This is a genomic window from Cypionkella sp. PAMC25878 (assembly GCF_058135695.1).
The window spans coordinates 664,616-722,286 of sequence record NZ_CM176871.1; the positions used below are offsets into that span (position 1 = coordinate 664,616).

General features: G+C 60.9%; 54 protein-coding genes and 1 tRNA gene (2 of these 55 running past the window's edge). 20 read left to right on the forward strand and 35 right to left on the reverse strand.

Annotation, left to right across the window (positions count from 1 at the left end):
• From ACS5RD_RS03080 to ACS5RD_RS03170, 19 genes are all read right to left on the reverse strand, one after another.
• Positions 1–163, reverse strand: the beginning of a protein-coding gene (locus ACS5RD_RS03080; protein WP_489929937.1) for an LptA/OstA family protein. Its footprint begins 329 nt before the window's first position; only the first 163 of its 492 coding nucleotides appear in the window; the start codon lies at positions 161–163; its stop codon lies beyond the left edge, outside the window.
• Between the two features lie 12 nt (positions 164–175).
• On the reverse strand, positions 176–778 hold the full coding sequence (locus ACS5RD_RS03085; RefSeq protein ID WP_489929938.1) for a hypothetical protein: 603 nt from the start codon (positions 776–778) through the stop codon (positions 176–178).
• On the reverse strand, positions 778–1,740 hold the full coding sequence (locus tag ACS5RD_RS03090; RefSeq protein WP_489929939.1) for a KpsF/GutQ family sugar-phosphate isomerase: 963 nt from the start codon (positions 1,738–1,740) through the stop codon (positions 778–780). Before ACS5RD_RS03090 ends, ACS5RD_RS03085 begins: the two co-directional genes overlap by 1 nt.
• Positions 1,721–2,335: a ribonuclease D gene (locus ACS5RD_RS03095; protein ID WP_489929940.1), complete on the reverse strand. Its 615-nt coding sequence runs from the start codon at positions 2,333–2,335 to the stop codon at positions 1,721–1,723. Before ACS5RD_RS03095 ends, ACS5RD_RS03090 begins: the two co-directional genes overlap by 20 nt.
• Before the next feature lie 86 nt (positions 2,336–2,421).
• Positions 2,422–3,387 (reverse strand): hypothetical protein, encoded by a 966-nt coding sequence (locus tag ACS5RD_RS03100; RefSeq protein ID WP_489929941.1) that lies wholly within the window; start codon positions 3,385–3,387, stop codon positions 2,422–2,424.
• 109 nt (positions 3,388–3,496) lie between these two features.
• On the reverse strand, positions 3,497–5,101 hold the full coding sequence (locus ACS5RD_RS03105; protein ID WP_489929942.1) for an FGGY-family carbohydrate kinase: 1,605 nt from the start codon (positions 5,099–5,101) through the stop codon (positions 3,497–3,499).
• Between the two features lies 1 nt (position 5,102).
• Positions 5,103–5,831 carry an SDR family oxidoreductase gene (locus ACS5RD_RS03110; RefSeq protein ID WP_489929943.1) on the reverse strand — a complete coding sequence of 243 codons (729 nt, stop codon included), beginning with the start codon at positions 5,829–5,831 and terminating at the stop codon, positions 5,103–5,105.
• Positions 5,832–5,845: 14 nt separating this feature from the next.
• Positions 5,846–7,075: a sugar ABC transporter permease gene (locus tag ACS5RD_RS03115; RefSeq protein WP_489929944.1), complete on the reverse strand. Its 1,230-nt coding sequence runs from the start codon at positions 7,073–7,075 to the stop codon at positions 5,846–5,848.
• Entirely contained in the window at positions 7,072–7,881 is an 810-nt protein-coding gene (locus tag ACS5RD_RS03120) for an ATP-binding cassette domain-containing protein (protein WP_054006677.1), read from the reverse strand. The genes ACS5RD_RS03115 and ACS5RD_RS03120 overlap by 4 nt, the downstream gene beginning before the upstream one ends.
• Positions 7,882–7,949: 68 nt before the next feature.
• A complete protein-coding gene (locus ACS5RD_RS03125; RefSeq protein WP_054006676.1) occupies positions 7,950–9,002 on the reverse strand; it encodes an ABC transporter substrate-binding protein in 1,053 nt (350 codons plus the stop codon).
• Positions 9,003–9,219: 217 nt separating this feature from the next.
• Complete coding sequence (locus ACS5RD_RS03130) at positions 9,220–10,101, reverse strand: AraC family transcriptional regulator (protein ID WP_489929945.1); 882 nt, start codon at positions 10,099–10,101, stop codon at positions 9,220–9,222.
• A gap of 289 nt (positions 10,102–10,390) precedes the next feature.
• Positions 10,391–10,996: an alkylhydroperoxidase domain protein gene (locus tag ACS5RD_RS03135; RefSeq protein WP_489929946.1), complete on the reverse strand. Its 606-nt coding sequence runs from the start codon at positions 10,994–10,996 to the stop codon at positions 10,391–10,393.
• Positions 10,997–11,003: 7 nt separating this feature from the next.
• Positions 11,004–11,624 (reverse strand): CMD domain protein, encoded by a 621-nt coding sequence (locus ACS5RD_RS03140; RefSeq protein ID WP_489929947.1) that lies wholly within the window; start codon positions 11,622–11,624, stop codon positions 11,004–11,006.
• 21 nt (positions 11,625–11,645) lie between these two features.
• A complete protein-coding gene (locus ACS5RD_RS03145; RefSeq protein ID WP_489929948.1) occupies positions 11,646–12,677 on the reverse strand; it encodes a putative FMN-dependent luciferase-like monooxygenase in 1,032 nt (343 codons plus the stop codon).
• A gap of 3 nt (positions 12,678–12,680) precedes the next feature.
• Complete coding sequence (locus ACS5RD_RS03150) at positions 12,681–14,294, reverse strand: dipeptide ABC transporter ATP-binding protein (protein WP_489929949.1); 1,614 nt, start codon at positions 14,292–14,294, stop codon at positions 12,681–12,683.
• Positions 14,291–14,776 carry an ABC transporter permease gene (locus tag ACS5RD_RS03155; RefSeq protein ID WP_489929950.1) on the reverse strand — a complete coding sequence of 162 codons (486 nt, stop codon included), beginning with the start codon at positions 14,774–14,776 and terminating at the stop codon, positions 14,291–14,293. Before ACS5RD_RS03155 ends, ACS5RD_RS03150 begins: the two co-directional genes overlap by 4 nt.
• Positions 14,767–15,588, reverse strand: a complete 822-nt coding sequence (locus ACS5RD_RS03160; protein WP_489929951.1) for an ABC transporter permease — start codon at positions 15,586–15,588, stop codon at positions 14,767–14,769. Before ACS5RD_RS03160 ends, ACS5RD_RS03155 begins: the two co-directional genes overlap by 10 nt.
• 60 nt (positions 15,589–15,648) lie before the next feature.
• Entirely contained in the window at positions 15,649–17,292 is a 1,644-nt protein-coding gene (locus ACS5RD_RS03165; RefSeq protein ID WP_489929952.1) for a TIGR04028 family ABC transporter substrate-binding protein, read from the reverse strand.
• Positions 17,293–17,469: 177 nt separating this feature from the next.
• On the reverse strand, positions 17,470–17,934 hold the full coding sequence (locus ACS5RD_RS03170; protein ID WP_489929953.1) for an Lrp/AsnC family transcriptional regulator: 465 nt from the start codon (positions 17,932–17,934) through the stop codon (positions 17,470–17,472).
• Between the two features lie 132 nt (positions 17,935–18,066).
• Here ACS5RD_RS03170 and ACS5RD_RS03175 point away from each other — a divergent pair, with 132 nt between their 5' ends.
• Complete coding sequence (locus ACS5RD_RS03175; RefSeq protein ID WP_489929954.1) at positions 18,067–20,427, forward strand: transketolase; 2,361 nt, start codon at positions 18,067–18,069, stop codon at positions 20,425–20,427.
• On the opposite strand, the gene ACS5RD_RS03180 is transcribed toward ACS5RD_RS03175, so the two are convergent.
• On the reverse strand, positions 20,424–20,873 hold the full coding sequence (locus ACS5RD_RS03180; protein WP_054006665.1) for an Lrp/AsnC family transcriptional regulator: 450 nt from the start codon (positions 20,871–20,873) through the stop codon (positions 20,424–20,426). The genes ACS5RD_RS03175 and ACS5RD_RS03180 overlap by 4 nt on opposite strands.
• Before the next feature lie 130 nt (positions 20,874–21,003).
• Here ACS5RD_RS03180 and ACS5RD_RS03185 point away from each other — a divergent pair, with 130 nt between their 5' ends.
• The 6 genes from ACS5RD_RS03185 (at position 21,004) to ACS5RD_RS03210 (ending at position 26,180) form a co-directional block, all read left to right on the forward strand.
• Positions 21,004–22,212 carry an aminotransferase-like domain-containing protein gene (locus tag ACS5RD_RS03185; protein ID WP_489929955.1) on the forward strand — a complete coding sequence of 403 codons (1,209 nt, stop codon included), beginning with the start codon at positions 21,004–21,006 and terminating at the stop codon, positions 22,210–22,212.
• Positions 22,213–22,240: 28 nt separating this feature from the next.
• Entirely contained in the window at positions 22,241–23,173 is a 933-nt protein-coding gene (locus ACS5RD_RS03190; RefSeq protein ID WP_489929956.1) for a cyclase family protein, read from the forward strand.
• A gap of 55 nt (positions 23,174–23,228) precedes the next feature.
• Entirely contained in the window at positions 23,229–23,882 is a 654-nt protein-coding gene (locus ACS5RD_RS03195) for an RraA family protein (protein WP_489929957.1), read from the forward strand.
• A 153-nt stretch (positions 23,883–24,035) separates the two neighbouring features.
• A complete protein-coding gene (locus ACS5RD_RS03200; protein WP_489929958.1) occupies positions 24,036–24,617 on the forward strand; it encodes an RBBP9/YdeN family alpha/beta hydrolase in 582 nt (193 codons plus the stop codon).
• Between the two features lie 10 nt (positions 24,618–24,627).
• Positions 24,628–24,780 carry a hypothetical protein gene (locus tag ACS5RD_RS03205; protein WP_489929959.1) on the forward strand — a complete coding sequence of 51 codons (153 nt, stop codon included), beginning with the start codon at positions 24,628–24,630 and terminating at the stop codon, positions 24,778–24,780.
• Positions 24,777–26,180 carry an FAD/NAD(P)-binding protein gene (locus ACS5RD_RS03210; protein WP_489929960.1) on the forward strand — a complete coding sequence of 468 codons (1,404 nt, stop codon included), beginning with the start codon at positions 24,777–24,779 and terminating at the stop codon, positions 26,178–26,180. Before ACS5RD_RS03205 ends, ACS5RD_RS03210 begins: the two co-directional genes overlap by 4 nt.
• Positions 26,181–26,236: 56 nt before the next feature.
• Here ACS5RD_RS03210 and ACS5RD_RS03215 read toward each other — a convergent pair whose 3' ends face one another.
• On the reverse strand, positions 26,237–27,958 hold the full coding sequence (locus ACS5RD_RS03215; protein ID WP_489929961.1) for a calcium-binding protein: 1,722 nt from the start codon (positions 27,956–27,958) through the stop codon (positions 26,237–26,239).
• A gap of 148 nt (positions 27,959–28,106) precedes the next feature.
• Positions 28,107–28,191: transfer RNA gene (locus ACS5RD_RS03220), tRNA-Leu, on the reverse strand.
• A gap of 154 nt (positions 28,192–28,345) precedes the next feature.
• Between ACS5RD_RS03220 and ACS5RD_RS03225 the strand changes: the two genes are divergently transcribed.
• From ACS5RD_RS03225 to gltB, 5 genes are all read left to right on the forward strand, one after another.
• Positions 28,346–29,329, forward strand: coding sequence for a complex I NDUFA9 subunit family protein (locus tag ACS5RD_RS03225; protein ID WP_489929962.1), 984 nt, complete (start codon positions 28,346–28,348; stop codon positions 29,327–29,329).
• Between the two features lie 23 nt (positions 29,330–29,352).
• Complete coding sequence (locus tag ACS5RD_RS03230; RefSeq protein ID WP_489929963.1) at positions 29,353–30,147, forward strand: undecaprenyl-diphosphate phosphatase; 795 nt, start codon at positions 29,353–29,355, stop codon at positions 30,145–30,147.
• A 207-nt stretch (positions 30,148–30,354) separates the two neighbouring features.
• The gene (locus ACS5RD_RS03235) at positions 30,355–31,791 is read left to right on the forward strand and encodes an NAD(P)-dependent oxidoreductase (RefSeq protein WP_489929964.1); all 1,437 of its coding nucleotides are present in this window, start codon (positions 30,355–30,357) and stop codon (positions 31,789–31,791) included.
• A gap of 32 nt (positions 31,792–31,823) precedes the next feature.
• Positions 31,824–32,537, forward strand: a complete 714-nt coding sequence (locus ACS5RD_RS03240) for a hypothetical protein (RefSeq protein WP_489929965.1) — start codon at positions 31,824–31,826, stop codon at positions 32,535–32,537.
• Positions 32,524–37,062, forward strand: coding sequence for a glutamate synthase large subunit (gene gltB, locus ACS5RD_RS03245; protein WP_489929966.1), 4,539 nt, complete (start codon positions 32,524–32,526; stop codon positions 37,060–37,062). Before ACS5RD_RS03240 ends, gltB begins: the two co-directional genes overlap by 14 nt.
• Positions 37,063–37,107: 45 nt before the next feature.
• Here the strand turns inward: gltB and ACS5RD_RS03250 are convergent, their stop codons facing one another.
• The 5 genes from ACS5RD_RS03250 to ACS5RD_RS03270 all read right to left on the reverse strand — a co-directional run bounded on the left by ACS5RD_RS03250 (position 37,108) and on the right by ACS5RD_RS03270 (position 40,242).
• Positions 37,108–37,617 carry a hydrolase gene (locus ACS5RD_RS03250; RefSeq protein WP_489929967.1) on the reverse strand — a complete coding sequence of 170 codons (510 nt, stop codon included), beginning with the start codon at positions 37,615–37,617 and terminating at the stop codon, positions 37,108–37,110.
• A gap of 274 nt (positions 37,618–37,891) precedes the next feature.
• The gene (locus ACS5RD_RS03255) at positions 37,892–38,380 is read right to left on the reverse strand and encodes a hypothetical protein (RefSeq protein ID WP_489929968.1); all 489 of its coding nucleotides are present in this window, start codon (positions 38,378–38,380) and stop codon (positions 37,892–37,894) included.
• A gap of 111 nt (positions 38,381–38,491) precedes the next feature.
• Complete coding sequence (locus tag ACS5RD_RS03260; protein ID WP_489929969.1) at positions 38,492–39,595, reverse strand: aminomethyl transferase family protein; 1,104 nt, start codon at positions 39,593–39,595, stop codon at positions 38,492–38,494.
• A 93-nt stretch (positions 39,596–39,688) separates the two neighbouring features.
• Positions 39,689–40,000, reverse strand: coding sequence for a type II toxin-antitoxin system RelE/ParE family toxin (locus ACS5RD_RS03265; RefSeq protein WP_489929970.1), 312 nt, complete (start codon positions 39,998–40,000; stop codon positions 39,689–39,691).
• Positions 39,997–40,242, reverse strand: a complete 246-nt coding sequence (locus ACS5RD_RS03270) for a ribbon-helix-helix domain-containing protein (protein WP_489929971.1) — start codon at positions 40,240–40,242, stop codon at positions 39,997–39,999. The genes ACS5RD_RS03265 and ACS5RD_RS03270 overlap by 4 nt, the downstream gene beginning before the upstream one ends.
• A gap of 210 nt (positions 40,243–40,452) precedes the next feature.
• On the opposite strand from ACS5RD_RS03270, the gene mtgA reads away from it, so the two are divergent.
• From mtgA to queG, 4 genes are all read left to right on the forward strand, one after another.
• Positions 40,453–41,190 carry a monofunctional biosynthetic peptidoglycan transglycosylase gene (mtgA, locus tag ACS5RD_RS03275; RefSeq protein WP_489929972.1) on the forward strand — a complete coding sequence of 246 codons (738 nt, stop codon included), beginning with the start codon at positions 40,453–40,455 and terminating at the stop codon, positions 41,188–41,190.
• 63 nt (positions 41,191–41,253) lie between these two features.
• On the forward strand, positions 41,254–42,480 hold the full coding sequence (locus tag ACS5RD_RS03280; protein WP_489929973.1) for a hypothetical protein: 1,227 nt from the start codon (positions 41,254–41,256) through the stop codon (positions 42,478–42,480).
• Positions 42,481–42,568: 88 nt separating this feature from the next.
• Entirely contained in the window at positions 42,569–43,234 is a 666-nt protein-coding gene (gene fzlA / locus ACS5RD_RS03285; protein ID WP_054006651.1) for an FtsZ-binding protein FzlA, read from the forward strand.
• A gap of 62 nt (positions 43,235–43,296) precedes the next feature.
• Positions 43,297–44,331: a tRNA epoxyqueuosine(34) reductase QueG gene (gene queG / locus ACS5RD_RS03290; RefSeq protein WP_489929974.1), complete on the forward strand. Its 1,035-nt coding sequence runs from the start codon at positions 43,297–43,299 to the stop codon at positions 44,329–44,331.
• On the opposite strand, the gene ACS5RD_RS03295 is transcribed toward queG, so the two are convergent.
• The 8 genes from ACS5RD_RS03295 to ACS5RD_RS03330 form a co-directional block, all read right to left on the reverse strand.
• Positions 44,325–44,936, reverse strand: a complete 612-nt coding sequence (locus ACS5RD_RS03295; protein ID WP_489929975.1) for a Csu type fimbrial protein — start codon at positions 44,934–44,936, stop codon at positions 44,325–44,327. The two genes, queG and ACS5RD_RS03295, sit on opposite strands and share 7 nt — an antisense overlap.
• Complete coding sequence (locus ACS5RD_RS03300) at positions 44,909–45,229, reverse strand: spore coat protein U domain-containing protein (RefSeq protein ID WP_489929976.1); 321 nt, start codon at positions 45,227–45,229, stop codon at positions 44,909–44,911. The genes ACS5RD_RS03295 and ACS5RD_RS03300 overlap by 28 nt, the downstream gene beginning before the upstream one ends.
• The gene (locus ACS5RD_RS03305) at positions 45,226–46,902 is read right to left on the reverse strand and encodes a fimbria/pilus outer membrane usher protein (RefSeq protein WP_489929977.1); all 1,677 of its coding nucleotides are present in this window, start codon (positions 46,900–46,902) and stop codon (positions 45,226–45,228) included. The genes ACS5RD_RS03300 and ACS5RD_RS03305 overlap by 4 nt, the downstream gene beginning before the upstream one ends.
• Positions 46,844–47,335 carry a fimbrial biogenesis chaperone gene (locus ACS5RD_RS03310; protein WP_489929978.1) on the reverse strand — a complete coding sequence of 164 codons (492 nt, stop codon included), beginning with the start codon at positions 47,333–47,335 and terminating at the stop codon, positions 46,844–46,846. Before ACS5RD_RS03310 ends, ACS5RD_RS03305 begins: the two co-directional genes overlap by 59 nt.
• Before the next feature lie 55 nt (positions 47,336–47,390).
• A complete protein-coding gene (locus tag ACS5RD_RS03315) occupies positions 47,391–47,807 on the reverse strand; it encodes a spore coat protein U domain-containing protein (RefSeq protein ID WP_489929979.1) in 417 nt (138 codons plus the stop codon).
• Between the two features lie 667 nt (positions 47,808–48,474).
• Complete coding sequence (locus ACS5RD_RS03320) at positions 48,475–50,358, reverse strand: serine/threonine-protein kinase (RefSeq protein ID WP_489929980.1); 1,884 nt, start codon at positions 50,356–50,358, stop codon at positions 48,475–48,477.
• Positions 50,359–51,102, reverse strand: coding sequence for a hypothetical protein (locus ACS5RD_RS03325; RefSeq protein ID WP_489929981.1), 744 nt, complete (start codon positions 51,100–51,102; stop codon positions 50,359–50,361). It lies immediately after the preceding gene.
• Position 51,103: 1 nt separating this feature from the next.
• Complete coding sequence (locus ACS5RD_RS03330; protein WP_489929982.1) at positions 51,104–52,237, reverse strand: OmpA family protein; 1,134 nt, start codon at positions 52,235–52,237, stop codon at positions 51,104–51,106.
• A gap of 396 nt (positions 52,238–52,633) precedes the next feature.
• On the opposite strand from ACS5RD_RS03330, the gene ACS5RD_RS03335 reads away from it, so the two are divergent.
• The 4 genes from ACS5RD_RS03335 to ACS5RD_RS03350 all read left to right on the forward strand — a co-directional run.
• A complete protein-coding gene (locus ACS5RD_RS03335; protein WP_489929983.1) occupies positions 52,634–54,709 on the forward strand; it encodes a calcium-binding protein in 2,076 nt (691 codons plus the stop codon).
• 368 nt (positions 54,710–55,077) lie between these two features.
• Positions 55,078–55,761, forward strand: a complete 684-nt coding sequence (locus ACS5RD_RS03340; protein ID WP_489929984.1) for a response regulator transcription factor — start codon at positions 55,078–55,080, stop codon at positions 55,759–55,761.
• Positions 55,762–56,024: 263 nt separating this feature from the next.
• Entirely contained in the window at positions 56,025–57,338 is a 1,314-nt protein-coding gene (locus ACS5RD_RS03345; protein ID WP_489929985.1) for a nucleotide sugar dehydrogenase, read from the forward strand.
• On the forward strand, positions 57,338–57,671 hold the start of the coding sequence (locus ACS5RD_RS03350) for a glycosyltransferase (protein WP_489929986.1). It continues 1,145 nt past the right edge of the window; 334 of the gene's 1,479 nt are visible here — the first part of the coding sequence; its start codon is at positions 57,338–57,340; its stop codon lies off the right edge, out of view. The genes ACS5RD_RS03345 and ACS5RD_RS03350 overlap by 1 nt, the downstream gene beginning before the upstream one ends.

Genomic DNA, 57,671 nt, shown 5'->3' on the forward strand with positions numbered 1-57,671 from the left:
TGCCATCGGCTTGGTTCACCGTCAGCGTGTCGGCGTTCATTTCAACCTGTGCGGTGGGATCGCCTTTCAGCCCACCAAAAGCCACCTGCGCCCCTTCGGCCAAAGCGGTCTGCGAAAAGGTCAAAGCCAAAGCGGCAGAAAAGGCGATATTACGAAGCAGCATTGCAAAATCCTGTCATCTCTTGGGCTGGTATAGCAGCCGCACCTTGCCGTTGAAAACCAGAAGATACGGCCCCGCCGCAGCCTGCTGAGAAAGCACCATGTGATCCGCCGTCAACTGCCCGCCGGGACCAACCGCGCTGATTGCGCCACGGCTTTCGACGCGGGTGTCGGCGGTCGAAACCCCAAAGCCCTGCGCCTGCACGACATAGCCATTCGAGGCACGCAATTCTGCGCCATCGGTCAGTTCAATCATCTTCTGCGCAGAATCCAGCGCCACCGCAGCCGAGGCGAGTTCGGTTTTCGCGCCATCCGGTGTTTGCAGCAGCCCCTGCACCAGTTTCAACGCACCACCCGCTGCCGTCGGTTTTGCCTCACCCGCGGCAATCGTCAAAGATGATCCGTCCGAGGTCATACCTGCAAACCCCGCATCCGTCATCTTCGGATCGCGCAAGCGGTCTTCCACATCGACGGAAGCATAGGGGATCGCATCTTCAGGGTTGATCTTGCGCGAGAACAAAAACAGCGTGGATAGCAGCGCCAGCGCGATCAGTGGCAGCAGCACCTTCAACACCGACACCAGCCTAGAATGCCACATATCCCGGCGCGGAATCGCCATCAGATCACCCCCGCGCGCAAACAATCATGGATATGCACAATGCCAAGCGCTTGCCCCGGTGCCGCAGGGTCCACCGCGAACAGACAGGTGATCTTCCGGTCATTCATCACATTGACCGCCGCTTCCGCCAAAGCATCCGGCGCCACCGTGGCGGGGCTGCGGGTCATCACTGCCCCCGCCATCAGGCTCAAAAGCCCATCCATATGCCGCCGCAAATCGCCATCGGTGATGATCCCCACCAACGCCCCTGCTTCGGTCACGCCGACCACGCCGAAACCCTTCTGGCTGATCACCAGCAATGCCTCGGTCATCGGAGAGGCCGCGTCGATCAGCGGCAGTTCGGTGTGCATCAGATCGCGCACCTTCAGCAGTTTCGCGCCGAGCCTGCCGCCGGGATGGAACAGCCGGAAATGTTCAGGCGTAAAGGCGCGGTGTTCCATCAGGGCCACCGCCAAAGCATCGCCCAAAGCCAGCATCATCGTGGTCGAGGTGGTCGGAACAATCCCCGTCTCGCAAGCTTCCGGCGCATCGGGCAGCAAAATCGCCACATCAGCTTGCCGCACTAGCGTGCTATCCCCCCGCGCGGCCACAGCAATCAACGGAATCCCGAACCGCCGCGTATGCGCAATGATATCCGCCAACTCCACCGTCTCGCCTGAGTTCGACAGCACCAGAGCCACATCGCCCTTGGTCAGCATCCCCAGATCGCCGTGGCTGGCCTCGCCCGGATGCACGAAATGCGCGGGCGTGCCCGTGCTTGCCAAAGTCGCCGCGATCTTGCGCGCGACATGGCCGGATTTCCCCATGCCCGAAACGATCACTCGCCCGGTCGCCGTCATGATCACCTCCGCCGCCTGCGCAAACGAAGGCCCCAGATGATCGGCCAAGATCAGCAAAGCCTCGGCCTCGCGCCGGACCACCCGTTGGCCAGCGGTTAGCAGATCAGTGGTGGAAGAGGTCATTCGGCTCGTCCCATCCCAAAAGATCCAACTCGGCGCGGGTGGGCAGGAAATCAAAGCAACGCTGGGCCAGATCAAGCCGATCTTCGCGGATCAAAATGGCCTCCAGCGCCTTCATCAGTCTGTGCAGATACAGCACGTCCGACGCCGCATATTCCTTCTGCGCCTCGGTCAGCGTGACCGCCCCCCAATCCGAGGTTTGCTGTTGCTTTGAGACATCCACGCCAACCAGCTCATTCAGCAAGTATTTCAGCCCATGCCGATCGGTAAAGGTGCGGATCAACTTCGCCGCAATCTTGGTGCACCACACTGGCGCGGTCGTCACCCCAAACGCCTGCTTCATCGCGGCCACGTCAAAGCGGCCAAAGTGGAACAACTTGATCACTGCAGGGTCAGTCAACAAAGCCTCAAGATTCGGCGCTGACTTTTGCCCCTTGGCGATCTGCACCAGATGCGCATTGCCATCACCCGACGACAGTTGCACCAGACACAGCCGATCCCGCATCGGGTTCAACCCCATGGTTTCGGTATCAATGGCCACAACCCGGCCAAGTTTCAGCCCAGCGGGCAGGTCGTTTTGGTAGAGATGAATGGCCAAGCGCGTAATCCTTACAGGGGTTGCACCGGATTAGCCCTGTGGCGGCACAGGGTCAACGCCCGCAGGAAGTTTGCGGCAATTCAGCTCTAAAGCAGCCCCTTAATCATCATCCGCGTCGCCTTGATCTTCTGGATCGTGCCCGCCTTGGTGCCCAGCATGGTGAACTTGCGCTTTTCCGAGCTCTGCTCACCCAGCGTAAAGCTTTCATTCGGATCGGCACTTTGCCAACTGACCTCAACCCCGAACATCCCCTTCAGATGGAAATTCCCCACCAAAGGGCTGCCCGCCGGCGGTGCGCTCAGCGACGCGGGCTGTATCGTCGTACACAGCACTTTGCCATTCGAGCCGAAGTAGTAATACCATGTGTCAAAGGGCTCATCGAACACCTCCCACCAGCCGCCCAGCCAATAGGGCAGCGCCGCCCCCGCCGTCAGCAGCGCCTTCATATTCACCCAGCCCTGCAACGACGCAGGTTTCCAGCTGCGCTTTTTCCGCTCAATCGCGTCATAACCTTTGCTCGGCCCGCCTTGCCCGGATTCCGCCGTGTACCAATCCTCGCCGCTCAGCACCAACGACACCCCCATATGGTTCAGGTTGGTGCCATTATGATCCGCGGTCTGCGCAAACAGCCGGAACACATCGCCGTATTCCGGGTTAGACCCACTGTCGGCAGGCACCCAGCAATGCCCCCGGCCGTAGCGCGTCAGATAGTCGGCGATATCAAAGCGGCCCACGCCATCATTCTTGCCACTGGCCTGATAACCCATCGCCGCCCCACAGCGGCCACAAAACTCGTTGCAAGTGGTGGTGCGGTCGGTCAGCCATTTTTTCAACAACCCCGGCTGATCATATCCCGTATAGCGCGTGAACGCCGCGTTGGATCGCACCCCCTGCAAAGCACTCAACTGCGCCTGCGTGAACGGGGATTGCAACGTCGCCGACCCTTCCGCCGTCGAGGTCAGTTGTTGCCCGATCGCGGGAAGATCGACCAGAAACGCTTTCAACGCCGCCTGATGCGGCAACATCACTTCGGGTTCGGCAAACTCGCCCATAAGATGCTCCAAAATAGATTGTCAGGAATAGATCCATACGCGCAGAATAGCGGCAGCTTGCCGCCGATCAATCAGCTTCGCGCGTAGAACTGGGGTCCTGACCGTCGTTTCAGGCGGTGTTGCGCAGCAGACGCGCCGCAGTTTGCAACGCCTTGAACGCCTCATACCGGGCGTCATGCACGGCAATATGCCGCCCCGCGCTGGGCGGAAAGCTTTGCTTTGGTCGAGACATCGCTGCCATCGCCTGCGGAATCGAGGCTTGCAGCCCCGCCGCAACCGCCGCCAAGATCGCCGAACCCAGCAACACAGGTTCCTCTGCCTCGGTCGCCACCACAGTCACCCCTGTACTGTCAGCCAGCGCCTGCCGCACCAGATCATGCTGACCCGCGCCGCCACTGATCATCACCCGGTTAATCGGCGCACCATGCGCGGTCTGCGTGTCGATGATCTGCCGCAGCCCGTAGCCGATGCCGCACAAACCCGCGACATACAACTGCACGAGGCTCGCCAAATCCTCCTCCATCCCCAAGCCCGCAATCAACGCGCGGGCGTGCGGATCAGCAAACGGCGCGCGGTTGCCCAAGAATTCCGGCACCACATGCACCCCCCCGGCCAGATCAACCGCATCCGAGGGAGTGGCCGAGGCTTCTACCGTCTGATTGGCCAGCCAGACCGCCAACGGCAGCCCCGCAGCTTTGGCCGCAGTTTTCGCGTCGGCATGGGCGGGGTGCAGCTTCAGCAAGTGGTCAATCGCGGCTCCGGCAGCCGACTGGCCACCCTCGTTCAGCCACATGTTCGGCAGCATCGCCGAATAATACGGCCCCCAAACGCCGGGGACAAATTGCGGCTCTGCCGTGGTGGTCATGGTGCAGGACGAGGTGCCAAAGACATAAGCCATATTCTCGGTCGCATCCGCGCCCATCGCGCCCACGGTGCCGACACCGCCTGCGTGGGCGTCAATTAGGCCAGCGCCGACCGGAGTTCCTGGGCGCAGTCCAAGGTCATTGGCGGCTTGCAGGGTTAGCCCTTGCGCCAGCGCGGTGCCGGGTTCCACCATCTCAGTTCCGATACGCGCAAAGCCCTCATCGGCCAGAACGCCCAGTCCGATCTGCTGAAAGTAACTCGCATCCCAGCGTTTTTCATGCGCGAGGTAGGTCCATTTGCAAGTGACGGTGCAGGTCGAACGCGCGCGACTTCCCGTCGCTTTCCACGTCAGGAAATCTGCCAGATCAAAGAAATCATGGGCCGCATCAAAGATTTCCGGGCGGTTTTCGCGCAGCCATAACAGCTTTGGCGTCTCCATTTCCGGCGAAATCACGCCACCCACATATTTCAGCACATCATGCCCAGCGGCATTGATCCGCTCCGCCTGCGGTAAGGCGCGGTGATCCATCCAGACGATGATATTGCGGTTCGGGTCTTCAGATGGCCCGACCGCCAGCGGCACACCGCCTGCGCCCAAAACCACCAGTGAGCAGGTGGCGTCAAAGCCGATACCCGCCACGTCCGAAGGATCAATCCCTGCAGCCGCAACCGCACCCTTCACTGATTGGCACACCGCCTCCCAGACCTGATCCGAGGATTGCTCGACAACAGATCCCGCCTCGCGCCACATCGTCACATCGGCTTTGGCCGACGCCAGCATTACGCCTTTTGCGTCGAATACTCCGGCGCGCGCGCTGCCGGTGCCGACGTCAATGCCGATCAGATACATGCTATAGGTCCACCGAGTTGGGCAGGATCACCAGATCCCGGATCGTCACATTGCGCGGGCGCGTTAACATGAACAAGACCGCATCGGCGACTTCTTTCGGCATCATCAGGCTGCCATTGGCGAGCGCCTCCTCCATCTTCGCCTTCGGCCAATCATCCAGCAAAGCCGTCACCACCGGGCCGGGACAAACCGCGCCCACCCGGATGCCATGCTTGGCGACCTGACGGCGCACGGTATGCACAAACGCCTGCACCGCGAATTTCGACGCGGTGTAGATCGGCTCCCACACCACCGGGACAATCCCGGCGATGGAACTGGTCATGATAATGTCACCCGTCTGGCGTTCCACCATATGCGGCAACACGGCTTGCACGGCGCGGAACGAGGCATTGATGTTCAGGTTCAACATCCGGTCCCACACATCAGGATCACCCGTCACCACATCGCCGCCGACATAGGCCCCGGCATTGGCGTGGAAAATATCGAGGCTGCCCGCCTTCGCCAAAATCTGCGGCATCATCGTCGCCACACTCGCCGGGCTGGCGAGATCAATCACCAAGGGGATGGCGTTTGGGCCAAGCTCGGCACACAACGCCACCAGCTTGTCCTCGGCGCGGTCGATCAGCACGACTTTCGCCCCAGCCTCCAACATAGACCGCGCACATTCCAGCCCGATCCCCGAGGCCGCCCCGGTTACGGCGGCCACTTTTCCATCCAATTCATGCGACATGATAGCTTCCTAAATTAAGCCCGGCCATGCGAGGCGCGGCTTTGACGGGCAAGGCTGTCGACGATCACGGCGATGGCCAGAACCGCCCCGGTGATCATGTAGCGCAAGCTTGAGGACAGGTTCAGCAGGGTCAGCCCATTGGCAATCGACTGGATCACGATGATCCCGAGCAGCGCCGAGAACGCGGTGCCACGGCCACCGAACAGGCTTGTGCCGCCGATCACTGCCGCAGCAATAGCGTTCAGGTTGACGTCTCCGGTGCCCGCCTGTTGGCTGGACGAGGCAAGCCGGGCCGCCGACAGCACGCCGCCCAAAGCCGCAAGCCCCGAGCACAGCATAAATGCGCTGATATAGATGCCGCGCACATTGATGCCCGCCCGCCGCGCCGCTTCGGCATTGCCGCCCACGGCCTTCATCGAGCGGCCCCACTGCGTCCGAGTCAGCGCATAATTCATCGCCAGAACCAGTGCGACGAACAGCGCAAACATCCACGGCACACCCCGGCCAAGGCTCAGGTAGAACACGATCGCCAGCAACGCGAGGGTGGTCAGAACGGCTTTGATAATAAGCCCCGACGATGACCCCGCCGATAGATTGGCCGCACGACGGCGCGCATTTGTGGAACGCCCCACCACCAGCATCACAATGCCGGGGATCAGCGCCAAAGTGTAAGACATCCATGCGGGCAGGATAAGAAGCTGGCCGAACTCGACCATTTTCGAGCCATACGGCAGGTTGATCGACCCGGTTGCGCCCAACATATACAACTGCAAGCCCAGCAGCGCCAAAAGCCCCGACAGGGTAGAGACGAAACTCGGCATCCCCAGTCGGTTGCGCAGAGTGGCATAGACCGCGCCAATCAGCGCACCCAAAGCCACGGCGGTGCCAATGGCGACGGGCAAAGGCACGCCTTGGTTGACCCAAAGCACACCGATCAGGGCAGAACCCACGCCACTCATCGAGCCGACCGACAGATCAATCTCGCCCAGCATCAGCACGCAGACGATGCCCAAAGCGATCACTCCGGTGGTCGAGCAATCAAACAGCAGGTTCACAAGGTTGTTCGGCGACAGGAAAATCGGGTTCAATGCGGTGAACACCGTCCAGATGATCGCCAAGCCCACGACCACGGGCAAAGACCCCAGATCGCCGGATTTCACCCGATCCATAAACGCCTTGATGGTGCCGGAAAGCCCGGTGGCATGTGTCACGCGCGCGTCGGCGCGGTCTAGGTTTTGGCTCATAGCGGCTCTCCTGCGGCTTCACGCAACCGCTCGGCGCGGCGCGACACGGCGTTATCGGTGGCCCCGGTGATGGCGCCGACGAGTTCTTGATTGCTGGCGTCTGGTGTGAACACGCCATTGTTGCGGCCCAAGCGCAGCACAACGATGCGGTCGGCCACCGCGCGCACGTCTTCCATGTTATGGCTGATCATGATGACACCAAGGCCCTTGTCGCGGACGCGTTCCACCAGATTCAACACCTCGGCCGTCTGTGCCACGCCCAAGGCGGCTGTGGGTTCGTCCAGCATGATAATCTTGGGGTTCAGCAGCAAAGACCTTGCAATCGCCACCGTCTGACGTTGCCCACCCGACAGCGAAGCAATCGGCTCGCGCACCGAAGGGATGCGGGCGGCGAGTTCATTCAGCAGGGTCCAGGCCCGAACCTCCATCGCGACTTCATCCAGCCGCAGCGGGTTCAATTCCTGACCCAGAAAGATATTCGCCACCACGTCCAGATTCTCGCACAGCGCCAAATCCTGAAACACCGTGGCAATGCCCAAGTGCAGCGCCGCGGCGGGGCTGGCCATCGTCACGGGTTTGCCCTGAAATTCGATACTGCCGGATGAGGCCTGATGCACGCCGGCCAGAACCTTCACCAGCGTCGATTTGCCAGCGCCATTGTCGCCGACTAAGGCCACGACCTCGCCTGCATGGATATCAAGGTCGATATCGGTCAGCGCCGAAACCGCGCCGAAATTCTTGGAAATACCGCGCAGGGAAAGCAGCAGCTCTCCGGGGGCTTTGCGGGTCTGGGATCGGTCCGACATGGCGGCTCCTTTTCAGATCAAAAGAAGCCGTCTGGGCCGGGGAGGGCGGCCCAGACGGCGGGTTGCGGTTACTTGATGCCAAGCTCCGCGCAACCAGCGGCATAGCGATCCACACACAGTTCTGCTGCGGTCAGGATGCCCTTGTCGATGATCTCGGCTTTCAGGTTTTCGCGGGTCACAACGGCGGGCACGAACAACTGCGACGGGGTGTCATAGAGGCTCATCTCGGCTTTCGGAGTTTCGCCATTCAGGAACTGCACAGCGATATTGGCCGCAGCCGCAGCCACGATTTCCGAAGGTTTGGAAATCGTGTTGTACTGGTCGCCTGCAATGATCAGCTGCAGCGCCGCCAAGGTGGCATCGTTGCCCGTCACTGGTGGCACCGGATCAACGCCCGCCGCTTTGAACGCTGCAACCGCACCGCCGCCAGTGCCGTCATTCGCTGCGACCACACCGATGATATCTGCGCCGAACCGAGTGATTTGCCCCGCTGCCCATTCCTGTGCTTTCGGCGGTGCCCAATCCGGGGTGTCGAACTCGGCCAAGGTGGCATAGCCCGACGAAGCAATACCCTCGTGGATACCATCTTTGATCAACCCGGCTGCCGCATCGGTGGGCGAGCCGTTGATCTGCAACACGCCGCCCTTGTCGGTGGGCAGGCCCAGATCTTTCAGATGCGCCATCAAAGATTCCGCAATCGCCTTGCCGATGCCTTTGTTATCAAACGAAACATAGTAATCGGCGGGCTTGTCCGGGATCGGGCGGTCATAGGCGATCACCTTGACGCCTTGGCTTTGCGCAATTGCCACCATCGCGGCGGCGGCGCTGCTGTCGACCGGGTCCAGCACGATGACTTTCGCGCCTTGGGTGATCACCGAGTTGAACTGCTGTTGTTGCAGTGCCGCGTCCGCCGTGGCGTTTTGGTAGATCACCGTGCAATCGGCGCAGAGTTTTTTCATCTCGGCCTGAAAGCCGGGGAAATCGTGCTGCTCGTAACGGGTCGAGGCTTGGTCGGGCATCAAAAACGCCACCGTGCCCGCGGTTTGCGCGAAAGCCGCGCCCGAAATCAGGGCAGTCGACAGCGCCAAGGCCCCCGTCAGATGCGATGCAGAAAGTTTCATAGGTCGTCCTCCATGTTGACCGGTTTTGATGGAACCTCGGCGGCGCGGGTCAGCACCGCCGAGGCTTATCGGCTTGTCATCAGGCAAAGCACGGCCCTGCGGGGGCAGTAGGGTTCTGCCACCGTTGCCATTTGCCGTCTGATAAGCCGGATCTTCGCCAGAAGTTGCGCCTGCGGATTTCCTCCTGCCCGCAGGTTTGGCCTATGGCTGAATGGGCTCAGGCCGCGAGGGCCCCTTGTTGGTTCTCCGCCAGCAAGTCCCGAAACCGCGAGGGCGTCATGCCCTTTTGCGCCTGAAACTGCCGGTTAAAGTTGGATATGTTGTTGAAACCAGACGAGAAACACACATCGGTTATTTTCATCTCATCGCGACCCATCAGCAATTGGCAGGCCAGATTTATCCGCAAACGGTTGACGTATTTCACCAAGGCTTGGCCGGTATGGCGGCGAAAGCTGCGCGAAAACGCCGAAGGCGAAAGCCCCGCAATCGCGGCTAGATCGCCTTCTGTGAACGGCTCAGTCAGGTTGGCGTTGATATAGGCCAGTGCCTCATTGATGCCCGTAGACATAAAGCCAGAAGGGTCGGGCAGATAGCTTGTCGAGGTCAGTGTGGTCACTTCGGCCCGCTGCAACAGGCCCAGCAATCCGATGAACACCTCAATCCGCCGGATGCCTTGCGCGGTCACAAGTTCGGCCAACATCGGCGCTGCGGCTTCGGCAGTGGCCGGGCTGAACAGAGCCCCCCGGCGGCTGGTTTCCAGCAACCCTTCACAGGCGGCCAATTCCGGCAGCAGTGCCATCGCATCGCCGATAAAGTCTTCGGTGAATTGCAACACTCGGCCCCGCAGCGGCACGCTTTCGCCCTCGGCCAGATGGCTGACCCAGTTGTGTGGCAGGTTCGGCCCGGTCAGCACCAGATTGCCCGGCTCAAAATTGCCAATGAAATCGCCGACGAAATAATGGCCCGACGTCGCCACCACGTGATGAATTTCGTATTCCGGGTGAAAGTGCCAGCGCACCGTGTGATACGGATAGCCATGCGCCCAGGCCTTGAAAGATTCCGACCGCCCGATTTGGACGACCTCTAGATCCGGTTTCATCCGCGTCTCCTCCCTGCGCAAATCCAGACTCAAGGCCCGGTGATTGCGTCGTCTTGCCCGGCAGGTTTCTCCGTGGCGTTTGACAAAGGTAACAGGGTAACACGGGGCAGACTACTACGGCAGGATACGTCAGTTGATACTTTTTTGCCGATTTGGCGCGAAGTTCGGCCACAATATTGCGATGCTTGGCTGAAGGCTACGGTGATCACGCGGCAGCGGCGGCGAAAGAATCAGCCTTTGCGGCCGAACTCGGCTGGCATTCACCCAGCCGAGTTTGGGCACCCTAGACCTAGGCGGCAGCAGGGGTTGGTTCACCAATCGACAGCATCAGGCGGTTGGCCCAGTTGAAAAGCGCGGCCGACAACACCAGATCGACCTGCTCTTGCACATCAAATCCGGTGTCCAACAGGCTCGCCGCATTGGCGGCACTGAAGCCGGGCGGCGTCTGCGACAAAGCCGCAGCAGCCGAAACCACCGCGCCATTGCGCCCGCGCAGCGGCGAGGGGATGCCCTCGTCCAGCAGCTCAGTCACCTCATCGGCGCGCTTCAGATGGTGGATGGCAAAGCGCGCATGAACCGAGGCGCAGAAGATGCAGCCATTCAACCGCGATACCGCAGCGGCAGCCAGTTCCCGCTCGGCCCGAGGCAGCCCGCCCTTGGTGTTGTAAAAAATGTCCTTATCGGTACGGGTGCGTGCGCCCAAAACTTCCGGGTCATGCGCCAGCAGCATGAAATACTCGGATTTCGCGCGGGATTTATCCACCAACCCGGCCCAATGCGGCTCGGTCAGATCGGCCTCGGCCAAGGGCTGCAACCACGGCAGCCAGCCCAGTTCATCGGCGCTGAAGCTTGTGGGCTCATGATTGTCGGGGTGGGTGATCACGGTATCGGTCATAGTATCCTCACGCAGGAATGGCGGTGGCGGCACGATGGGAGACGGCGGCGGCAGCAACCGCGCGCAGGCCAGAGACGACACGGATTTGAAAGCTGAGGAATGCCACCAGCTGCGACAGCACAACGATACCCGTGGTGGTCCAGCCCGCATCCAGCAAGCCCTGCAGCCCCGCCTGCGAGGCATCACGCGGATGCAGCACCAACAGATGCGCCTGTTCCAAAGCGGCAGAAAGCCGATCCCCCAACACCGCCCTAACCTCGGAGGAGACGCGGTAAATCAGGCCGACGCGATCTTCAACAGACAGCGGGCCTTTCGGGAAGCGACCATAGGGGCCATTTGCCCGTGCCCCCTCAGCCTCCCGCAAAACCACTGCCGCAATCCCACCCGCATCGCTGCGCTCTAACAGCGCCCGATAATGCTCGCGGGTTTCCGGCTGATCATGCAGCACCGCGACAAATGCCGCGACGGCATGGCGTTCCAGCAGCGAAACCGCCCCTGCATCAAACGGATGCAGCAGCAGTTGATTGCTCAGCTCCGCCTGCGCCCGCGCCTCGCTGCGCGCGGCAAAGCTGCTGTCCAGCAGTGATCCGGGGTCAATGCCGACAAGGCGATCAATCAAGGTGGTCATGTGGTTTCCTTCCTTCAAAACTTAAACAGCAGCAGTCCGCAGCCGCGCCGGATAGGGCGGGTCGATCCAGCCCAAAGCTGGGGCGACCTGCGCGGCGAACAATTCAATCGAGCGCAGGATGAAGTCATGCGGCGGGTCTATCGAATGGACCTGCACCGCAATTTCGGTGGCATGGTCCAGCACCCGGTCGGCGGCCAAAGACTCCGCCACCTCCTCCGGCGTGCCAACATGGCTGTCCATCGCGAAGATCAGATCATCCAGCGTATCGCCGGGAAAGACATGCCCAACCGATTGGAAGTGCTGGGCAACCTTACGCAAACCAACCTCAGCCAGAGCCCGCGCTTCGGCCCGGTTATCCGCCACGAACACCGAGCGCGAGGCCAGAATACGCGGTGAAACGCCCGAGGGCAGGTTGGTGCGATAGGCTTCAATGATCGGCAGCTGCAGATCGGCAAGGCTCGCAAACGGCGTATCCTTGGGCCGAGGCTGCGTGCGCGACAACAGCAAGCCATCGCCATCCTGCCCCGCCTTGATACCGCCACCCGTCGAGAATGTCGCCTGCCACACCCGCCGCTCCAATCCATCGGCCTCAGGATAAAGTCGATTATCCCCCGGCAAAGCATCGCCCGCCCAAGCCTTGCGCAACGCCGCCAGATGCGCGTCATACACCCTACGCCGCTCTGCGAAATCCCGCCCGAAGGTCACGAAACTCGCAGGCGTGCCGCCCGATCCTACGCCCAGTTCCAGCCGCCCGCCCGACAGCGCATCGGTCACACTTGCGTCTTCGGCCACGCGCACCGGGTCCTCCATCGTCAGCGTCACCACCCCAGTACCCAACCGGATGCGAGAGGTTTGCGCGGTGACATAGGACAGGAACGGGAAAGGCGAGGGCAAACCGCCCTCTGCCCCATTGAAATGGTGCTGTGCCACCCAAGCCGAATGATAACCATGGGCTTCGGCGTGTCGGATCTGGGCTGCGGCAAGCTGATAGCGTGCAGCGGGCGGGGCGTCATCCAAGGCGCGGGTGAAAAACCCGATGCGTTTGCGGCTCATGGTTCAGGCTCCTTGCAGGGCAGGGGCGCGCTTGGCCCCCGGAATGGCGTCGATCAGCGCGCGGGTGTGTTCCGACGCTGGATTGGCGAAGACCTGCGCCACCGGCCCAGTTTCCACTGGCTGATCTTTGTGTAGCACCGTCACGGTGTCCGCGATGGCACGCACCACCGAAAGGTCATGCGACACAAACAGATAGGTCAGCCCCAGATCGCGCTGCAGATCATCCAGCAGCCGCAGAATTTGCGCCTGTACAGTGACATCTAGTGCCGAAACCGCCTCATCCAACACCACCACCTGCGGCTTCAGGATCAGGGCGCGGGCGATGGCGACGCGCTGCCTTTGCCCGCCCGAAAGCGCGGCAGGACGACGCGCCAGCACTTCGGGCGGCAAAGCCACGCGGTCCAGAATGGCGCGCACCCGCGCTTCACGTTCGGCTTTGGCCACAGGTTCAAAATTTGTCAGCGGCTCGGCGATGATTTGCCCCACGGTCTGGCGCGGGTCCAAAGACCCCCACGGGTTCTGATACACCAGTTGAATTTGCCGCCGAAACTGCCGCAAATCCTCGCCGCGCTGGGAGGTGATCTCTTGCCCACCAATCACAATCCGCCCCGAGGTTGGACGGGCGAGCCCGACAATCGCCCGCATCGCACTGGTCTTGCCCGAGCCACTTTCGCCGACAATCGCATGCGTCGTCCCGCGCGGCACAGAGAACGAAAGCCCATCCACCGCGCGAAACGTCTTCGCGCCGCGCTGCACAAACTCCACCCGCAAATCTTCGACCCGCACGGCGGTATTGCCACCCAGCGGCACAGGCCGCACCCGCGCAGTCGCAAAGGCCGGGGCATCGGCCAGCAACTGCCGGGCGTAAGCGCTGGAGGGCGCGCGCAGCACATCCGCCACCACCCCCTGTTCCTGCACCCGCTCCGATTTCAGCACCACAATCCGGTCCGCCCGATCTGCCGCCACCGCCAGATCATGCGTGACCAACAGCACCGCCGTCCCGGTCTTGCGCCGCAAATCGTCGATCAAATCAAGGATACGCCGCTGCACCGTGACATCCAGCGCACTGGTCGGCTCATCCGCGATGATCAGCGCGGGTTCCAAGGCGATGGCAATCGCGATCAGCACCCGCTGCTTCATTCCGCCCGACAACTCGTGCGGATATTGATCAAACCGCCGCTCCGGCTCACTCAGCCCCACGCGGCCAAGCAACTCGATCACCCGATCCCGGCGCAACGCGCGCGGCACACCATGCGCCGCCAGCACCTCAGAGACCTGCCCGCCAATCGTGCGCACCGGGTTCAGGGATGCGCCGGGGTCTTGCGGGATCAGGCTGACCACGCGGCCCCGGATGCCGTTCAGCGCCGCATCGCCTAAGGCCGTCACCTCTTGCCCCAACAACCGGATCGAACCGCCCTCAATCCGCGCGCCTTCCGCCAGCAACCCGATCACCGACTGCGCCGTGGTGGTCTTGCCTGATCCACTTTCACCGACCAAAGCCACGACCTCACCCGCGCTGATGCTCAGCGAAAGATCATGCAGCACCTGCGTGCGCCTGCCATCAGGCGCCGCGTAAGACACCGATAAGTTACGGATTTCCAGAACGGGGTCGCTCATTGCAGCCTCCGGGTCAGCGCATGGCCGACGGCATTTGTCGCCAGCACCGTGGCAATCACCACCAAACCGGGGAACAGCGTCAGCCACCACGAGGTTGTCATGTAATTCCGCCCCTCGGCGATCATCAGGCCCCATTCCGGCGTGGGCGGCGGCGCACCATAGCCCAGAAATCCAAGGGTGGAGATTTGCAAAATCGCCCAACCAAACTGGATTGCCGCATAGGCCAGCACAGAGGTTAACGCGTTGGGCAAAACATGCCGCCACAGCACCGCAAAGAACCGCCCACCCGAGCCGAACGCTGCCTCGACGTAATCGCTGCGCCGCACCGTCACCACCTCGGCCCAGATCAGCCGCGCAAATCCGGCAACCGCAGTGACACCCACGGCCACCGCCACCTGCACGGTACCAAAGCCCAAGATCACGATCAGCGCCAGCGACAGCAGCAGCGCCGGGATCGAGAGCAGCACGTCGATCAGCCGCAAAATCGCCTGCTCAACCCAGCCGCCAACCGCCCCAAACCATTCAGGCCGAATACTGTTTCCGTGACCACGGCCCCTGCAATCAATTCACCCAGCAGCACGCCCGCAATCGCCAGCGTCGGCAAAGCCGCGTTGCGCAGCACATGGCCCCACAATACCGCCCCGCGCGACAGCCCCTTCGCGCGGGCCACCGGAACAAAGGCGCGGGTCGAGACATCCTCGATATTGCGGATCAGAATTTGCGCAATCGGGGCAGCAATCGGTAGCGCCAGGGTCAGCACAGGCAACACCAGCTTTTCCCACGGCCCCGGCGCAATCACCGAAACCCAACCCAGCTTGAACGACACCAGTTGAATAAGCGTGATGCCGACCCAGAACACCGGAACCGACACCAACAGCGCGGGTACAGACCCGATCCAACGCCGCAGCGCAGAAAATGGCCCCAAAACCGCCCCCCATGCCAGCATGAACGCCAGCCCAAGCGCAGTCTGCAGGCCCAGACCCGCCAGCAACAAGGTCGGCGGCAGGTTGGTGGCAATCTCTTGCGCCACAGGCACGCCCGATTGCACCGAATAGCCGAAATCGCCCGACAGCACCGCCAGCAGGGATTGAGCATACTGCACCGGGATTGGCGCATCTGATCCATAAAACACCCGGATGCGGGCAATATCTTCCGGCGTCATCCCCATTTCGGGGTTCAGAAACCGGATCAACACTGCATCCCCCGGCATCAGCTGCACCAGAATGAACGAGATGGTGAAGGTGGCCAGCAGCACCAAGGCGCCCTGCGCCAGCCGTGAAATCAGATGTGTCATGGGGGTGTCTCCGGGAATAAAACCGCGCGCCCGGAGGGGACGGGCGCGCGGGTCGAGGCGTCATTGCGTGGCGTTATCTTTGGAAACATTGTAGAAAGACGGACGCCCGACAGCCTCGAACGCAACGCCGCTGATAGTGGGCGCAGCGGCAAACACTTGCGGTTCTTCAAAGATCGGAATCGCATAGGCCTGATCAATCACATAGCCCTGCACATCGCCGACCAGTGCCAACCGCTTGGCAGGATCAACTTCCGAAGCAATCCCCTCCAGCAGCCCGTTCAACTTGGCATCGCTGAAGCTTTTCACCTCAGTCGCCACACCGCCGGTTTGCAGCAGCACATTGCGGTTGGTCGGATAGTATTGGCTCTTGATCACATCCGGGTCAGCACGGCCCACCATCGCAGGGGCCACCGGGGTTTTCGCCGGGTCCAGATTGTCCACCGTCGCCGTGCCCGCATCGCCCGGCAGTACGTTCAGCGTCACCCCCAGCTTGGCCCATTGCTGCGAGATCAGCTGCAGCGCCGCACGGTTCTGCGGCTGCGGCAGCGATTCATAGGCGGTCAAGATCAACTCCTGACCGTCCTTCTCGCGCTTGCCCGCTGCGTTCAGCACCCAGCCTGCCTCATCCAGCAGCTTCGCCGCCAGCACCGGATCAAACGCCAACTTGTCGGCCAGATTGACATAACCCTTCGCGGTCGACGCCAAGATAGAGGTCGCCTGCGGGTAATGCTCCGAGAAGATCGTCGAGACGATTTCCTTGGTATCCGTGCCATGCAGCAAAGCCTGTCGCACCTTCACATCCGCCACGAGCGGGTTATCCGGCCGGAACACCACCGAATTGTTGATCCCTCGCGTCGGCGGCGCGAACAGCTGGAAGCCTGCATTGGTGATCTGCGCCTCATCATAGGCCTGAATCTGCCGCACCACATCGGCTTGCCCGGACAGCAGCGCGCCGATCCGTACCGAATCCTCTGCCACGATCAGCAGGCGGATTTCATCCAAGTAAGCCCGCCCCTGATGCGCGAAGCTTTTCGGGGCCCAGTTGTAATCCTCGCGCGCTTTGAACAAAATCTCGGTGCCCACCGTCTCGCTGGCAACTACAAACGGCCCCGAACCGATCACCTTGGTCGCATCGCCCAATTCGTCAAACTTCCGCGCCAAAGTCGCTTGCGCCACCAGACCGGACCCGATGACCGAAGTCCCCTGCAAGAACCCCGGCGAGGGCTTTTTGAAGGTGAACTTCACCGTCAGCGGGTCGATCACCTCGGATTTTTCATAGTTGTTCAGCACCTCCGAAGGCCGGAAATTCTGCTCCGGTTTCCCCAACCCATAGCTGTCAAAATTCGCAGCCACCGCCGCCGCATCCAGCGGTGTGCCATCCGAGAACGTCACGCCGGGGCGCAGCTTAAAGGTAAATTCGGTGAAATTCGCGTTGATCTGCCAGGATTCCGCAATCCACGGCTCAATTTCCAGCGTCTCGGGGTTCTGCCACGTCAGCTTGTCGGTGATCTGGTTCAGCACGCCGCTGTTGGGATAAAACCCGCCCGCTGGCGGATAGAGCGCCGTATGCGCCTGCTGGTCGAGATAGATCAGCGTGCCGCCTTGCGTCGGCGTGGTGTCTGCCTGCGCGCCCAGCGGCAGCACAAGCGCCGTTGCCGCAGCCAGCAACGCGCGGCGGGAGAGTTTGAAAGCGGTAAGCGCCATGATCTGATCCTTGTAAAGCAACGCGGCCAATCAGCCGCCGATGCCCAAGGCTAGACCTTTCGCTGCTAAAGCACGATGAAAAAGGTCGTGTTATTTTCCCCGCCAAACAGCACCGCTATGCTGCGCAGCAGCGCGATGCCGAAAGTTTTGTCTTTCCCGCCCGTTTGGCCGATGCGCCTATGGCACCCGCGCCAACCCCGCCTTCACCCGCCGCAACGGAATCGAGGATTCAATCGACGCCACGCCCCGCACTTTGGTCAACCGCCCCACCAAAAACCGTTCAAACTCCGGCAGGCCCGAAGTCGCCACCCGCAGCAGATAGTCGCGATTGCCCGTCATCAGCCAGCAATCCACCACCTCGGGAAAGCCCACAACTGCCGATTCAAACGTCGCCAGTGCCTCATCGACTTGCTTATCTAACTGCACTGAAACGAACACCGACACGCCAAAACCCAACGCCGCCTCGTCGATCAGCGCGGCATAGCCGGTAATAATCTGGGCCTGCTCTAACAGCCGCAGCCGACGCGCCACAGGGGATGGGCTCAGGCCAATCTGCGCACTCAGATCATGGATCGTCAGCCGACCATTCTTCTGCAAGGCCCGCAGAATTTCGGTATCAAAGCGATCCGGTGTGGCGGACATCGTTACAACTCTCGCATTCATTGCTGATTTCCACCAACTATCAGGCCAATACTGCTTGATAAAGCCGAGATTCACCTGACGATTGGCGATATACCACAATCAAGACCACAGCCAACGCAGGAAATCGCCGCAATGCTCCATCTGAAGACTATTGAACAACGCCTGTTGTGGCTGTCGCATTGGATGATTCACCACGCCAATCACATCCGCCCGAAAGCCGATGCGATCAAAATCGGTGGGCATCAGGCCTCGTCCGCTTCGATGGTGTCGATCATGACCGCGCTGTATTTCTCGGCGCTGCGGCCCGAAGATCGCGTGGCGGTGAAACCGCACGCCTCGCCGATCTTTCACGCCATGCACTATCTGATGGGCAATCTGTCGCTGGAAAAGATGCAGAACTTTCGTGGCTTTCACGGCGTGCAAAGCTATCCCAGTCGCACCAAAGACGGCGATGATGTGGATTTCTCGACGGGTTCGGTGGGGCTTGGGGTGGCAATCACTTCATTTGCCTCCATCGTGCAGGATTACATCGCGGCGAAAGCCTGGGGGCAGGGCCTGCCGTTGGGCCGAATGGTGGCGCTGGTTGGCGATGCCGAACTGGACGAGGGCAATATCTACGAATGTCTACAAGAAGGCTGGAAACACGATCTGCGCAACACCTGGTGGATCATCGACTATAACCGCCAGTCGCTGGACGGTATCGTGCGCGAAGGGCTGTTCGAGCGCATTGAAAAAATATTTCAAGCTTTCAGCTGGCAGGTGATCCGCATCAAATACGGTGCCCTGCAACGCGCCGCATTTGCCGAACCCGGAGGTGCGGCGTTGCGGGATTGGATCGACGCCTGCCCGAACCAGCTTTACGCAGCACTGACCTTTCAGGGCGGCGCTGTCTGGCGACAACACCTGCTCGACGATCTTGGAGATCAGGGCGATGTCAGCGCCTTGATCGCGCGCCGCACCGATGCTGAACTGGCAGCCTTAATGGAAAACCTCGGCGGCAACTGCGTGCAAACCATGGCCGAAACCTTCGCCGCCATAGATCACGACCGCCCGACCTGCTTTCTCGCCTATACGATCAAAGGCTGGGGCACCCCGATTGCAGGCCACAAAGACAACCACGGCGGCTTGATGACCAAGACGCAGATGGCCGAATGGCAGGCGCATATGGGGGTGCACGAGGGCCAAGAATGGGAGCCGCTGGCCACCGTCGACGACCCTGCCGCGCTCAAAGACTTCCTGTCAAACGTCCCGTTCTTTGCCAAAGGCCCGCGCCAGTTCACCGACGCAATCCTACCCGTGCCGCAAATCACCGCCGGATCAGACCGCGATATCTCTACCCAGATGGGTTTCGGCAAAATCCTCGACGATCTGGCGAAAACCGACTCCGATCTCGCCGCCCGCATCGTCACCACCTCCCCCGATGTGACGGGCACTACTAACCTTGGCCCTTGGGTCAACCGCCGCAAACTGTTCGCCCGCACCGCACAGGCCGACACCTTTCAGGATCAGAAAATCGCCTCCACCGCGAAATGGGAGTTCACCCCCGCAGGCCAGCATATCGAACTGGGTATCGCCGAAATGAACCTGTTTCTGCTTCTGGGGGCTGCAGGTCTGTCGCACGCTTTGTTCGGCAAACGCCTGATCCCCATCGGCACGGTCTATGATCCCTTCGTCGCCCGCGGCCTCGATGCGCTGAACTACGCTTGCTACCAAGACGCCCGCTTTATCATCGTCGGCACCCCGTCGGGCGTCACCCTCGCCCCCGAAGGCGGCGCGCATCAATCCATTGCAGCCCCCCTCATCGGCATGGCGCAAGACGGCCTCGCCGCCTTCGAGCCCGCCTTCGTCGATGAATTGGCCGTCATCATGGCTTGGGCCTTCGACTATCTGCAACGCGACGGCGCGGGCGATCCGGATGAGCGCACATGGCTGCGCGATGAAACCGGTGGTGCTGTCTATCTGCGGCTGTCCACCAACCCCATCGAGCAGCCGGGCCAACGTGCCGACCAAGCCTTCCGCCAAAGTGCCATCGACGGCGGCTACTGGCTGCGCCCGCCGGGGCCAAACTGCGACGTGGTGATCGCCTACCAAGGCGTCATCGCGCCCGAGGCGATCAAAGCCGCAGGTCTGATCGCCGAAACCCGCCGCGACGTTGGCGTGCTGGCAGTAACGTCCGCAGATCGGCTGAACGCAGGCTGGACCGCCGCGCAACGCGCCCGCGCCCGCGGCAATCCTGCCGCGATTTCGCACATCGAGCACCTGTTCAGCCCCTTGCCCGCGCATTGCACCCTGCTGACAGTGATCGACGGCCATCCGGCCACCTTGGCGTGGCTCGGCGGGGTGCGCGGCCATCGCACCATCCCGCTTGGCGTCGAGCATTTCGGCCAAACCGGCACCCTCGGCGACCTCTACCGCCATTTCGGCATTGACGCCGCCAGCATGGTCGAACGCATCGCAGGCCTCACCGCAGGTGAGCGCCCCGCAGGCCACTAGCCCGCCGCGCCATCCTGCTTCAAAATAACCATCGTCGTGGTCTCCGCCACGGCGGGGATGGATTGCAGCACATCGCGGATAAACACCCCCAACGCCTCGATATCGCGCACCCAGATCCGCAGCATGTAATCCAGATTACCCGTCACCAGCAGGCACTCGGTAATCTCGGGATGCCGCGCCACCGCCGACAGAAACTCGCGCGTGCCCTCCGGCCCATGCCGCGCAAGTCGCACCGACACCAGCACGCAAACGTTCAGCCCCAACGCGCGACGGTCAATCTGCGCCGCATAGCCGGTGATCACCCCGGCCTCTTCCATCCGCTTCACCCGCCGCCCGCATGGCGTCGGCGACAGCCCCACCCGATCCGCCAGATCCAGCATCGAAATCCGCCCGTCCCGCCGCAGCACATCCAAAATCCGATGATCAATCGAGTCGAGATCAAGCATAGGGAAACTCTCTCATAAATTGCCAATCCTGAGAGAATATCTGCAAGAAATACACCAATCGCGCAAGTATTTGCAGAGTTTCGCCGCAAATCTTGCCCTAATCTTTCCGCCAAACAACGAGTCGCGTGCCATGCCCCAACCGATACCCCCACGTCCCGCCTTCGCCAAATGGCTGGGCGACACCAATGACGTGACGCAAATCTTCCTGTCGGCAGGTCAAATCCCCGGCCTGATCAACATGGCAGGCGGCTTGCCTGATCCGCAAACCTGGCCGATCACCGCGCTTTCCGATCTGGCCGCAAAGGCCGTCACCGACCATCCCACCGACGCACTCGCCTATGCCCCGATCGAAGGCCTGCTCGCCCTGCGTGACCTGATCGCCGCCCGCTTCAACGCCCCCGGACTGCACCTGACCCGCGCAAATGTGCTGATCACCTCGGGCGGGATGCAGGGCCTTGATCTGATCGGCAAGGTTCTGCTGGAAGAAGGCAGCCTGATCGCCGCCCAAACCCCGGCTTACCTCGGCGCACTGGATGCATGGCGTCCCCGCCGCCCCAGCTACCGCCCGATGCGGCTGGAGGTCAATGATTTCACCCCCGCCACCGCCCTGCAAGGCGCGCAATTCGCCTACACAGTGCCGAATTTCTCCAACCCCACCGGGCGTTTGGTGCCGCTGGAGGATCGCAAAGCCCTCGTCGCTGCAGCCCAAGCCACGGGCACTTGGTTGATCGAGGATGACCCCTACGGCACGCTCTATTACGACAGCCCGCCGCTGCCGCGCATGCTAAGCCTCGCCGCTACAGACGAGCCCTACAACGGACCCGTCATTTACCTCGGCACCCTGTCAAAAGAGCTCGCTCCCGGCCTGCGCGTCGGCTGGGTGATCGCCGCCCCCGAAATGATCCAAGCCCTCGTGATGGCCAAACAAGGCTCGGACATGTCCAGCTCCGGCCTCAGCCAGCGCATTACGCTCGATGCCTTCGCCTCGGGCCTGACCGACCGCATCCTACCCGATATCCTGACCCTCTACCGCGACCGCCGCGATGCGCTTTGCGTTGCGATGCAAACCCATCTGGCCGACCTGTTCGATTGGCAAGCCCCATCCGGCGGCATGTTCGTCTGGGCCACCGCCCGCAATCCTGCGCTGAACACCGATCACCTGCTCCGCACCGCATTGGCTCATGGCACCTGCATCACACCGTCGAGCGTGTTTGACCCCACGGGCCAAAACCGCCGCGCCATCCGCATCAATTTCACCTTCAACGACCCCGAGAAATTAACCGAAGGGATCCGCAGACTGGCTACGGCCACCCGCGCCTGCCTCGCCCAAGCCGCCTAACAAAACCTGAAACATGAAAGGGACTGCCATGCACCTGAAGACGTTTCTGCCGCTCGCCCCGCTGCTTGCATTGGCGCTGGGCACCGCCGCCCACGCCGAAGACCCCGGCCTGTGGAAGGTCTACAATGACACCTTCAAATCCGCGAAATACGTCGATCTGACCCATACCATCACCCCCAATATCCCGGTCTGGATCGGCTTTGGCAATTCCACCTTCTCGCCCGCCAAAGCCGGGGCCGACATCGAAGGTTACGCCAAAAAGGGCGATGTCTTCACCTATGCAACCCATGGCTTTGAGGCGACAAATTACACCCTGCAAACTGACCAACTCGGCACTCAGCTTGACCCGCCCGCGCATTGGGCCCCGGAATATCCCGCGATTGACGAACTCCCCGCCACCTACACCATCCGCCCATTGGTGGTGATCAATATCGAGCCACAGGTGCAAAAAGACTACGGCTACGCCCTGCAAGTCTCGGACATCAAAGCGTTCGAGGCCGAATACGGCCAGATCCCCGAAGGCTCCGTGGTCTTTGTCCGCTCTGGCTGGTCGAAAGACTGGCCCAACCCCGATCTTGCCAAGCGCGCGCCTTTCCCCGGTGTCAGCCTTGATGCCCTCAAATTCCTGCACCTAGAACGTCACATCCTGTTCCACGGCCATGAACCCCTCGACACCGACGCCACCCCGACGCTGGAAGGCGAATATTGGCTGATGCACAACGGCTTCGCGCAGGCCGAGGGCGTGGCGAACCTTGATAAAGTGCCTCCCGTCGGCGCGCTGGTCGCCATCGGCTTCCCGAAATTCGGTGGAGGTTTGGGTGGCTATGCCCGCTATATCGCGATCTGCCCGCCGGATTGGCAATATGGCGTGTCGGTCGGCGAAGTCGCCGAAGCGCCACTGCCAAAATCCGACAAACCGCTCGCTTTCGATGAGAAACTGGGAATGCGCGTGCGGCAATAACCCCTAGAGCCGGCCGCCTTATTGGCGGCTGGCTTTCCAGACCAAAGGACATCCCATGCCAGTGACTCAAGCCAATCCGACGCTCGACCCTCTACCCGCCGACCTGCTCGCGCGCTGGCAGCGCATCCCCGTCGCCGTCGCAGTCGATCTGGCCCCCACCCAGCAAATCAGCCCCGCAATTCGCCCCCTCCGCCCGGCAGGCCAACAACCACGCCTCTGCGCAAGGGCCGTCACCGTCCAGTGCATCGCCCCCGATTTCGGCGCAGTGCTGCACGCCATCGGTCAAACCGGCCCCGGTCAGGTGCTGGTGATTGCCGCCGCAGGCCATGCCGCCAACGCAATGATCGGCGATGTGCTGGGCGGCCAACTTCATACCCAAGGTGCCGCAGGCATCCTCTGCGACGGCGCGATCCGGGACACCGCCACCCTCGCGACCCTTGAGAACTTCGCCGTCTACAGCCGCTCCATCACCCCACGCGGCCCGACTGGCGCAGAACATGGCGCGATCAATGTCGCCGTCAGCTTCGGCGGCTGCGTGGTGCAACCCGGCGATCTGATCCTTGGCGACGATGATGGTCTTGTCGCCTTGCCCATCAGTCGCCTCGCCGATCTGATCGACGCCGCCGAAGCCAAACTTCTGCTGGAGGCCGACTGGACCCGCCGCCTCGCCGCCGGCGACCCTGTCAGCAGCATCTTCGGTCTCGACTGAACGCCAAGCCACAGCCGATAGAATCAGCCCAAACGCAGCTCTGCCGCGACGGCCCGCCTGCGCAGAAGAAACTTCCCCCACCCCGAGGAACTTTGGAAAAATAAATCACGATTAGTTTGATAGAGTAATCAGAAGCAACACAGCGAGGCCGCTATGGTGAAAACGCTTCTGGTTCCCGGTTTGGATGGTTCCGCAGCACCGCATTGGCAACAATGGTGGGCTGCAACCGACAGCCACGCACTGATTGTGGACCTGTCGGACCCTACCCGCCCCGATCCGACGCGGTGGGAATCTGAACTGGCAGGCAGCATCCTGCGCCACCCCGGCGCGGTGCTTGTTGGCCACAGCCTCGGCGCTGTGCTGATCACCCGCGTGCTCACCGCTTGGCCGCAACTGAACGTGCGCGCGGCCCTGCTGGTCGCGCCTGCTGAACCTGCGGGCCAGCCGCGCATCCAAAACTTCGCCCCGCTCCGCGAAGCGCCGCTGCACATCCCCGCTACTGTCGTTGCCAGCCGCAATGACCCATGGATGCCGTTCCAACGCGCCCGCAATCTGGCCAACCTATGGCAAGCTGATCTGATCGATCTCGGCTTTGCGGGCCATATCAACGTCGCCTCAGGCTTCGGCTCTTGGCCCGCAGGCAAGCAACTGCGCGACGATCTGTTGTTGCAATCCAGCCCCCTCTCGCAGTTCCCCGCCCCCCACGCCGCCCGCGCCTTTTTCCCCCAACGATAGGAGACATCCGATGTTCTACTGCGGTTATGATCCCGGTCTTGAGGCATACCTTGCCACCCAAGGCATCGACACTCCCCCGGCGCCCGCGCCCAGCCATCTCTGGGCTGCGTCCGCCCTGCTGACGATCACCATCCTCAGCCTGATCACCATAGGCCTGCTATGAACGATCTGTTCATCCCCCCGATCCCCGGCAACAGCGCCTCGGCGATCAGAACGTCGGCCAACCTATCCTCTGGCCCGCCAAAAGGCGCGCATGTCGCCATCATTGGTGGCGGGGCCAGCGGCGTGCTGATGGCAGTGCATCTGCTGCGCCAACCCAACACCGCCCTCGTTACGCTGATTGAACGCTCGGGCGCGATGGGCACCGGTGTCGCCTATAGCACTATCGACCCTGAACACCTCTTGAACACCCGCGTCCATAACATGAGCGGCTTCCCGGAAGACCCACAGCATTTTCACGCATGGCTGCAACGCTACCAAGACACCACGGTCAATGATCAGGGTTTCGTCAGCCGCGCCACCTATGGCACCTATCTCGGCGCACTTCTGGCCGAATGGGACGCCGACCCGCGCCTGACCCGAATTTATCAAGACGTCACCGACCTGACCGAAACCGACTCTGGCGTCACCCTGCACCTTGCCGATGGCCAAGCCCTGCAAGCCGACCGCGCCGTGCTGGCGACCGGCCATGTCATCCCTGACCAAGCCCGCGAATGGCCGCTGACCGATGGTTGGACTCCGCAAGAACCGCCACCGCCGCAGTCGCGCATCATCATCATCGGCTCGGGCCTGTCGATGGTGGATCAGGTGCTGACCATCCTGCGCTCGGGACACACCGGGCCGATCCTGTCGCTGTCGCGGCGGGGCCTGTTGCCGCGCGATCACACCGCCACCAAACCGATGCACCTCGACAGCAAACACCTGCCGCGCGGTGCCACAGCCTCAACCCTGCTGGCATGGGCGCGCGGTCTGGCCCGCGCCGCTGTGGCACAAGGCGGCACATGGCGCGATGCCGTCGATGGCATCCGCCCGCATGTCGCGACCCTGTGGCGCGGCCTGCCCGTGCCCGAGCGTGCCCGCTTCCTGCGCCACGCCGCAACATGGTGGGACGTGCACCGCCATCGTATCCCGCCGCAATCGCAAACCGCCTTGCACCAAGCCATTCTGGACGGCCAACTCACCATCCGCAAAGCCGCCTTCCAAGACGCCGTGGTCCGCCCCGAGGGCGGGTTCTTCGCCTATATCCGCCCCTACGGCAGCAAACACAGCGACGCGATCACCGCATCCCGCATCATTGATTGCCGTGGCATCCGCCGCGATCCTGAAACAAACGCAACCCCGCTTGTGCAAAGTCTGCTGGCACAAAAAGCCGCCCGCGTTGACCCGCTGCGGATCGGGCTAGATGTAGATGAGCACTGCCGCCTGATCCGCCAAGACAACACGGTCAGCCCGCGCATCCATGTCATTGGCCCCGCCTCACGCGCGGCGTTTTGGGAGATCACCGCCATCCCCGACATCCGCGAACAGGTGGCCCGCTTGGCGGTCGAAATAGCGGTGGTTTAGTGCGATATTTGTCCTGACCGATCATAGCCGACGGTCAGGACATAACCGGGGTTGCTTCAGATAAGCAGCAGGCTTGCATCCAGTTGCGCGACATCAATTCCGCTCAGCAGAACCGTCATCCCCCCATGCGCAAACAACGCCCCTTGGGCTGTTTGCGAAAACGCCGCGAGCGCGGCATCGGCATCGGCGAAATGCAGGTTGCGTAAGTTCAAAACATCTTGGCTGATGTCGAAATCCGTAATTCTGTCAGCACTTTGCCCGGCTTGAAACACGAAGTTATCGCCGTCCGTTCCGCCGGTCAGCACATCATCGCCTGCGCCGCCAATTAGCGTATCACGCCCGCTGCCGCCCAGCAGCGTATCCTGCCCCGCGCCACCAAAAATCTGATCATTGCCGCTGCCGCCATTCATCACATCATTTCCGCCCTCGCCGAGGACGCGGTCGTTACCAGCACCGCCATTCAGTTGGTCAGCGCCAAGACCGCCCGCAATGCTGTCGTTGAACCTTGTGCCAAGCATATGGTCATTGTTGCCCGAACCATGAAGGTCCACTGCCTCAAGTCGGGGATCAAGGATCTGCGTCAGCAGATCGGGGCGGCCCATCGCACCCGCCTGAACCGTGTAGCTGATCGCCACACGCCCATCCAACAGCGTCGATATGACGGGATTGGAGGGGCCCTGCGCCGCTGCATCATCCAGGGTGAAAGCCGCGCCCGCAGGTGTGCCATCCGCGTCAATCACCCGCGCCACCACGTGCGAGTAATGCTCGTACGTGTCCGGGTGAAAGGTGTACTCCGTCCAGGCGGCCATGAAGCGCCCGTCCAGCAAGGCTGTCACGACCGGGTTAGTAGCTGACATATCCGTCGCCGCGACCGAGATCACCGTCTCATTGCTGATCGCCGCCCCGGTGCTGCTGAAGACCCGCGTGACAATGGTGTCAATCGTGCTAGAGCCATCGGCGGCATCGACGCCGTGCTGCCAGACCAGTGCCAGACCACCGCCAGAAAGCTCTGTGACCGCAACGGCGCGACTGGTATCACGTATGCCGTTAATGCTTTGGTTGACCCGGAAAGCCATCGAGATCGGGGTGCCGTCGGCCTGAAACAGCCGCGCCACCTGCGACATGCCATCGAGCTTCTCGTAGGCACCCTGCTGATCGCTCCAGACTGCAAGAAAACGCCCGTCTGCCAGAGCCTGAATTTCCGGGGCGTTTTGACTGCCCTTCAAAAAGGCATTCAACCGCACCACGGCACCGACCGCCGCGCCACTGGCGTCGTAACTCTGGGCATAACATTCGTAAGAGGCGTTAAGATTTTGCTCCCATGCCGCGACAAACCCGCCATTCGACAGCGCGGTAATATCCAGAGCATGTGCAGAACCACTGCCCGCCGGGCGGGGGTCGGCCTGCTGTATCGCCGTTACCGGTGCGCCCTGCGCGTCAAACACCCGGAACAGCACATCATTGCCCACACCGGACACATAGGTGCTTTCCCATGATACGACAAAATTGCCATTCGCCAGCGCGACCACTTCGGGCAGCGTGCTGCGCGCGCTGTCAGGACCGATATCAAGCTCGATGGCTGCGGCTGGCTTGTGAGTCAGGCTGTCAATAACCCGCAGCTTGAATCCCTCTGCAACGAAAGTGCTGCCCTCCAGCCGATCCTGCTGCCAATAGGCAAGTAAATTGCCATTGCTCAGAGCCAAGCTGCCGCCAACCTCATCGGATGCCGGATTTGTCGCTGTCAGGATGGGGCGGCCCAGAAAAATCGGTCGCGGCAAAAATCATACTCCACAGATCAAACCTTATGGCGGCCCACGTTAGTAGTCGGCCTTGGCAAGTCAATGCAAAGCTTGGAAATTCCGATTCGTGACCGACAAAACAAGAAACCCCGCAACCAGTTAAGGTGCGGGGTTTTCTGTAGGACTTTGGTGCCCAGGAGAGGACTCGAACCTCCACGTCTTGCAACACTGGTACCTGAAACCAGCGCGTCTACCAATTCCGCCACCAGGGCAAGTGTCGTGGTGGCGATGTAGCCAAGCCGCATGGGGGAGTCAACGGGGGCTAAACGAAAAAACTGGAAAATCTGTCACGGTGAATAGACTTGCCGCTGTCACCCGGTCAGATTATTCAGGCAGCAACGCAAAGCACGGCCAAAGGGGTTTCGCATGAGCAAACTTGTCACGATCTACGGCGGATCGGGTTTCGTGGGCCGCTACATCGCGCGCCGGATGGCGAAAGAGGGTTGGCGCGTCCGCGTCGCCTGCCGCCGCCCGAATGAGGCTTTGTTCGTCAAGCCCTACGGCACCCCAGGCCAAGTCGACCCGGTGTTCTGTAACATCCGCGACGATGCGTCCGTGTTGGCCGCAATGGCAGGCTCCGATGCCGTGGTGAACTGCGTTGGCACCTTTGATCGCGGCGGCAAGAATAACTTCACCGCCGTGCAGTCCGATGGTGCGGGCCGCATCGCCCGGCTTGCCGCGCAGCAAGGCATCGCTGCCCTCGTGCATATCTCGGCCATCGGTGCCGATGTGAACGGTGCCAGCCTTTACGCCCAATCCAAGGGCGCGGGCGAAGCCGCGGTGCTCGCCGCCTTCCCCACTGCAATGATCCTGCGCCCTTCGGTGATTTTCGGCAACGAAGATGGCTTCTTCAACCGCTTCGCCGCGATGTCCCGCTTGGGGCCAATCCTGCCGCTCGTCGGCGGCCATACCAAATTCCAGCCGGTCTATGTCGATGACGTCGCCCAAGCCGCCGTCAAAGGCATCAAGGGCGAGGCGCATGGCACCTATGAACTCGGCGGCCCCGATGCGGAAACCTTCCGCGCCATCATCGCCAAGATGCTCACCGTGATCCGCCGCCGCCGTCTGGTGCTGAACCTGCCGTTCTTCCTCGCGAACATCCCCGCCAATCTGCTGGATTTCGCTTCATTCGCCACCGGTGGCATCTTCCACAACTCGATCCTGACCCGCGATCAAGTAGCCTCCCTACGCAGCGATAACGTGGTCGCCCCCGGTGCCAAAACCCTCGCCGATCTGGGCATCACCCCAACCGATTACACCTCGGTGATCCCGGAATATCTCTGGCGCTACCGCCCCTCGGGCCAATACGCGGCGATCAAGGAATCGGCGAAGAACCTCAAGAAAGCCTAAAGCCTTAACCAAGCGGGTGCGACGTGACCTATCTAAGCGACGTTCTGCTGGGCCTGATCGAAGGCATCACCGAATTCCTGCCGATCTCCAGCACCGGCCATCTATTGCTGGCCGAGCATTGGCTCGGTGCGCGCTCGGACACCTATAACATCGTCATCCAAGCCGGCGCGATCCTCGCCGTGACGCTGATCTACTGGCGGCGCATCACCGATTTGTTGCTGCATTGGCAAATCCCCGAAAACCGCGATTACCTGATCAAACTCGCCATCGCCTTCCTGATCACTGCCATCCTCGGCCTGATCGTGAAGAAACTCGGGTTTGAACTGCCCACCACCATTCAGCCCGTCGCTTGGGCCTTGGTGATTGGCGGCATCTGGATGTTGTTGGCAGAGCATTACGCAGAAAAACTGCCCGACAACGCCCAAATCACCCTGCGCGTCGCCATCGCTGTCGGTCTGGCACAGGTTGTCGCTGGCGTCTTCCCCGGCACCTCACGCTCTGCCGCGACAATCTTCATCGCGATGCTGCTCGGCACCTCAAACCGCGCCGCCGCCACCGAATTTGCTTTTCTGGTCGGCATCCCGACGATGTATGCCGCCAGCGGTTACGAACTTCTCAGCCAATTCCGCCACGGCACGGCGCAGGGCGACTGGGGCTCGCTTGGCATTGCCTTCGTCGTCTCGACCATCACCGCCTTTGTCGCGGTGAAATGGCTGCTCACCTACATCCGCAGCCACCGCTTCACCGTCTTCGCGATCTATCGCATCGTCTTCGGCGGCTTGCTGCTGGCCCTCTCCGCCGCCGGATTGATCGGTTAACCCAGCGAATCACTGTGCGATTTGCCTGCTTTATTGACCTGTCTTGTCATTTAGGTATTATATGCTGACCTAAATTTTACCTAACTCGTCAGAATTGTTGATCTGTCCCCGAAAAAACCCAAACATAGGTCAACTGTACTGACTTTTATTTAACTCCGTTCCAAAGTATTAACACCCGACAGTGCAATTCCACCTAAGGGGCAGAACATGGCCGGGCAGAAAATGCTGAAATTCGTGACGCTGGGCAAAGAGATGCCCACCAAGCGCGATGCCGACACCCGCAGCCATGATTTCGATGAAATCTACCGCCAATACGCGGTCGACAAAGCGGCCGAGCAGGCGTCGCGGTGCAGCCAATGCGGCGTGCCCTATTGCCAGTCGCATTGCCCCCTGCACAACAACATCCCCGACTGGCTGCGCCTCACCGCCGAGGGCCGCCTTGAGGAAGCCTACGAACTCAGCCAAGCCACCAACACCTTCCCGGAAATCTGCGGCCGCATCTGCCCGCAAGACCGCCTCTGCGAAGGCAACTGCGTCATCGAGCAATCCGGCCACGGCACCGTGACCATCGGCGCGGTCGAGAAATACCTCACCGACAAGGCGTGGGAAATGGGCTGGGTCAAACCGATCAAAGCCCGCACCCAGCGCACCGAATCCGTCGGTATCATTGGCGCGGGCCCCGGTGGCCTCGCCGCCGCTGACGTTTTGCGCCGCGCGGGCGTGCAAGTCACCGTCTACGACCGCTACGACCGCGCCGGTGGCCTGCTGACCTACGGCATCCCCGGCTTCAAACTGGAAAAACCCGTGGTCATGCAGCGCATCGAACAGCTTGAAATCGCAGGCGTCACCTTTGTCCTCAACTGCAAAGTCGGCGAAGACCTGAGCTTCGACGCCATCCGCGGCCAACACGACGCCATTCTGATCGCCACCGGAGTCTACAAAGCCCGCGACATCGAAGCCCCCGGCGTCGGAGCCAAAGGCGTCGTCCGCGCACTCGATTACCTCACCGCCTCCAATCGCAAATCTTTCGGCGACGATGTGCCCGAATTCGACTCCGGCGAGCTGAACGCTGATGGCAAGCGTGTCGTCGTCATCGGCGGCGGCGATACCGCAATGGATTGCGTCCGCACCGCCATCCGTCAGGGCGCAACCTCGGTTAAGTGCCTCTATCGCCGAGACAAAGCCAACATGCCGGGCAGCCAGCGCGAAACGCAAAACGCCGAGGAAGAAGGCGTAGACTTCGTCTGGCTCTCCGCCCCGAAAGGCTTCACCGGTGGCACCACCGTCGAAGGCGTCATGGTGCAAAAAATGCGCCTCGGTTCCCCGGATTCCTCTGGCCGCCAAACCCCCGAACTGATCGAGGGTGCCGACTACATCGAGCCCGCCGATCTGGTGGTGCAAGCGCTTGGCTTCGAGCCCGAAGCGATCCAAACCCTCTGGGGCGTCCCCGACCTCGCCGTCACCCGCTGGGGCACCATCAAGGCCGATTTCCGCAGCCATGCCACCTCGCTCCCCGGCGTCTACGCCGCAGGCGACATCGTGCGCGGCGCGTCCTTGGTGGTCTGGGCCATCCGCGACGGGCGCGACGCCGCCGACTCCATCCTCGCCTATCTGGCCCAACCGGCTTCGGTTGCGGCAGAGTGATCGCAAAGATCACACATCAAAAGGATCAACCCATGCGGACCGCCCTGCTTTTCCCGCTGTTCCTCGTAGCCACCCCCGCGCTCGCGGGCAGCTTCACCCCGCCGCAAGGCTGCACCACCACCCTCACCGTGCAATCGCGCGGCTGCTATGTCGCGAACTACTACACCTGCGAGAAAGACAATCCCGGCGACAAATGGCGTGCCGATTTCGATCAAGAGGGCATGTTCTACATGTCGAAAATCGATCGCGAAACCCAGTGGATCGAAAGCTATGATCTGAATCCCACGGTCATCCAAACCCTCGACCCAAACCCCAAAGACCCAGCGAATTTCTCCAGCCTGCTGGCGACAGGCCGCGATGATTTCGACTTCAGCCTCAGCAAAGACAATGGCGAGCACACCAACGTCAAAGGCTTCGACAAGCTGACGGGCGAAACCGCCACCATCGACGGCGTCACCCTGCAGCGCACCGAATTTGAATATGTCGAGACCGACGATGCGGGCAACGAACTGCGCAAATCGCACGGCCACGAATATATCAGCGCCGAGTGGCGGAACTTCTTTTCCGGTCAGTCCGAATGGTGGGATGGCACGCAATGGCTGCCCCTCGAAGGCAGCCCGGTCCAATTCATCCTGCCCGGCGAAAAAGGCTTCGCCGCCACGCAACCGATCTTTGAATGTGACGCCGTGATGTCGTCCTTCCCCCAAAGCCATAGCCCGGAGGTTAGCAGCCATGACGATCTATAACGAAGACTGGGTTCGCGCCGAAGAAGCCAAACGCGCCTATATGGACGCCAACAGCCTCTATAAAACCGAAGATGAACATTCGTCCTGCGGCGTCGGTCTGGTGGTCGCGATTTCCGGCAAGCCCTCCCGCAAAGTCGTCGAAAACGGTATCAACGCGCTGAAGGCGATCTGGCACCGTGGTGCTGTCGATGCCGATGGCAAAACCGGCGATGGAGCGGGCATCCACGTGCAGATCCCGGTCAAATTCTTCTACGATCAGGTTCGCCGCACCGGGCACGAGCCCGACATCCACAAGCTGATCGCCGTCGGTCAAGTCTTCCTGCCGCGCACCGATTTCGGCGCGCAAGAACGCTGCCGCACGATTGTCGAGGCCGAAGTACTGCGCATGGGCCACTACATCTATGGCTGGCGTCACGTCCCCGTCGACACCTCCGTGCTCGGCGACAAAGCCAATGCCACCCGGCCCGAGATCGAACAAATCCTGATCCGTTGTGATAAGGATATTGATCAGGAGCAGTTCGAGCGCGAGCTGTATATCATCCGCCGCCGCATCGAAAAAGCGGCGCTGGCCAGCCAAATCCAAGGCATGTATCTGTGCTCCCTGTCCTGCCGCAGCATCATCTACAAAGGCATGATGCTGGCCGAACAGGTCGCCACCTTCTACCCTGACCTGATGGACGACCGCTTTGAGAGCGCGTTTGCGATCTACCACCAGCGCTATTCCACCAACACTTTCCCGCAGTGGTGGTTGGCACAACCTTTCCGCATGTTGGCCCATAACGGCGAGATCAACACGCTGAAAGGCAACATCAACTGGATGAAAAGCCACGAAATTCGCATGGCTAGCAACAACTTTGGTGATGCCGCCGAAGACATCAAACCGATCATCCCGGCGGGCACCTCTGACTCCGGCGCTTTGGATGCGGTGTTCGAAGCCCTTGTGCGCTCGGGCCGCAATGCGCCGCTCGCCAAAACCATGCTGGTGCCGGAAGCATGGAGCAAAGCCACCACCGATATGAAGCCCGCTTGGGCGGACATGTATGCCTATTGCAACTCGGTGATCGAGCCGTGGGATGGCCCCGCTGCCCTCGCGATGACCGATGGCCGCTGGGTCTGCGGTGGGCTTGACCGCAACGGCCTGCGCCCGATGCGCTATGTCGTCACTGGTGATGGCCTGCTGATCGCCGGTTCCGAAGCGGGCATGGTGCCTGTCGATGAAGCCACCATCCGCGAAAAGGGCGCGCTCGGGCCGGGACAGATGATCGCCGTCGATATGGCCGAGGGCAAACTTTACCACGACGTTGCGCTGAAAGATAAACTCGCCGCCGCTCAGCCCTATGGCACTTGGATCGAGAAGATCGTCGACCTCAACGCTTTGCTGCGCGACGTGCCCGAAGTGGCGATGTTCGAGGGCGCCGAGCTGCGCAAACGCCAGATCGCGGCGGGCTTTACCGTCGAAGAACTGGAACAAGTCCTTGCCCCGATGGCCGAAGACGGCAAGGAAATGATCGCCTCGATGGGCGATGATACCCCCGCCGCCGTGCTGTCGTCGGTCTACCGCCCTCTCAGCCATTTCTTCCGCCAGAACTTCAGCCAAGTCACCAACCCGCCGATCGACAGCTTGCGCGAAGGTCGGGTGATGTCGCTGAAAACCCGCTTCGGCAACCTGCGCAACGTGCTGGATGAAACCAACGCGCAATCCGAGATTCTGGTCTTGGAAAGCCCATTCCTTGCCAATGCCGAATTTGACGTGTTGGTGAAACGCTTCGGCGATCAGGTCGCCTTCATCGACTGCACCTTCCCGGTGAACGGTGGCCCCGATGCCCTGCGCCAAGGACTAGAACGTATCCGGGCCGAAGCCGAAGACGCCGTGCGCTCGGGTGCAGGCCAGTTGGTGATGACCGATCAGCATCAATCGCCCGAAAAGGTCGCGATGCCGATGATCCTTGCGACCTCTGCCGTGCATAGCTGGCTGACCCGCAAGGGCCTGCGCACCTTCTGCTCGGTCAACGTCCGCAGCGCTGAGTGTATCGACCCCCACTATTTCGCCGTGCTGATCGGTTCGGGGGCCACCACCGTCAACGCCTATCTCGCGCAAGACAGCATTGCCGACCGGATCCGTCGCAATCTGATCGACGGCAGCTTGGTCGATGCGATGCGCCGCTATGGCTATGCCGTTGATGCGGGCCTGCTGAAAATCATGTCCAAAATGGGTATTTCGGTGATCTCGTCCTATCGCGGTGGCCTGAACTTTGAAGCGGTCGGCCTCAGCCGCGCCATGGTGGCCGAATACTTCCCCGGTATGCAAAGCCGCATCTCAGGCATCGGTCTGCACGGCATCCAGATGAAGGTCGAGGAAGTCCACGCCAAAGGCTGGCTCGGTGGTACAGACGTACTGCCCATCGGCGGCTTCTACAAAGCCCGCCGCTCCGGTGAAAAGCACGCTTGGGAAGCGCAGACCATGCACATGCTGCAAGCGGCCTGCGACCGCGCCAGCTTTGATCTGTGGAAGCAATACTCCGCCGCGATGCGCTCCAACCCGCCGATTCATATCCGCGATCTGTTGGACATCAAGACGCTCGGCAAACCGGTGCCGATTGAGGAGGTCGAAAGCATCACCTCAATCCGCAAACGCTTTGTGACGCCCGGTATGTCGCTGGGGGCCTTGGGGCCAGAGGCGCACAAGACCCTGAACGTCGCGATGAACCGCATCGGCGCGAAATCCGACTCGGGCGAGGGTGGCGAAGACCCCGCCCACTTCCTGCCCGAACCGAATGGTGACAACCCCTCGGCCAAGATCAAACAAGTGGCCTCGGGCCGTTTCGGTGTGACCGCCGAATACCTGAACGCCTGTGAAGAACTGGAAATCAAAGTCGCGCAGGGTGCGAAACCCGGAGAAGGTGGCCAGCTGCCCGGCATGAAAGTGACCGAGCTGATTGCCCGTCTGCGCCATTCCACAAAAGGCGTGACGCTGATCAGCCCGCCGCCGCACCACGACATCTATTCCATCGAAGACCTCGCCCAGTTGATCTACGATCTGAAGCAGATCAACCCGCGCGCCAAAGTCACGGTGAAACTGGTATCGGCAAGCGGCGTCGGCACCATCGCCGCAGGTGTGGCGAAAGCGAAAGCCGATATCATCCTGATCTCCGGCCACAACGGCGGCACCGGGGCATCCCCCGGCACCTCGATCAAATACGCGGGTCTGCCGTGGGAAATGGGCCTGACCGAGGCCCACCAAGTGCTGTCGATGAACAACCTGCGCGAACGCGTCACCCTGCGCACTGACGGCGGCCTGCGCACCGGCCGCGATGTGGTGATGGCCGCCATGCTCGGGGCCGAGGAATACGGCATCGGCACCGCCGCCCTGATCGCGATGGGCTGCATCATGGTGCGTCAGTGCCAGTCGAACACCTGCCCGGTCGGCGTCTGCACCCAAGACACCGCCCTGCGCGCTAAATTCACGGGCACGGCGGACAAAGTCGTCAACCTGATCACCTTCTACGCGCAGGAAGTCCGCGAAATCCTCGCCCAAATCGGCGCGCGGAGCATGGATGAAATCATCGGTCGCGCTGACCTTCTGTCACAGGTCAGCCGTGGCTCTGCCCACCTTGATGATCTCGACCTGAACCCGCTGCTGATCACGGTCGATGGTGCCTCAAAAATCACCTACGACCGCTCAAAACCCCGCAACCACGTCCCCGATACGTTGGACGCGGAAATCGTCAAAGACGGCGCGCGGTTCTTTGAGGACGGCGAGAAGATGCAGCTGTCTTATGCGGTTCGCAATACCCTGCGTACCATCGGCACCCGGGCCAGCAGCCATATCGTCAAGAAATTCGGCATGCGCAACAACCTGCAACCCGACCATCTGACGGTAAAACTGCACGGCTCTTGCGGTCAATCCTTGGGCGCTTTTGCGGTCAATGGCTTGAAACTGGAAGTCCAAGGCGACGCCAACGACTATGTCGGCAAGGGCCTGTCCGGCGGCACCATCGTCGTCCGTCCGCAAATGTCTTCGCCGTTGAAAGCCGAGGATAACACCATCATCGGCAACACCGTGCTCTATGGTGCAACCGCAGGCTACCTGTTCGCCTCAGGTCGGGCAGGCGAGCGTTTCGCCGTCCGCAACTCAGGCGCATCGGTGGTGGTCGAAGGCTGTGGGTCGAACGGCTGTGAATACATGACTGGCGGCACCGCCGTCATCCTCGGCAAAATCGGTGCCAACTTCGGTGCCGGCATGACCGGGGGGATGGCCTATGTCTACGATCCCCAAGCCATCGCGGAAGACTTCATCAACGACGAAACCGTGCTGACCTGCGCCGTCGCCCACCCGCATTGGGAGGCACAACTGCGCCACCTGATTGAGCGTCACGCCAAAGAAACCGGGTCGCGCATCGCCGCTCGCATCCTCGCCGATTGGGCCACCGAACGCGCGAATTTCCTGCAAATCTGCCCGAAAGAGATGCTGCCGCACCTCGCATATCCGCTGTCGGACGAAGCGGCGAAAGTCCCGGCAGAGTAATCGGCCGCGCACCAGAAAGGCCCCCCTTATCCGGGGGCCTTTTCGTCAAGCAAGTTCCACCAGCCCAACGACCGGATTCGCGCCGTAGGCCTTCGCGCAATCGGGGCAAGTGGTGTAGTAAAACCAAACCTGTTTCGGCTCGTGCCCTTTTTCTCGGGCCAGCGCCTGCATCTGACCATACCAGCCGCGCACGGCCGAATAAGGCCCTTCAAAAACCTTGATGAGGAAATCGCCGCTCACTGCGATCATCTCCTCGTCGGCCACCGGGCTTTTCACAGCAAACAGATGCTCGCCGGTAAAAGCCGACGGATCGCGTGACATCACCAGATCCTGTGATGGATCGCCCGCATCCGCCTTTTCAATATGCCCCTGCACACGGGCATAGACCACGCCCATGTTCAGCGGCACATGCCCGATCGACAAAGTGCTGGCGCGCACGAATGGCTTGTCCTTGAAATGCAGCTCTTGCGCGTCCCACCCTGCAGGATTGAACTTGGCACAACAGCCGGTTGTGTTCACGGATTGGTCGTTGAATGGGGTCTGGTTGGTTTGCATGACACGCTCCTGACAGTGCATGGCAGAAGGCTACCGCCAAAGTGCGACGCCGACATTGATGCAACGCAACCATTGCCGCGCGCGCTCTGGCGCAAGCAACGCCGTGCACGCCACAACCGCCTTGGGATCGACGGCTTTGCGGTCTCCGTCGCGCCGAGGCTGCCGTGTCCCTGATCGCTATGGACCACATGGCCAGTAGCGGTGCCTGCCATCACCTGCACCAAAGCAAAAAGGCCCCCGCGAACGGGGGCCTTTCCACACACTCCCGCCAAACTTACTTCAGGCGGGTCACAACGCCGTCCGCGAAGGCATTGACCATCGCATTGTAATACACCTTGGTATCCGCATCCGCCGCCGTGAAATCATAGCCCGCCGGCAACAAAGGCTTGGCGGCATTCACGTCGACCGTCAGGTCATAGGCATCGTCCTTGGTGTGGTTCTTGTCGTCCTGCACCAGCACGTTGCCCACCAGAGTGGTGTCGCCCAAACCAAGCTTCTCCTGAAAGCCATTGGCCAGCGAGACATCGTCAATGCGGATCTTGATCACGACAGCCGCCTCGTCATCACTCGGCGCCACTTTGGTCAGGATCGAGGCCTTCAGATCGTCTTGCAGCGTGCCCCAATAAGCCGCCGCCTGCGCATTGGCGATGCCAGCGGTATCGACTTTGACCTCAACCTCACGCACGGGCTTCAGGTCTTGCGCGAAGGACGGAAAGGCCACGGCAGTGGCCATCAGGAAGGCTGCGATAGAAGTGCGAAACATGATGATCTCCATTGTTACACAGCGGCCTAGTTTCCCAAGCCCTATGCAGCAACAACCCCGCACATCGGTTTTCGTTCCCCCGCCCGCCGCGATTTCCGCCGTGACGCCGCGTCACCCCCGCAGCCGCGTCCCCTCGGGATCAAAGAACGCCTTGCGCGCCACCCGCGCTTTAACGCCCCCAACCGTCACCTCCGCGCCCTCTACCGCATAGCCCTTCTCGATATGGGCCGAGGCCAAAACCGCCCCCACCGAATAGCCGTGATCGCTATAGGTCACATGACCAATCTGCGTACCATCCAGCATCACCGCAGCCCCTTCAGCCGCAGGAACTTCGCCCTCCATCAGCAACCCGACCCAAGCCGTCGCCACCCCGGCCTCGCGCACCCGCAACAGCGCCTCGCGCCCGATGAAGTCGCCCTTGTCAAACTTGATGAACGCATCGGTGCCGACATGAAACGGCGTCACCGTCTCGTCCATATCAATACCATGCGCCGGATAAAGCTTCTCTAGCCCCAAAGTGAACATCGCCTGCACGCCGTAGGGGCGCAGCCCATAAGCACCGCCCACCGTCATAAGCCCGTTCCACACCCCCGCCGCCTCATCCGAGGGCACGAACAACTCAAACCCCAACTCCCCGGTGACACCCGTGCGAGAGATCATCACACGGGTTTCGCCAAAATGCCCCCAAGTGAAGCTCCACCGCTTCAACGCGCTCAAATCCGCATCCGGGATCAACCCCGCCAACAACTTCCGCGCGCGTGGCCCCTGCACGGTCGGAAACGCAATCGCCGCCGTAATATCCGTCACATAAGCCCGCCGCCCGGTCGCATGTTGCATCGCCCAATCGCGGATCTTCAACCGATTGCGCGAGCCTGACACAATCAGAAAATGCTCATCCGCCAGCCGGAACACCGTCAGATCATCCATCACCCCGCCATCGGGCGCACAAACGCTGGCATAGCGCGCAGCCCCCACCCGCATCGCCGCCGCGTCATTGACGATCAGATGATTGACCAAGGCCTCCGCCTCCGGCCCCTTCACATCAATCTTGCCCATGGTGGACAGATCCTGCACCCCGACATTGGCCCGCGTGTTCAGATGCTCTGCCCGCACATCGCCATAATGATGCGCCGAGACAAACCCGCCCCCCACTGGCCCCATCTGCGCGCCATAGGCCGAGGCGAGGGCATAAAACGGCGTGCGGCGTAGCGGCATGGCGGGCTCCGGGCTAGGGTTGCGCAAAACCTAAGCAAGCCACAGCCCCCGCGCAGCATCACGCGCGACATTTTTTGTCGTGATCAGAGGGTTTCAGTCCCGCAACGCAAACGGCAGATCGCGCGCGGAATCCAACACGCGCAGGATGATCACGCCGCCTTCGGATTCGCTATAAAGTGCCAGTTGTGGAAATCCTTTCACCGGCCAAATCCGCAAGCCCGTCATTTCCAACGGTTCCGCAAGGCGTGGCGATCCGCTTGCAGGAAAATCTGCAAGATGCGCCCTGCAGCGATCCCAAGCGGTTAGAAATCCCGCCGCAACCTCTAGCCCCGCCGCGATGAGATAATGATCAATGATTGCGCCCAGATCAGCCTCGGCCGCAGGGCTGACGACAACAGCCGTCATTCGGCGGCCTTCATCCTAGTCCTTGCTGCCTCAATCCGAGCCCGCAACCGCGCCGAGACATCCTCCGCAGGCTGCGGGTCGCCCGATTCCATGCCCTCAATCACCAAAGCCCGCAGTCGCTCAATCGCGTCTTTGCGCTCGCGGATCAGCGCGCGCATATATTCGCTGGTGGTGGCAAAGCCGTTGATGCGGACCTGTTCGTCCACAAAGGCTTTCATGTCGTCGGGCAAAGAGATGTTCATGGTGCTCATGCTGGTAGGATAACCGCTTTGGCAAAATTTGGCAAGATTTGCTACTCGTTAGACGTCCACGCCGTAATGCTTAACGAATCCTAAATCACTCCCGATAACCCATTGAAATCATATAAGCCACAAGCTTGTCCACGCGTGGACACAGCCAAAAATCCCTTCAAACCCTTGACCAAACCGCAACCTTCGGGCCTAAGCTGAGACATGGTCGACACCCCGAAGAAACCGCGCAAAAAGGCCGTGCCCGAGCCTGCCTTGATCGCCGCCCTCCCCAAAGGGCGGCAGATCAAACGCTGGCTTTTGCGGGGGCTGGCGGGCATCGCCGGATTCTACGGCGTCCTGATTCTGCTGTTCAGTTTCCTGCCCCCTCCGATCAACCTCTACCAACTCTCCGAAAGCTGGCGCTTGGGTGGCATCAGCAAAGATTGGGTTGATTGGGATGAAATCGCCCCGGTGATGGGCCGCTCCGTTGTCGCCGCCGAGGACGCCAATTTCTGCCTGCACTGGGGCTTCGATATGGCCGCCATCCGCGCCGCCGCCGAGCAAGGCGGCAATCGAGGCGCCTCGACCCTGACCCAGCAAGTCGCCAAGAACGTCTTCCTCTGGCAAGGCCGCAGTTGGCTGCGCAAGGCCATCGAAGCGGGTCTCACCCCGGTGGTCGAGTTGGTCTGGTCTAAGCAGCGCATCCTTGAAGTCTACCTCAACATCGCCGAATTCGACGAAGGCGTGTTCGGGGTGCAAGCCGCAGCCCAGCACTATTTCGGCGTCGATGCCCGCGATCTGTCTGCCCTGCAAGCCGCCCGCCTCGCCGCTGTGCTGCCCGACCCAAAAGGTCGCTCGGCCTCCAAACCCAGCAGTTTCGTGCGCAAACGCACGGGGGCGATCATGTCGGGGGCCGAGACCATTCTGGCGGATGGCCGCTCCGCCTGTTTCGACAATTAAGCAGCCGCGAAATCGCCCCAATTCCGCGCCAAGATACCAGCATATCGGCGGAAGGATGTGCGGATGAAATGGCTTTGGGGCGCGATAATCTCAATCGTGGCGGCTGGCCTCGCATCCGACAATGAGCTTGTCGTCACCACGTCACTGTACAGTCTTGGCCTGATGCTCCCGGTCTGGTTGCTTGCTGCCAATCTGTGGTGGATTCTGGCGCTGATCCTCTGCTGGCAGGCCGCAAATTCTGCGCGCGGGGCAAAATTTGCCAGCGGGATCGTGCTGGGCGGGATCTTGGCGCTTGGGGCGGGCTTCTACGCCCTACGCGCCGGTCAAATCGCTCAACTTCCGCCAGCCGAGCATGTCACGCTGGCGCAGCTCACCATCAAGCCGCAATCGCTAGACTATGTTCTGCAAACCTCGGGCTCTTACAGCCCCTATGAAACCTGCGACGCGCTCTGTCTGGCGACCCTGCGTGGTGGTGAGATCCACTGGATCAGGCTGGTGCGGTTTCAGACTCAGATGATGGCGCACATGGTATTCCCGGTGGCAGGTAAAACCTGCGCCGATCTGAACTTACCTGCGATGCAGCCGAAAGGTTGCTTGGCCCCCGCCACCCTATCGCGGTTCTCGGCGATCATCGAAAGCCGCGACCGCGCCGCCTGTTTGGCGCAGCAACCGGACTTTCCCGCAGATCAGCCCTGTCTGACTTTCACCGCAGATGATGGCCGCAAAGCCGATCTGGCGCTGACGATCACCGAGGCCAATGCTGCCGAACTTCTGGCGGCCTCTGGCGATCTGGTGCGGCTGACCGGGTTGACGCATCTGACCCTGCAAGACATCCGCGGATCCGCCCCGGTTGATCTCGCGCGGCACACCATGCGCAGCTACAGCCAAGTTTCGGCGCCGTTGCCAATGGTTCCGGTGATGTCGCTGCAATCCTCCAAAGGCGGCTTTAACGTGCCACATGGCCAACTGCGGGAGGCACTGCCTGATCTGCCCACAGTGCTGGCAGATGCCGGCATCGCCGTGCGACCAAGCGCAGGTTTTGTCAGCGGCATCGTTGATCCGCATGTCATAAAGCCGTCTGCCCCCGTTCAGCACGCCTTGGCACTGACGCGCGGAGCCGATCCCGCTGCGGTCTGGCTGCGGCTTGATCCGCCAAAACCGCCCCCCGTGCCCCCGATAAAACGGCGTAGCGCAGCTGAAATTGCGGCTGCCAAACAGGCGCGGCGGGCAAAAGACGACAAAATGATCATGGATGCGATCCGCAGCACCTTGCCACCCATAGCGCCGTAAAGCGCCGGACCCGCAGTTCTCAGCCCATGCGGGATTGATCCTGTCCGGCGGCGGGGCTATCAGAACGTAGCCCAGCCAAGAGTAACCCATGATCCGCCTCTATCACTTCCCGCTCTCGCCATTCTGCCGCAAGGTGCGCCTGACTTTGGCCGAAAAACGGCTGGAGGTGGAGCTTATCGAAGAACGCTATTGGGAACCTTCACCAGATTTCCTGCGCCGCAATCCGGCGGGCAAAGTCCCGGTGCTGCGGATCGAAAACAAGGTGCTGTCGGAAAGTCAGGCGATCTGCGAATATCTGGAAGAAGCCTTCCCCACCCCGGCGCTGATGCCGCGCGACATTGACATGCGCTTTGAAGTCCGCCGCCTCTGCGCGTGGTTTGACGACAAATTCCACGCCGAAGTCACCTCAAAATTGCTGTATGAGCGGGTCAACAAGAAGATCATGGCGCATGGCTACCCGGATTCGAAAGCGGTGAAATCGGGGGCAGGGCGGATCAAATACCACATCGACTATCTCGGCTGGCTCTTGGATCAACGCCGCTGGCTGGCGGGCGATGTAATGACCTTGGCCGATCTGACGGCGGCGGCGCATATCTCTTGCCTCGACTATATCTCGGATGTCGACTGGAACCGCTCGGCCACGGTGAAAGACTGGTATGCCAAGATCAAATCGCGGCCCTCGTTCCGCACGCTTTTGGCTGATCAGGTGCCCGGCTTCCCGCCGCCCGCGCATTATGCCGATCTGGATTTCTAGCTGAAACCGCCGGGGCGCTTCGCCCCCGGACCCCAGAGGATATTTGAGCACAGAGGATGACCATGCCGTCACTCAAGGATGCTCTGGCTGTAAAGGCTTTGGAGGAGGGGTTCTCCAAACTCGGTATCTGTGCGCCGGATGCGGTACCAGAAACCGCAGGGCGCTTGCGACAATTTCTACAAGCCGACCGCCATGGCCAAATGTCTTGGATGGCCGAGCGGGAACATTGGCGCGGCAATGCCGCAGCGCTGTGGCCCGAGGCGCGCTCGGTGATCATGCTGGCCGAGGTTTATACGCCCGAGGTCGACCCAATGGCGGTGCTGTCTCAACCCGACCGCGCGGCGGTCTCGGTCTATGCACAGGGCAAGGATTACCACGATCTGGTCAAACGGCGGTTGAAACGCCTTGGCGGCTGGTTCGCAACCGCTGCCAAGGCCGAGATCAAAGTGTTCGTCGACACTGCCCCGGTGATGGAAAAACCCCTCGCCGAAGCAGCGGGTCTGGGCTGGCAGGGCAAGCACACCAATCTGCTGTCGCGCGACTTAGGCAACTGGTTTTTCCTCGGCGCGATCTTCACCACTGCCGATCTGCCCAAGGATCCGCCCGAGGTCAGCCATTGCGGCTCTTGCACCGCGTGCCTTGAGGCATGCCCGACCACCGCCTTCCCCGCTCCCTATCAGTTGGATGCACGACGCTGCATTTCCTACCTCACGATCGAACACAAAGGCCCGGTTGACCTCGATCTGCGCGCCCTGATGGGCAACCGGATTTATGGTTGCGATGATTGCCTTGCCGCCTGCCCCTGGAACAAATTCGCCCAAGCCGCCAAGGATATCGGCTATCAGTCGAAGGTTGGCGCACCCGAATTGGCCGATCTGGTCAGCCTCGATGATACCGCCTTCCGCGCGCGCTTTGCGGGCAGCCCGATCAAGCGCATCGGGCGGGATCGCTTCGTGCGCAACGTGCTGTATGCCATCGGCAACTCTGGCCTGCCGGGGCTGGCTGCGCACGCAAACCGCCTCCGCGACGATCCTGATCCAACCGTGGCCGAGGCGGCAGCTTGGGCCGTAGTCCGGCTACAGGGCAACGCTCAGTAAGCGATGGTGACGACGACACTGTCGGTATAAGTGCCGATTGTCGGGGTTTGATTGCCGAAGATCCGCCCATAAATCGTATAAACTTGCGCCAATCCAGCGCCGGTGCCCGCGACATTGGTGGCAAGTGTATCGCCCCAAGGTTGGCTGCGCGCCGGGTCTTGAAACAGCCCGTAGGTCAGAGTCGCCAATAGGTTTTTTATCTTTCGCGCCGCCGGATTGCTGACCCCAGGCCCTTGCCCCAGACCCAACGAAACCCGGTACGGCGTGCCCTCGGTGCAACTGACAGTAACTGTCGCTGTCTTATCGACCGCCTGCACCAACTGCGCCGGAACATTGCCGAAATCCAGCGTTGTGGTCGAGACATCGCAACTGGACGCCGCCACACCATGCACCGTAAAGCTGCCTGCGGCCAAATCCTGACCCAGAATGTTGCAGGTCAGCACGCCGACCCGCAGTTTCACACTATTTGCCCCACCACTGCTATAGCTAGCGTTGTAAGCTCCGGTCGGCAGCTGCACCGAGGGTGACAGCACATCAGCAAAGATCGGCACCGTGGCGCTGCCATTGCCGAGCACCATCACAACCGAGACGAATATCTGCGACAAAGCGGCCCCGCCGCTGGTCTGCCGCAGCTGATCTCCAAAAGCGCACCGCTGGGGCCAACCATATAGCGGCGCGGCGGGCTGCCGCCGCCATAGGTCAGACAGACGCCGACGAGGCCTGCGAGCCCGCCGGTACAGGTGACCTTAACATTGCCCGAGGTTTGATTGACCGCGCCCGCGCGCAAGCTGACACTGCCAAAATCAAAATCGGTGGTCACCGCCGTGCAGGTTTGCGCCGCCGCTGCACCCGTCTGCAGCAGCAAAGCGAACATCAGCGCAAGAACGTAGCGCATCATTGGCAAAGCACTCCTTCAATCTTTTGCAGCGCACCGGGTTGGGCGGTAAAATCAAAACTTGCCGCGCAAGTGCTGGTGTCAGATTGCACGGTCAGCTGGTTGGTGCGCCGCAAGCCCTGCACCAAGGTTTCGCCGTCAAAGCCGACAATAAATTCCTCACCACCGCCGTTCAGCACGGCAATCATCCCCGCTTCCAGCGGCGTACCGTCTGCCCCCAGCAGCACGATCACCGCGCTGTCCTCGGTATCACCGCGAAATTTCACTTTCACGCCCGAACCGATTGCCGGCACCACATCCATCCCCGAAGCCCCCAGCGCCAGATCGGCGGGCAGATCGGCCAGATTGACCGACACCCGGTTGCGGTGGTAAGATTGCAGCCCAGTGACCAAAGCCTTGCCGCCGCGCCCGGTCCGCGCCACCGCCCGGTTGTGCACCGAAACCGGCACCCCCGCCGCCCCCCCATCGACAATCGCAAAACCATCGTTCACCCGGCTGCCAAACGCCAACGCCCCACCCGCAATCGCCACTGCACCATCCATCTGCGCCCGCAAGCCCGTCACACCCTCGCCGCTCCGCAGTTCCAGCCCAAGCTGGCCATAGCGGCCAAGATAATCGCCGCGCCCGCTGAACCGGATCGCCCCGTCACCGTCGCGCTGCATCTCCGCCGCATAGCCATAATCGCCCTGCTGATCCGAGATCTGCCGCGAGATATAAACCCCAGCCAGCGCATGACCCTCCGGGACCATCGAACGCGTCGCCCGCAGCGACCGACGCTGGCCCAACGGCAGCGACACCGCCACCCGCGTCTCACCACTTTGCAGATTATGCGAACCATAGATCGATAGCGCGCCATCCCACAGCTCCAGATCGCGGCCATAGGACACCGTCACCAACTCGTCGCGCGAACTGCTGAGGTTCGAATTGACATAGCCGATGCCAAAACTACCGTTATCCGCCAATGGCATCGAAATATTCAGCGCCGTCTGCAACCGCGCCACTTCCAACAACGAGGCGCTGTCCTCAATCTCGGCCTGCCCCAAATAATCCACCCCGGTCGCATAGGCCAGATCGGCAAATCCGTTCTGCGCCCAACGCACCGAACCGCTGATCTCCATCGGGCCGATCTCGGTCTGCAACGCGCCATAGGCGAAGCTCGCGGTCTTGCCAGCATAGTCACTGACCCCACCCGCAACGCTCACCTCGGCCAGATCAAACGGCACCGTGGTAAAACCGAAGCCCACCAGCCGCAGATCGGATTTCGTCTGAACCTGCGCCTCCAGCCTGATCCGCTCGGTCAGCCCATAGCGCAAACTGCCCGAGAAAACGCCATCAGCACCATAATCATTGCTTTCCAGCCCATATCCATCGCGTGCACGCCCCGCCTCGATCGAGAAATCCAGCAGGCCTTTCTTCAGCAGGTTGCGCGCAACATAAAACGACACCGATTTCGTGGTCCGCCGCCCATTGGCATCCGTCACCACGATCAGCGCTTCGCCCGCCCCCGCCCGCACAGGCAAATCCTCCAACCGGAACGGCCCGGCATCGCGGCCGGTGCTATAGGCCCGGTTGTTGTCGATGAACACATCAACGCTGGACGGCACCGCCGCCGCGCCATCAAACGACAACAGCTGCTGCGTGATCAGATCGCTGCGTAGCCCGAAATTCCGTCGCAACTGCACCCCACCCATGCGGATCGAGCGTGACCATGATCTGCAACCTCACCGCCTGCGGGTCTTTGGTTTTGCCGGGCAGACGATCAATCAGCACGCGGTAACATTCGCTGCCCCGCACCGCTTTGTTCGAGGTCCGCACGATGCGCAGCGTCAGTTCCTGCCGATTGCCCAGTTTGGCCGCTGGCGGGCTGACCTGCACCATTTTCGTGTCTTTCAGATTGCTGGGATCGCTGCCCTTTTTCCACGCCATCGCCCGAATTTGCAGCACGGCGGGGCCTTTGCCCTCGGCTTTGATGGTCAGCGTCGTGGTCTGCGCCGGGGCAGGCACCGTCAACCGGGTTGGGGAAACCGCCAGACTGTCAGCGAAAGCCATGCTTGGCAGCGCCAGAGCCAGCGCTGTGATCAGGGAACGCAAACAGAGAATGCTCGACATTTTTTACCTCGCTATGTTCCTAGCTTTGGGTCGTCAGAACGCGACTGTTGCGCGTTCAGTAGTTCAGCGTCACCCGCACCGTATCGGTGTAGATGCCAGCTGGGTAAGTGCCCGATGGAATTTGGCCGTAAACCGAAAAGATGTTCGGCGTCACCGCGGTCAGCGCGCCAGAAAACAGGTTGCCGCCAATCGCGACGGCGGTGGCATGTCCGGCATCCGAGGTGATGATATAGGGCAGCAGATCGTTTGCGACGCTTTTCATATTGCGTTGGCTGGCTACGGCATTGTCGCCGCCTTCCAACTTAATCGTGACGCTGGGTTTGGCCGCCATGCAGAACACAGTCACCGTGCCTTGAACCGTTTGGTTCGTCATCACACCGGTGTTGACCGAGGCAAACACCAACCCGGCCGGGGCGGTGAGAAGGCAGCTGTCCAAAACGGTGGCGGTCACAGACAGCGTGGTACTGGCCACTTCAGCCGTCTGAAGCGCAAGTGGGGCACCGATCATGAGGCCCAAGGCAAGCGTAGCAAGGCAAAACGTTGGCTTCAGTCCATCCTCTCTTAACCGGAGCGATACGGCAGAGTCAGGCAGTTGCCGTCGTCTGTTATCCTAAAATACTACCTTTAGATGTATTGCAGATGTTATAATATTTGTCCGTATTTTGCTGGCTGCGACAGCGTCATTTTTAGGCCTTCTCGCCCGAAATCGGATAAAATTGTAATGAATCTGGAGGGTTCTGCGGGGCTTGTTGCAAATATAAACCAATCGCGCCCCGAACTTTTCGTGCAATAGCACGGCTGGCGGAAGGGTTCGGCTGTTGAGTAAGTGCAAACTTATCCACAGGAAAATATGATTCGATTCCACCCAAGGCTGTAGCTTGAACCCAAGTGCCGTCCTCGGGGGCATCGAGCCCCCTCCGACGGCGTTGCCACGGTAGGATGATGCGTGCCGGGCCGCTTGGATCTGGCAACGCCGTTCAAAGCGGCTCGATGCCGCTGCGGACGGCCCCTGTTAGCAGGTCAGAAAAGCGCGTGGATTCGGGTGCAAACCTTAAGAAAGTGTAAAAACATCTACCTTATAGCATTGAATTGAAAAGAAACTTTTTGGTCCCGAGTTGGGACCACCTCCCAACCCATCCTCAAGGTGCGGTCAAATTCAGCAGCCGCTGATCCATCGACATCAGCTTCGTCCGCTTCAACCGCTCCACAAAGGCGCCCACCGGCTCAATCACCGGCCCCGCCTCCAGCGCCGCTTCCGAGCGCAGCACCAAAATCATCGCCAGCCCCAGTCCCGCCGGATTGACCACCAGCGCAGGCCGCCCAATCCCAGCCTCTACCACCGGAAACGCCACGCGGAACTTGCCCGGATCGGGCTGCGCACTGCCCGGCAAAAGCTGCAGCACCTGCCCCGATCCATCTAAGACCGTGACCGAAAGATACCCCGCGCCCTGCGGCACCGTCAGATCGATCACCGGGTTCTGCCCGGTCACATAATGCCCCTCCGCGTTCGGATCGGCGGTGTCGCCGTAGCCCAGCGACACCGCAACGCCACCCGACGCCAGCGGCGGCAGAACATTCAGCACGGAGCAGATCGCGGGGTTCAACGGCTCCAGCGACAGCTCCAGCGGGCGCTTGCCGATCAGGGCGACAAGGCTGGTTTTCAGCGCGGTCGCTGCGGCGACAGAGGTGATACGGCCGCTGATTTGCACAGGATCGGCCTCGGCATAGCCCGCGGCGGGTGGGTTGCTGAGGCCGAGCGGGCCACAGTCTTGCGATTGGGTCAGCAGGTCTGTCAGGGCGGCGGCGGCCAGCGGCGCAGGGGCAGCCGGGGCAGGTTCGACGGGCGCGGGTTGCGCGGCGGGCTCCGGTTTTGGAGTGGGGGCCGCGCTGGGTGCGGGCGCTGCAGTGATATGCACGGGTTTCGGGGTAAAGGCCCCCGAGAAATAGGCCACGGCGCTGGTGGCCAGCATCACCGCAATCGCGATTGGCAGGATCAGCGATGTCTTCGCGGGTGCAGCGGCCTCAATCCTTGACGGCGCGGGGGAGGCCGCAGTGCCGAAGGGGCTGGCGTCTTGCGTCTCAGACGCGGTGACATGCGGCAGCGGACCGCCAATCTGGGTTTTGTTCGGGTCCGGCAGCATCGGGATCAGCGTGGGATTGTCCAGCGCCGCGATCACCTGTGCCATCGTCGCGGGCCGCGCGGCAGGGTCTGGCGACAGCATCCAGCCGAGCAGCGGCACCAGCCCGGCATCCACCCCCGTCAAATCCGGCACCGCCGCGCGCTTGCTGACGGCATCGACGATGGAATCCCCCATCGGTAGCACAGCCCCCTTGCTGGCCGCCGCCGTCACCAAGGCCAGCGAGTAGATATCCGAGCGCCCATCAACATGGCCGCCAAATGCACCCAGCTGTTCCGGCGCGACCCAGTTGAATTTGCCCGCGAACTGGCCTTGTAACAAAGTCCCCGCGCCAAGCGCCGAGGATTTCGCGATGCCAAAGTCGATCAGCTTGGCATGTTCCACCATGCCTTCCTCAAGGATGATATTGTCGGGCGACATATCGCGGTGCACCACACCTGCACGATGGGCTTTTTCCAGCCCCGAAGCGACGCGGCGCAGCATCACTTTGACCTCATCCAGCGGCATTGGCCCGGCCTCAATCCGTTCGGACACCGGGGTGCCTGAGACGAATTCCATCACCAGACAGGGCCGCCCGATCTGCGGATCATTGGTAAAGACGTGGTAGCGCACGATGGCTTCGTGGCTGAGCCGGGACAGGGTAGTGCTTTCCTTTTGGAACAGCGCGACGATCTTCGGGTCATGCGCGAGGCTGGGCAGCACGATTTTGATCGCCACAGGCTCGCCATTATGGATGTTATGGCCGCGATATACCTCGCCCATGCCGCCCGCGCTGATCAGTTTGTCAATCTCATAGGTGCCGATGATCCGGGTGCCGCCCGAGACGGTGGTGGCGCGCTCTGGCGCACGCGAGGTGGTGCCGGGATCGGTGGGGGTCTGTGCCATCTACTTACACCCGCCCAAAGCCCATTCTTTCAGGCCGATTCTGAAAGGCACACCCAAGGGATGTGGCTTGGTCAATGCCTCTGCCGCTTCGGGTTTGGTGTAGGTTTTGGCTTGGTCACACAGGCTGGCTTCGGTCCAAGCGTGGCAGTTGGCACAGGATTTGTCGCGCCAGACCTCTTCTGGCAGGCCGTCAATCGGGGCAAATTGCGGGCTGGCGGTGGCAATCAGGTCGGCAATCGACTGGCCCTTAATGTACTCGCCCCCCGGAAACGGCGTGGTGAAGGTCAGTCCGGCTAGATCTGCCACAGGAACGGCGACTGGGTCGGCCATGGCGACGGGCGCAGGATCAGCTGGGGGATTTAGCGCCAACAGCGCCAACTCGTTTTGCGCGAGGGGCGCGAACAGGCCCTGCGGATAGGCGGCAAGATAAGCCTGATAGTCGCGGACAGATTTCGAGGTTTGGGCGGCGGTGATCAGGTCGTGTTGCGCAACATAGCCTTCAACCGCCTCAATCGGCATCAGACCTAGCCCGCGCGCGGCCGTGATGTTTTTTGCCAGCAGGGCGTTCGCCTCGGCCAGATGCGGGCTTTGCGGGTGATCTTTCACGAAGCCTTGCAGCAGGCCGATGTCTTGCGACGCGAGGGCCGTTTGCCACGCCGCAGCCTCATCGGTTTGAGACTGCATCGGCGCGCCAAGCAAAGCCAACGCCACGGTCAGCGCGTATATCGCCGCTCTCTGCTGCATATTACGGCTGCACCAAGGCAAATTCGATCCGGCGGTTGCGGGATTTATGCTCTGGCGTATCGTTGTCGAAGATCGGCTTGTCCTCACCATAGCCCGTTGCAGTAAAGCGATCAGCCGCAAGGCCTTTCTTCACCAGATAGCGCATCACGGCTTTGGCGCGTTGTTGCGACAGATATTGGTTGGCGCTGGGTGAGCCATCGGCATCGGTGTGGCCGGACACCTCAATCTTCAGGCCGGGGCAGCGGGCGATGATATCGGCGACGCTATCCAGCAACGGCGCACTATCGGCTTGCAGCCGGGCGGAGCCGGAATGGAAATTGATATTTCCGCTGCGTGACAGGATTTCAAAGCGCCCTTTGCAGGCCTCAAGATCCAGATCGCCGGTGGGTTCTTGGGCAATGACCGCAGGGGTGGTCGGCTCTGCGGCAGGCGCTTCCGGTGTTGCGGCCACGACGGGCGCATCGGGGACGGGGGCAGCTTCTGCCGGGGCCGGGGCCGCAGGCGTCACCGCCCCGCCGTTGCGCTTTAAGGTCAGATCAAAACTGATGGTGCCCGAAGGGATGATCACCACATGCGCCGCCTCTTGCAGCTTTTGCACGCCATCGGCCAGCCCGAAATCATCGGTCGCAATCACCACAGGCACGGTCGAGGACACCACGACAGTATCATCTTGCACCATGGTCACGGCCACATCCGTCTCAAGCTGTTTTTTCACACCGTGTAGATCAAGCGTATAGGTAAGGTGAATGGTTTTGCGCCGCAGGGTCGGCAGATCGACCAGATCGGCGGCGTTGATTTTGGCGGTGATCACCGCCTCGGGGAAGCGGAATGTTTCGAACAGCAGGAACCGCATCCGCACATTGCGCAGGTCAATCTTGGTGTCGACCGAATCCAGAAACACATGCAGCGACAACGTGCCATCCGCCGCCAGCCCGCCAGAGAACGCGGCAAAGGTGCTGGATTCAACTTTGGTGACGTTCTTGACTGACTGAAACCGCAACTGCGAGCTTTGCGCGTCAATTTGCCAACCGGGTGCAAAGCTCGCGTCCTGTGCGGATAGCGGCAGTGGGGCTAAGAGCGCGATCAGCGCCAGACTCAGCCGCATACGGATCAAAGCGTCAAACAAGCCGATCATCGAAAATGCTCCTGAATCGCAATGGGGTACGGGGCAGTCTGGCGGCGATTAAGACGGCAACAGGTTAAAAAACCCTATTCGTTCAGCGTATCGGAAGCCCATCCACCACGCAAGGCCGGCGGCATCGTCTCGGTGGCAGCGAATCGGCCTCTGGCCTGAAGCAAAATCCAGAATTGCTGTGCAGTAAGTTTGCTGAATATATAGATTTTTGGAAACAGCCCTCCAATATTGTTGCCAATCTGGCGATAATCTGAAGGGCTAAAATTGACAGGTTTTGTCAGGCAAACCCCCCAAGACCCGGCGCGGCGCAGAGCTGCCGCACCCCAAACACATTACTGCCCGATTTGACTCGCAGCCAAATAAGGGTCATCTGCTTAAACAACCTAAAGGTGTGTAATGTCTGCTGCCCTCTCCAGCGCTTCTACTACAGCGCCTTCCAACTCGGCTCCAGTGATCACCATTGCTGCCGGAAGCTCGGCTGCCACGATACAGGCCGCAATCAACTCCGCCGCTGCGGGCACGCATATTGTGCTGCAACAAGGCACCTACACCTTCAACAAAACTGTGGTGTTGAACAAGGATGGCATCACCCTGGAAGGGCAGGGCAACGTCACCATCATCGCCGATAAAGCGCTGGCCGGGGCGCCCGCGCTGCAAATCGGTTCGGCTTTGTTTCGCGAGACCGAAACCAACGCCACGCATCTGAGCGAGGGTGTCAATCTTGGCGCAACCTATCTGCATCTGACCAGCAGCACTGGCCTGAAAGTCGGCGACGTGCTGTGGATTGAGCGCCCGAATGACGCCGCCCTGTTCGCCGAAATCGGCGATACCCAGTGGCAGCAGGACAAGCCTTTGCGCACAGCGATGGTCACCGTCACTGCGGTGAATGGCAACACCGTCTTGCTGGACCGCCCGCTGCCTTTCGCGTTTGATGCCGCAACCACAACCGTGGCGGTGGCGGATACGGTCGAGGATGTGACCGTACGCAACCTGACCTTCCAAGGCGCCTACGGCACGGCGGACCCCAGCAACTTCAATAATATCAACAAAGCCGAAGATGGCGGCATGATGGTGCTGGTCAACAGCTCGGTGCGCACGGTGATCGAGCATGTCGATATTGTGAATCCGGGCTCGAACGGCTTGGTGCTGGGCCGCTCGATTGACGCGGTGGTGGATGATGTGACGGTGACCGGCGCGCAGAACAAAGGCGACGGCGGCAACGGCTATGGGTTTTGGATCCGCGATGTTTACGACAGCACCTTCACCCATCTGCAAGCGGTGGATACTCGCCATGCCGTGCTGTTCGCCAGCTATACTTCGGCGGCGAACAACACCATCGAAGTGGATTTCACCAACCGCGACATCAATTTTCATGGCGGGTTGGACCATGGCAATACGGTGATCGTGCACAACTCGATCCGCACAACAGCCGAGCAAAGCTACATGGGTTCAGTCAGCTTTTTCAATTCCGGCACCAGCTATGGCGCGCCGACCGATCCCAATGCCAATGTGATCAAGTTTGAGAATGTCGTGGCAACCGTGCGGGCTGATATGGTGGTGGCGGTCGATACCGGGGCGCATATCAGTACATTATCAGGCAATGACAGTGTGCAGGGCGGCGCGGGCAACGACTGGATTGATATGGGCACTGGCTCGGATCTGGTGCTGGCCTCGGCCGGAGAAGACACGATCAACGGCGGACAGGGTGTTGATCGGTTGGTGATCGGGCTGCACAGCTCGCAGGTTCTGGTGACGACGATCGGCGGACAAAGCGTTGTACTCAGCGCGCTGGGCCATACCTTTATCTCGGGCATCGAGGAGTTTCAGTTCATCGACGGGGTCAAATCCGTCACCAGCAAGCAGTTGACCGTGGTTTCGGCACTTACAGCAGCGGCGGGCTCAACTCCGGCCACTGTGGATGTGTCCAGCGATAGCACGGCGGATTCCTCGGTGCATGACGTGCGGATGACTGGCCGGGCTGACCTCGATTTTCTCGGCAACGCCCATGGCAACCGCGCGATCGGCAACGCTGGCAGCAACATCATCTTCGGCGAAGCGGGAGACGACTACCTGCATGGCTATGCGGGCAATGATCTGCTGAACGGCGGCGTAGGCAACGATGCGCTGTCTGGCGGCTTGGGCAGCGATACGCTGAACGGCGGCGCGGATAAGAACACGCTGATCGGCGGCGCGGGCTCGGATGTGTTCATCGCCAGCAACGGCATCAACACAGTGCGCGATTTCAGCATCGCCGAGCATGACGCGCTGGTGTTCTTCGGCTTTGCCGAGGCCGATCTTGCGGATTCGCTGACGCATTGGCTGGATGGCTCAGCGTCGACCGCCGATGATTTCGCGATTTCCACCCAGATGCGCAGTGGTGTGAGCTATCTGACCCTGACATCCGATCTCGGCGATTCCCTGACCGTGGCCAATGTCGATGCGACAGACCTGCGAGACTACCTTTTGCAGTAATTTTACGGCTTTTACCCGCAAGATACGCCGGGAGTCGTCGGGGCAATCGTCAGGTGCCCCGAGATTATCCCCGCAAACATGTAGGGAAATTCCCTTCAACACAGATTCCGGGTGGCTGCCGAACTAGGCAGCCACCCGAATTTTTGCCAAATTTGACGTCAGCCTCGGCGAAATTGCGCTTGATGCGACCACCATACTGCTTGGCGTTATTGTGCCGTTACGAAGCTTCGGCATATTGTACAACTGTGATTTGAAGATGTGACATTGTTTCAATCGGGGGGAGCCGGTTAACGTTTACTGTTTTCGCAGCAACCAAACGCCTGACTGCGCGTTGTTCTGCGCAAGCCTACCCCGAAGGATCGTCTAGAATGCCCGCTGCAGACCAAGCGATTTCGATGGTAGTCATCGACAAAGACCCTATGTTTGCAATGGGCTTATGCGCATTGCTAGAAAAAAAGTCCGAGTTTCAAGCTGTTGCACGCGCGCCCTCCGATGTGCTTGAGACGTTTCAGGATCATCACGCCAAAGATCAGACCGGGCCGCAAATCGATATTGTCTTGCTCGATCCGGCGCAACTTGACCTCATTCCTTCCAAACTGGTGCAGAGGCTGCGAGAGCGGTTCGGCACCCGCAGCTTGATCAGCTACACCAATGATCTGTCGATGACCTTGGCAAGATCATGCCTTGCCGCAGGGTTTCGCGGTGTGCTGCCGCGCACGATTGGGCTGGAGCAGCTTGAGCAGGCGATCTCGGCGGTTCATGGCGGGGCGACCTGTATCGACCCCACCTTCGCGAATCTGTTTGAGACGGCGCAATCCACAACATCAGTGTCCCGTCCGCGTGAGCTGACTGAACGCGAGATCTATGTCCTGAAATCGGTGGCCTTCGGCAAAAGCCTGAAAGAGATCGGGCTGGAGCTAGAGCTGTCATCGAAAACCATCGAAACCTACAAGGCGCGCGGTAGCAGCAAACTTAACCTGCAAGGACGCCGCGCCATCGTTGAATATGCGATTCGTAATGGTTGGGTTCAATCGGAAGAACGCTTCGGCTGATAATTCAAAAACGGGGGAAAACGTGTCGCACAGCGCATCTGAAAGGATGCGTTGTGCTTGTCGTTATTGTTTCTGCGTTGCAGCATAAACTTTTCGGTTTTTCCCTACACTAGACCTAAAAACGTAAGGCATTTGGTAAAAATTACCTACTAAATAAGGGTTTAGCCTGACTTTCCAAATCTCTTTCGCCATCCTTAATGTGTCGTCAATGCTGCACTGCCGCATTTTCGCCGCAGGAAAGGCGCTTCAGAAGGACGATTGAGATGGCCAAAATTGTCGTATTCGGGATCGGATATGTGGGCGTGGTATCGGCAGCTTGTCTGGCGAAAGACGGCCACGAGGTGATCGCGGTGGATGTGGATCCGGGCAAAGTCGCCTCAATCAACGCGGGGCTTTCGCCCATCGTGGAACACGGCCTGCCAGAGCTGATCGCCGAGGTTTTCGCCGCTGGTAAGCTGACCGCAACGCTGGATGCCGCCGCCGCCGTGCGCGCCGCCGATGCGTCGTTTGTCTGCGTTGGCACGCCTTCGGCCGAGGATGGCTCAATCGGGCTGAAATATGTCGAAAGCTGCTGCCGCATGATTGCCTCAGCACTTCCCGGCAAAGACGGCTTCCATTCGGTCATCGTCCGTTCGACCATCGTTCCCGGCACCATGGAGAAGGTCTGCATCCCGATCCTTGAGGAATACTCCGGCATGGAGGCGGGCGTCGGTTTCGGCGTCGGCTACTACCCCGAGTTCCTGCGCGAAAGCACCGCCATTCAGGATTACTACGACCCCGGCCTGATCGTGTTTGGCGCGTTGGAAAAGAAAACCGCCGACTTCCTGACCATGCTGAACAAAGACCTGCCCTGCGATGTGAACGTCGTCGATGTGCGCTCGGCTGAGATGATCAAATACACCTCGAACGCATGGCGCGCTGTCAAAGTGACCTTTGCCAACGAGATCGGCAATATCGCCAAGGCTTGCGGGCTGGATGGCCAAGCCGTGATGAAGATCCTCTGCTCGGACCACAAAGTCTCGATGAGCCCATACTTCATGCGCCCCGGTTTTGCCTTTGGTGGCTCGTGCCTGCCGAAAGACGTCCGCGCCCTGCGCTCGATTGCCGCCGATATTGAAGTCGCCTCGCCGTTGCTGGATGCGGTTCTGGTCGCCAATGCCGAACAGATCAACCGCGCCGAAGCGATGGTGATGGCGTCGGGTTCTACCTCGGTGGGCCTCGTCGGCATCAGCTTTAAGCCCGGCACCGATGATATGCGCGAAAGCCCCTTGGCTGAACTCGCCGCCCGTCTGATCGACCAAGGCATGACGCTGAACGTCTATGACCCCTTCGTGCACGAAGCCTACGCCAATGACATGAGCGCGGCTGGCCGTGGCAACGATTACAACATTGATCTGAAGGACCGTTTGGTGCCGACGATTAAGGAACTGCTGGCGAAGTCGGACATCGTTTTGGTCGGCAACAAATACGACGACACGCTGGAGGAGTTGAACGCCTCCACGCACCCGGTGATCGACCTGACGCGGATTAAGGCGGGTAAACGCTCGGGCGGCACCTATCAGGGTATTTGCTGGTAATGATGATGCTAGGACATATCGCCTTTATCGCTGTGATGGTTGGGCTTGGCCTGAGCCTGCCGTTCCATGCGATGGGCGATGTGGGCAGCGCTTTGGTGGTGGTCGGGGTGATTGGCCTCTGGCGCTACACTTGGGCCGCGATCAACTTCGGACGGGCAGCGCTGTTCCTGAAATGGGTCTATCCTCAGCGCAAGGCGCGGGCGATGGCGGCATACGCTGCTTTGCCCACGCCAGCCCATGCGTATTTTCTGGTGACCAGCTACAAGATCGAACCCGAAGTCACCACGCGGGTCTATCAAGCCCTGTTCCGGGCGGCGGCTGCCTCGGCAGGTG

Coding starts and splice junctions, on each gene's coding strand:
- ACS5RD_RS03085 (WP_489929938.1), bottom strand. CDS start 778: ATGGCGATTCCGCGCCGGGATATGTGGCATTCTAGGCTGGTGTCGGTG.
- ACS5RD_RS03090 (WP_489929939.1), bottom strand. CDS start 1,740: ATGACCTCTTCCACCACTGATCTGCTAACCGCTGGCCAACGGGTGGTC.
- ACS5RD_RS03100 (WP_489929941.1), bottom strand. CDS start 3,387: ATGGGCGAGTTTGCCGAACCCGAAGTGATGTTGCCGCATCAGGCGGCG.
- ACS5RD_RS03105 (WP_489929942.1), bottom strand. CDS start 5,101: ATGTATCTGATCGGCATTGACGTCGGCACCGGCAGCGCGCGCGCCGGA.
- ACS5RD_RS03110 (WP_489929943.1), bottom strand. CDS start 5,831: ATGTCGCATGAATTGGATGGAAAAGTGGCCGCCGTAACCGGGGCGGCC.
- ACS5RD_RS03115 (WP_489929944.1), bottom strand. CDS start 7,075: ATGAGCCAAAACCTAGACCGCGCCGACGCGCGCGTGACACATGCCACC.
- ACS5RD_RS03120 (WP_054006677.1), bottom strand. CDS start 7,881: ATGTCGGACCGATCCCAGACCCGCAAAGCCCCCGGAGAGCTGCTGCTT.
- ACS5RD_RS03125 (WP_054006676.1), bottom strand. CDS start 9,002: ATGAAACTTTCTGCATCGCATCTGACGGGGGCCTTGGCGCTGTCGACT.
- ACS5RD_RS03130 (WP_489929945.1), bottom strand. CDS start 10,101: ATGAAACCGGATCTAGAGGTCGTCCAAATCGGGCGGTCGGAATCTTTC.
- ACS5RD_RS03135 (WP_489929946.1), bottom strand. CDS start 10,996: ATGACCGATACCGTGATCACCCACCCCGACAATCATGAGCCCACAAGC.
- ACS5RD_RS03140 (WP_489929947.1), bottom strand. CDS start 11,624: ATGACCACCTTGATTGATCGCCTTGTCGGCATTGACCCCGGATCACTG.
- ACS5RD_RS03145 (WP_489929948.1), bottom strand. CDS start 12,677: ATGAGCCGCAAACGCATCGGGTTTTTCACCCGCGCCTTGGATGACGCC.
- ACS5RD_RS03150 (WP_489929949.1), bottom strand. CDS start 14,294: ATGAGCGACCCCGTTCTGGAAATCCGTAACTTATCGGTGTCTTACGCG.
- ACS5RD_RS03160 (WP_489929951.1), bottom strand. CDS start 15,588: ATGACACATCTGATTTCACGGCTGGCGCAGGGCGCCTTGGTGCTGCTG.
- ACS5RD_RS03165 (WP_489929952.1), bottom strand. CDS start 17,292: ATGGCGCTTACCGCTTTCAAACTCTCCCGCCGCGCGTTGCTGGCTGCG.
- ACS5RD_RS03170 (WP_489929953.1), bottom strand. CDS start 17,934: ATGTCCGCCACACCGGATCGCTTTGATACCGAAATTCTGCGGGCCTTG.
- ACS5RD_RS03175 (WP_489929954.1), top strand. CDS start 18,067: ATGCTCCATCTGAAGACTATTGAACAACGCCTGTTGTGGCTGTCGCAT.
- ACS5RD_RS03180 (WP_054006665.1), bottom strand. CDS start 20,873: ATGCTTGATCTCGACTCGATTGATCATCGGATTTTGGATGTGCTGCGG.
- ACS5RD_RS03185 (WP_489929955.1), top strand. CDS start 21,004: ATGCCCCAACCGATACCCCCACGTCCCGCCTTCGCCAAATGGCTGGGC.
- ACS5RD_RS03190 (WP_489929956.1), top strand. CDS start 22,241: ATGCACCTGAAGACGTTTCTGCCGCTCGCCCCGCTGCTTGCATTGGCG.
- ACS5RD_RS03195 (WP_489929957.1), top strand. CDS start 23,229: ATGCCAGTGACTCAAGCCAATCCGACGCTCGACCCTCTACCCGCCGAC.
- ACS5RD_RS03200 (WP_489929958.1), top strand. CDS start 24,036: ATGGTGAAAACGCTTCTGGTTCCCGGTTTGGATGGTTCCGCAGCACCG.
- ACS5RD_RS03205 (WP_489929959.1), top strand. CDS start 24,628: ATGTTCTACTGCGGTTATGATCCCGGTCTTGAGGCATACCTTGCCACC.
- ACS5RD_RS03210 (WP_489929960.1), top strand. CDS start 24,777: ATGAACGATCTGTTCATCCCCCCGATCCCCGGCAACAGCGCCTCGGCG.
- ACS5RD_RS03225 (WP_489929962.1), top strand. CDS start 28,346: ATGAGCAAACTTGTCACGATCTACGGCGGATCGGGTTTCGTGGGCCGC.
- ACS5RD_RS03235 (WP_489929964.1), top strand. CDS start 30,355: ATGGCCGGGCAGAAAATGCTGAAATTCGTGACGCTGGGCAAAGAGATG.
- ACS5RD_RS03240 (WP_489929965.1), top strand. CDS start 31,824: ATGCGGACCGCCCTGCTTTTCCCGCTGTTCCTCGTAGCCACCCCCGCG.
- gltB (WP_489929966.1), top strand. CDS start 32,524: ATGACGATCTATAACGAAGACTGGGTTCGCGCCGAAGAAGCCAAACGC.
- ACS5RD_RS03250 (WP_489929967.1), bottom strand. CDS start 37,617: ATGCAAACCAACCAGACCCCATTCAACGACCAATCCGTGAACACAACC.
- ACS5RD_RS03255 (WP_489929968.1), bottom strand. CDS start 38,380: ATGTTTCGCACTTCTATCGCAGCCTTCCTGATGGCCACTGCCGTGGCC.
- ACS5RD_RS03260 (WP_489929969.1), bottom strand. CDS start 39,595: ATGCCGCTACGCCGCACGCCGTTTTATGCCCTCGCCTCGGCCTATGGC.
- ACS5RD_RS03265 (WP_489929970.1), bottom strand. CDS start 40,000: ATGACGGCTGTTGTCGTCAGCCCTGCGGCCGAGGCTGATCTGGGCGCA.
- ACS5RD_RS03270 (WP_489929971.1), bottom strand. CDS start 40,242: ATGAACATCTCTTTGCCCGACGACATGAAAGCCTTTGTGGACGAACAG.
- mtgA (WP_489929972.1), top strand. CDS start 40,453: ATGGTCGACACCCCGAAGAAACCGCGCAAAAAGGCCGTGCCCGAGCCT.
- ACS5RD_RS03280 (WP_489929973.1), top strand. CDS start 41,254: ATGAAATGGCTTTGGGGCGCGATAATCTCAATCGTGGCGGCTGGCCTC.
- fzlA (WP_054006651.1), top strand. CDS start 42,569: ATGATCCGCCTCTATCACTTCCCGCTCTCGCCATTCTGCCGCAAGGTG.
- queG (WP_489929974.1), top strand. CDS start 43,297: ATGCCGTCACTCAAGGATGCTCTGGCTGTAAAGGCTTTGGAGGAGGGG.
- ACS5RD_RS03300 (WP_489929976.1), bottom strand. CDS start 45,229: ATGATGCGCTACGTTCTTGCGCTGATGTTCGCTTTGCTGCTGCAGACG.
- ACS5RD_RS03310 (WP_489929978.1), bottom strand. CDS start 47,335: ATGTCGAGCATTCTCTGTTTGCGTTCCCTGATCACAGCGCTGGCTCTG.
- ACS5RD_RS03320 (WP_489929980.1), bottom strand. CDS start 50,358: ATGGCACAGACCCCCACCGATCCCGGCACCACCTCGCGTGCGCCAGAG.
- ACS5RD_RS03325 (WP_489929981.1), bottom strand. CDS start 51,102: ATGCAGCAGAGAGCGGCGATATACGCGCTGACCGTGGCGTTGGCTTTG.
- ACS5RD_RS03330 (WP_489929982.1), bottom strand. CDS start 52,237: ATGATCGGCTTGTTTGACGCTTTGATCCGTATGCGGCTGAGTCTGGCG.
- ACS5RD_RS03335 (WP_489929983.1), top strand. CDS start 52,634: ATGTCTGCTGCCCTCTCCAGCGCTTCTACTACAGCGCCTTCCAACTCG.
- ACS5RD_RS03340 (WP_489929984.1), top strand. CDS start 55,078: ATGCCCGCTGCAGACCAAGCGATTTCGATGGTAGTCATCGACAAAGAC.
- ACS5RD_RS03345 (WP_489929985.1), top strand. CDS start 56,025: ATGGCCAAAATTGTCGTATTCGGGATCGGATATGTGGGCGTGGTATCG.